This is a genomic window from Kitasatospora sp. NBC_00458, assembly GCF_036013975.1.
Classification (GTDB): Bacteria; Actinomycetota; Actinomycetes; order Streptomycetales; family Streptomycetaceae; genus Kitasatospora.
The window spans coordinates 3817283-3874953 of sequence record NZ_CP107904.1; the positions used below are offsets into that span (position 1 = coordinate 3817283).

At 72.5% G+C, this 57671-nt stretch carries 48 protein-coding genes and 5 tRNA genes (2 of these 53 running past the window's edge); 11 read left to right on the top strand and 42 right to left on the bottom strand.

The window, feature by feature from the left end:
- The 4 genes from rfbC to OG550_RS15445 form a co-directional block, all read left to right on the top strand.
- A protein-coding gene (rfbC, locus tag OG550_RS15430) for a dTDP-4-dehydrorhamnose 3,5-epimerase (protein ID WP_327677892.1) crosses the window boundary here: on the top strand, window positions 1-122 show its 3' end. The gene continues 478 nt to the left of window position 1, outside the view; only the last 122 of its 600 coding nucleotides appear in the window; its start codon lies off the left edge, out of view; it ends in the stop codon at window positions 120-122.
- Between the two features lie 47 nt (window positions 123-169).
- Window positions 170-1066 (top strand): glycosyltransferase family 2 protein, encoded by an 897-nt coding sequence (locus OG550_RS15435; protein WP_327677894.1) that lies wholly within the window; start codon window positions 170-172, stop codon window positions 1064-1066.
- Between the two features lie 41 nt (window positions 1067-1107).
- The gene (locus OG550_RS15440; RefSeq protein WP_327677896.1) at window positions 1108-2082 is read left to right on the top strand and encodes an NAD-dependent epimerase/dehydratase family protein; all 975 of its coding nucleotides are present in this window, start codon (window positions 1108-1110) and stop codon (window positions 2080-2082) included.
- Between the two features lie 143 nt (window positions 2083-2225).
- Window positions 2226-3479 (top strand): acyltransferase family protein, encoded by a 1254-nt coding sequence (locus tag OG550_RS15445; RefSeq protein WP_327677898.1) that lies wholly within the window; start codon window positions 2226-2228, stop codon window positions 3477-3479.
- Between the two features lie 109 nt (window positions 3480-3588).
- On the opposite strand, the gene OG550_RS15450 is transcribed toward OG550_RS15445, so the two are convergent.
- The 8 genes from OG550_RS15450 to OG550_RS15485 all read right to left on the bottom strand — a co-directional run bounded on the left by OG550_RS15450 (window position 3589) and on the right by OG550_RS15485 (window position 13223).
- A complete protein-coding gene (locus OG550_RS15450) occupies window positions 3589-4023 on the bottom strand; it encodes a GtrA family protein (RefSeq protein WP_327677900.1) in 435 nt (144 codons plus the stop codon).
- A gap of 21 nt (window positions 4024-4044) precedes the next feature.
- Complete coding sequence (locus OG550_RS15455; RefSeq protein ID WP_327677902.1) at window positions 4045-6456, bottom strand: hypothetical protein; 2412 nt, start codon at window positions 6454-6456, stop codon at window positions 4045-4047.
- A 71-nt stretch (window positions 6457-6527) separates the two neighbouring features.
- Entirely contained in the window at window positions 6528-7544 is a 1017-nt protein-coding gene (locus OG550_RS15460; RefSeq protein WP_327677904.1) for a glycosyltransferase family 2 protein, read from the bottom strand.
- Between the two features lie 288 nt (window positions 7545-7832).
- Entirely contained in the window at window positions 7833-9026 is a 1194-nt protein-coding gene (gene tuf, locus OG550_RS15465; protein WP_327677906.1) for an elongation factor Tu, read from the bottom strand.
- Between the two features lie 233 nt (window positions 9027-9259).
- Entirely contained in the window at window positions 9260-11365 is a 2106-nt protein-coding gene (gene fusA / locus OG550_RS15470) for an elongation factor G (RefSeq protein WP_327677908.1), read from the bottom strand.
- Window positions 11366-11404: 39 nt separating this feature from the next.
- On the bottom strand, window positions 11405-11875 hold the full coding sequence (gene rpsG / locus OG550_RS15475; RefSeq protein WP_188306747.1) for a 30S ribosomal protein S7: 471 nt from the start codon (window positions 11873-11875) through the stop codon (window positions 11405-11407).
- Between the two features lie 2 nt (window positions 11876-11877).
- Window positions 11878-12249, bottom strand: coding sequence for a 30S ribosomal protein S12 (gene rpsL, locus OG550_RS15480; RefSeq protein WP_014144289.1), 372 nt, complete (start codon window positions 12247-12249; stop codon window positions 11878-11880).
- A gap of 425 nt (window positions 12250-12674) precedes the next feature.
- Window positions 12675-13223: a DUF1707 and DUF4190 domain-containing protein gene (locus OG550_RS15485; RefSeq protein ID WP_327677913.1), complete on the bottom strand. Its 549-nt coding sequence runs from the start codon at window positions 13221-13223 to the stop codon at window positions 12675-12677.
- Between the two features lie 294 nt (window positions 13224-13517).
- On the opposite strand from OG550_RS15485, the gene OG550_RS15490 reads away from it, so the two are divergent.
- The 4 genes from OG550_RS15490 (at window position 13518) to OG550_RS15505 (ending at window position 18679) form a co-directional block, all read left to right on the top strand.
- Window positions 13518-14327, top strand: a complete 810-nt coding sequence (locus tag OG550_RS15490; RefSeq protein WP_327677915.1) for an ABC transporter ATP-binding protein — start codon at window positions 13518-13520, stop codon at window positions 14325-14327.
- On the top strand, window positions 14324-15994 hold the full coding sequence (locus OG550_RS15495; RefSeq protein ID WP_327677916.1) for a transporter: 1671 nt from the start codon (window positions 14324-14326) through the stop codon (window positions 15992-15994). The genes OG550_RS15490 and OG550_RS15495 overlap by 4 nt, the downstream gene beginning before the upstream one ends.
- 186 nt (window positions 15995-16180) lie before the next feature.
- Window positions 16181-17488, top strand: coding sequence for a DUF2786 domain-containing protein (locus OG550_RS15500; RefSeq protein WP_327677918.1), 1308 nt, complete (start codon window positions 16181-16183; stop codon window positions 17486-17488).
- A gap of 87 nt (window positions 17489-17575) precedes the next feature.
- Entirely contained in the window at window positions 17576-18679 is a 1104-nt protein-coding gene (locus OG550_RS15505) for an ADP-ribosylglycohydrolase family protein (RefSeq protein WP_327677920.1), read from the top strand.
- Window positions 18680-18710: 31 nt separating this feature from the next.
- Here the strand turns inward: OG550_RS15505 and OG550_RS15510 are convergent, their stop codons facing one another.
- The 26 genes from OG550_RS15510 to OG550_RS15635 all read right to left on the bottom strand — a co-directional run bounded on the left by OG550_RS15510 (window position 18711) and on the right by OG550_RS15635 (window position 47365).
- Complete coding sequence (locus tag OG550_RS15510) at window positions 18711-20021, bottom strand: serpin family protein (RefSeq protein ID WP_327677922.1); 1311 nt, start codon at window positions 20019-20021, stop codon at window positions 18711-18713.
- 120 nt (window positions 20022-20141) lie between these two features.
- On the bottom strand, window positions 20142-21146 hold the full coding sequence (locus OG550_RS15515; RefSeq protein ID WP_327677924.1) for an ADP-ribosylglycohydrolase family protein: 1005 nt from the start codon (window positions 21144-21146) through the stop codon (window positions 20142-20144).
- Window positions 21147-21201: 55 nt separating this feature from the next.
- The gene (locus tag OG550_RS15520; RefSeq protein ID WP_327677926.1) at window positions 21202-22416 is read right to left on the bottom strand and encodes a cytochrome P450; all 1215 of its coding nucleotides are present in this window, start codon (window positions 22414-22416) and stop codon (window positions 21202-21204) included.
- A gap of 209 nt (window positions 22417-22625) precedes the next feature.
- A complete protein-coding gene (locus OG550_RS15525; RefSeq protein WP_327677928.1) occupies window positions 22626-23606 on the bottom strand; it encodes a hypothetical protein in 981 nt (326 codons plus the stop codon).
- Window positions 23603-24808, bottom strand: coding sequence for a PP2C family serine/threonine-protein phosphatase (locus OG550_RS15530; RefSeq protein WP_327677930.1), 1206 nt, complete (start codon window positions 24806-24808; stop codon window positions 23603-23605). Before OG550_RS15530 ends, OG550_RS15525 begins: the two co-directional genes overlap by 4 nt.
- 13 nt (window positions 24809-24821) lie before the next feature.
- A complete protein-coding gene (locus OG550_RS15535) occupies window positions 24822-25481 on the bottom strand; it encodes a vWA domain-containing protein (RefSeq protein WP_327677932.1) in 660 nt (219 codons plus the stop codon).
- A 129-nt stretch (window positions 25482-25610) separates the two neighbouring features.
- Window positions 25611-26135 (bottom strand): hypothetical protein, encoded by a 525-nt coding sequence (locus tag OG550_RS15540; RefSeq protein ID WP_327677933.1) that lies wholly within the window; start codon window positions 26133-26135, stop codon window positions 25611-25613.
- Entirely contained in the window at window positions 26132-27505 is a 1374-nt protein-coding gene (locus tag OG550_RS15545; RefSeq protein WP_327677934.1) for a methyl-accepting chemotaxis protein, read from the bottom strand. The genes OG550_RS15540 and OG550_RS15545 overlap by 4 nt, the downstream gene beginning before the upstream one ends.
- 229 nt (window positions 27506-27734) lie before the next feature.
- Entirely contained in the window at window positions 27735-28475 is a 741-nt protein-coding gene (locus OG550_RS15550; RefSeq protein ID WP_327677936.1) for an SIR2 family NAD-dependent protein deacylase, read from the bottom strand.
- A 150-nt stretch (window positions 28476-28625) separates the two neighbouring features.
- The gene (locus tag OG550_RS15555; protein ID WP_327677938.1) at window positions 28626-29237 is read right to left on the bottom strand and encodes a hypothetical protein; all 612 of its coding nucleotides are present in this window, start codon (window positions 29235-29237) and stop codon (window positions 28626-28628) included.
- A 118-nt stretch (window positions 29238-29355) separates the two neighbouring features.
- Window positions 29356-30036 carry a response regulator transcription factor gene (locus OG550_RS15560; protein ID WP_327677939.1) on the bottom strand — a complete coding sequence of 227 codons (681 nt, stop codon included), beginning with the start codon at window positions 30034-30036 and terminating at the stop codon, window positions 29356-29358.
- Window positions 30033-31292, bottom strand: a complete 1260-nt coding sequence (locus OG550_RS15565; RefSeq protein ID WP_327677941.1) for a sensor histidine kinase — start codon at window positions 31290-31292, stop codon at window positions 30033-30035. Before OG550_RS15565 ends, OG550_RS15560 begins: the two co-directional genes overlap by 4 nt.
- Before the next feature lie 103 nt (window positions 31293-31395).
- Window positions 31396-32070: a hypothetical protein gene (locus OG550_RS15570; RefSeq protein ID WP_327677944.1), complete on the bottom strand. Its 675-nt coding sequence runs from the start codon at window positions 32068-32070 to the stop codon at window positions 31396-31398.
- A 176-nt stretch (window positions 32071-32246) separates the two neighbouring features.
- Window positions 32247-32320, bottom strand: a tRNA-Met gene (locus OG550_RS15575).
- 120 nt (window positions 32321-32440) lie between these two features.
- Window positions 32441-32514, bottom strand: a tRNA-Met gene (locus OG550_RS15580).
- Between the two features lie 141 nt (window positions 32515-32655).
- A complete protein-coding gene (locus OG550_RS15585; RefSeq protein WP_327677945.1) occupies window positions 32656-36546 on the bottom strand; it encodes a DNA-directed RNA polymerase subunit beta' in 3891 nt (1296 codons plus the stop codon).
- Window positions 36547-36644: 98 nt separating this feature from the next.
- Entirely contained in the window at window positions 36645-40121 is a 3477-nt protein-coding gene (gene rpoB, locus OG550_RS15590) for a DNA-directed RNA polymerase subunit beta (protein ID WP_327677947.1), read from the bottom strand.
- Window positions 40122-40842: 721 nt separating this feature from the next.
- Window positions 40843-41226, bottom strand: coding sequence for a 50S ribosomal protein L7/L12 (gene rplL / locus OG550_RS15595; protein WP_327677950.1), 384 nt, complete (start codon window positions 41224-41226; stop codon window positions 40843-40845).
- A gap of 88 nt (window positions 41227-41314) precedes the next feature.
- Window positions 41315-41878, bottom strand: coding sequence for a 50S ribosomal protein L10 (rplJ, locus tag OG550_RS15600; RefSeq protein ID WP_327677952.1), 564 nt, complete (start codon window positions 41876-41878; stop codon window positions 41315-41317).
- 382 nt (window positions 41879-42260) lie between these two features.
- Window positions 42261-43133, bottom strand: a complete 873-nt coding sequence (locus tag OG550_RS15605) for a hypothetical protein (RefSeq protein WP_327677953.1) — start codon at window positions 43131-43133, stop codon at window positions 42261-42263.
- A 118-nt stretch (window positions 43134-43251) separates the two neighbouring features.
- Window positions 43252-44097, bottom strand: a complete 846-nt coding sequence (locus OG550_RS15610; RefSeq protein WP_327677955.1) for a hypothetical protein — start codon at window positions 44095-44097, stop codon at window positions 43252-43254.
- Between the two features lie 178 nt (window positions 44098-44275).
- Entirely contained in the window at window positions 44276-44998 is a 723-nt protein-coding gene (rplA, locus tag OG550_RS15615) for a 50S ribosomal protein L1 (RefSeq protein WP_327677957.1), read from the bottom strand.
- Between the two features lie 76 nt (window positions 44999-45074).
- Window positions 45075-45509, bottom strand: coding sequence for a 50S ribosomal protein L11 (gene rplK / locus OG550_RS15620; protein ID WP_148644356.1), 435 nt, complete (start codon window positions 45507-45509; stop codon window positions 45075-45077).
- A gap of 165 nt (window positions 45510-45674) precedes the next feature.
- On the bottom strand, window positions 45675-46598 hold the full coding sequence (gene nusG / locus OG550_RS15625; RefSeq protein ID WP_442906003.1) for a transcription termination/antitermination protein NusG: 924 nt from the start codon (window positions 46596-46598) through the stop codon (window positions 45675-45677).
- Window positions 46599-46809: 211 nt separating this feature from the next.
- Window positions 46810-47142, bottom strand: coding sequence for a preprotein translocase subunit SecE (gene secE / locus OG550_RS15630; protein ID WP_327677959.1), 333 nt, complete (start codon window positions 47140-47142; stop codon window positions 46810-46812).
- Between the two features lie 150 nt (window positions 47143-47292).
- Window positions 47293-47365: transfer RNA gene (locus tag OG550_RS15635), tRNA-Trp, on the bottom strand.
- Window positions 47366-47591: 226 nt separating this feature from the next.
- Here OG550_RS15635 and OG550_RS15640 point away from each other — a divergent pair.
- Entirely contained in the window at window positions 47592-48839 is a 1248-nt protein-coding gene (locus OG550_RS15640; RefSeq protein WP_327677961.1) for a pyridoxal phosphate-dependent aminotransferase, read from the top strand.
- 95 nt (window positions 48840-48934) lie between these two features.
- Complete coding sequence (locus OG550_RS15645; RefSeq protein WP_327677963.1) at window positions 48935-49963, top strand: adenosine deaminase; 1029 nt, start codon at window positions 48935-48937, stop codon at window positions 49961-49963.
- A gap of 45 nt (window positions 49964-50008) precedes the next feature.
- On the opposite strand, the gene OG550_RS15650 is transcribed toward OG550_RS15645, so the two are convergent.
- The 6 genes from OG550_RS15650 to OG550_RS15675 all read right to left on the bottom strand — a co-directional run bounded on the left by OG550_RS15650 (window position 50009) and on the right by OG550_RS15675 (window position 52576).
- On the bottom strand, window positions 50009-51055 hold the full coding sequence (locus OG550_RS15650; RefSeq protein ID WP_327683907.1) for a UDP-N-acetylmuramate dehydrogenase: 1047 nt from the start codon (window positions 51053-51055) through the stop codon (window positions 50009-50011).
- Window positions 51056-51131: 76 nt separating this feature from the next.
- On the bottom strand, window positions 51132-51554 hold the full coding sequence (locus OG550_RS15655) for a MaoC family dehydratase (protein WP_327677965.1): 423 nt from the start codon (window positions 51552-51554) through the stop codon (window positions 51132-51134).
- A gap of 5 nt (window positions 51555-51559) precedes the next feature.
- Entirely contained in the window at window positions 51560-52021 is a 462-nt protein-coding gene (locus OG550_RS15660) for a MaoC family dehydratase N-terminal domain-containing protein (protein ID WP_327677967.1), read from the bottom strand.
- Between the two features lie 117 nt (window positions 52022-52138).
- Window positions 52139-52303 (bottom strand): 50S ribosomal protein L33, encoded by a 165-nt coding sequence (rpmG, locus tag OG550_RS15665; RefSeq protein WP_006604855.1) that lies wholly within the window; start codon window positions 52301-52303, stop codon window positions 52139-52141.
- Between the two features lie 84 nt (window positions 52304-52387).
- Window positions 52388-52460: transfer RNA gene (locus OG550_RS15670), tRNA-Met, on the bottom strand.
- A 43-nt stretch (window positions 52461-52503) separates the two neighbouring features.
- Window positions 52504-52576: transfer RNA gene (locus OG550_RS15675), tRNA-Thr, on the bottom strand.
- 263 nt (window positions 52577-52839) lie between these two features.
- Between OG550_RS15675 and OG550_RS15680 the strand changes: the two genes are divergently transcribed.
- A complete protein-coding gene (locus OG550_RS15680; protein WP_327677969.1) occupies window positions 52840-54111 on the top strand; it encodes a hydrolase in 1272 nt (423 codons plus the stop codon).
- A gap of 294 nt (window positions 54112-54405) precedes the next feature.
- Here OG550_RS15680 and OG550_RS15685 read toward each other — a convergent pair whose 3' ends face one another.
- Window positions 54406-55083: a response regulator gene (locus OG550_RS15685; protein ID WP_327677970.1), complete on the bottom strand. Its 678-nt coding sequence runs from the start codon at window positions 55081-55083 to the stop codon at window positions 54406-54408.
- Window positions 55080-57671 carry the 3' portion of a sensor histidine kinase KdpD gene (locus OG550_RS15690; protein ID WP_327677972.1) on the bottom strand. The gene runs 21 nt beyond the window's last position, so the window shows 2592 of its 2613 coding nt (coding positions 22-2613); its start codon lies off the right edge, out of view — the gene reads right to left on this strand; its stop codon occupies window positions 55080-55082. The genes OG550_RS15685 and OG550_RS15690 overlap by 4 nt, the downstream gene beginning before the upstream one ends.

The window sequence follows — 57671 nt, forward strand, 5'->3', positions numbered from 1 at the left end:
AGGTCCCGCAGCTGTCCGCCCGGGACGCCGCCGCCCCGACGCTGGCCGAGGCGATCGAGTCCGGCCTGCTGCCGGACTACGAGGAGTGCCTGCGCTACCGGCGCTCGCTCAGCGGCAAGTAGCCTTTTCGCCGTCCCCTCCAGCCCGGAAAACACCTGGTGTGCCGCTCATGACAACTCTTGACATCATGCTGCCCTACTACGGCAACGTCGCCCTGATGCAGGCGGCCGTCCGCAGCGTCCTGGCGCAGAGCGACCCGAACTGGCGGCTCACCGTGGTGGACGACGGCAAGGAGCCGGACGTCCCGGGCTGGTTCGCCGGACTCAGCGACGAGCGCGTCTCCTACCAGCGCAACGAGCAGAACCTCGGGGTCACCGGCAACTACCGCAAGTGCCTCGGCCTGGTGCGCGAGCAGCACTTCGTCATGATGGGCACCGACGACATCATGCTGCCGGACTACGTGGCGACGGTGCGGGGGATCCTCAAGGCCAACCCGGACATCGGCATGGTGCAGCCGGGTGTCCAGGTCATCGACGGCGAGGGCGCGCCCACCGAGGGCCTGGTCGACCAGGCCAAGAAGCGGATCTACGCCCCCAAGGTGCAGGGCCTCAAGCTGATGGGCGGGGAGGAACTGGCCACCAGCCTGCTCCGCGGCAACTGGCTGTTCTTCCCCTCCATCTGCTGGCGCACCGAGGCCGTCCGCGCCGTCGGCTTCCGGGACAACCTGGAGGTCACCCAGGACCTCGCGCTGGTCATCGACCTGCTCCAGACCGGCGAGCAGATGATGATCGCGGACAAGGTCTGCTTCCAGTACCGCCGCCACGCGGTCAGCATCTCCTCGGCGCAGGCCTTCACCGGCGTCCGCTTCGCGGAGGCCAACCGGTTCTTCCAGGACGTCGCCGACCGCCTGGACGCGCACGGCTGGTCGAAGGCCGCCAAGGCCTCCCGGCTGCACCTGTCCTCCCGGATCCACGCGCTCACCATGGTCCCGGGAGCGGTCAAGAGCCGGCACAGCCAGGGCGCGAAGACGCTGCTGCGGCACGTCGCCGGCACCGACCGCCACTGAACCACCGCCGTCCCCCGACCGACCCACCGGAACCAGAGGCCATGGCCGCAAGCAGCTCCACCCCCGCCCGGATCGCCGTCCTCGGCGGCACCGGCTTCATCGGACGCCGCATCCTCGCCACCCTGGCGGAGCGCGGCCACCACCTGCTCACCATCGCCCGCAAGGAGCCGGCCGACGCGCTGCCCGGCGACTTCGCACGGCTCGACCTCACCCTCGACCCGCCCGCCGAGCTGGCCGCCCTGCTCGCCGAGCAGCGGATCGACGTGGTGGTCAACGCCGCCGGCGGGATGTGGGGCCTGACCGACGAGCAGATGGTCGGCGCCAACGTCGGCATGGTCACCGGACTGCTGGAGGCACTGCGGTCGATGACCGCTCCCCCGCGCCTGGTCCACCTCGGCACGGTGCACGAGTACGGGCTCTGCCCGATCGGCGTCAGCCTCGCCGAGGACTCCGAGCCGCACCCCTCGATGGTCTACGGGCAGCTGAAGCTCCGGGCGACCGAGCTGATCGCGAACGCCGTCCGCGAGGACGGGCTGGACGCCGTGGTGCTGCGGCTCGGCAACGTGGTCGGCGCCGGCCAGCCCGCGCACAGCCTGCTCGGCGTGATGGCCGGCAAGCTGGCCGCCGCCCGGGCCGCCGGCACCGAGGCCGAGCTCGCGCTCCAGCCGCTCACCGCCCAGCGCGACTTCGTCGACCTCCAGGACACCGTCGACGCGATCGTCGACGCCCTCCCGGCCAACGCCCAGGCGCCTGCCGTGCTCAACGTCGGCCTCGGCCGGGCCAGCTCGGCCCGCGAGCTGGTGGAGCTGCTGATCGAGGTCAGCGGCGTGCCGACGCGGATCACCGAGGTCCCGGCGCCGGAGGGCGCCGGCCCGGAGACCGAGTGGCAGCAGCTGGACGTCACCGCGATCGAGCGGTCCCTCGGCTGGACCCCGCGCCGGAGCCTGCGCGACGCCGTCCGCACCCTCTGGGAGGCCGCCTCGGCGGACGCTCCCGCCGCGGACCCGGCCCGCTAACGATTCGATCATCGCGGTGAAGGCTTCCGGCAAGCCTCGGTAGGATCCGGTGAGGGTCCGATCGGGTCCTGTGCGCCGGAGGCCTTCTCCGCGTCTCCTCTTCCAGGAAAGCATGATCCACTCTCATGTCTCCTAGGCTCTCCTTGCCTGGCCGCCGCGGAACCCTGGCCGAGCTCTACTCCTCCCGGGCCAACAGCTTCGGCTTGCTCCGGCTGCTGCTCGCCTCCGCCGTCGTCGTCTCGCACATGTACCCCCTCGCGTGGGGGCGCCTCGACCCGCTGTGGCAGCACAGCGGCCAGCAGACGGACGTCGGGAAGATGTCGGTCATCGGCTTCTTCGTGCTCTCCGGCTTCATGATCAGCGGGAGCGGCGCACGCTCCACGGTCGGCCGCTACGCCTGGCACCGCGCCCTGCGCATCCTGCCCGGCCTCTGGGGATCGCTGCTGGTCTCGGCCCTGGTGATCATCCCGCTGCTGTACCACTGGCAGCACGGCACCTTCGACGGCTACTGGGACCACCCGCAGGGCCCGGTCAACTACCTCAAGGGCACCTGGAACACGGCCATCAGCACCGGCTGGGACATCTCCGGGGTGATAGCCGAAGGCCGCAACCGGGGCACCAACTTCGACATCGGTGTCAACGGCGCGCTCTGGTCGCTGAAGTACGAGATCCTCTGCTACGTCCTGATCGGCCTGCTCGCCGCCGGCGGCGTCCTCCGCCGGGCCCGCAGGTTCGTCCCGCTGCTCGCCCTCGCGCTCGGCGGCCTGATCCTGCGCGACTGGGTGAACGCCCCCTCGCTCCGCGGGATCCCCGGCGACCAGCAGTCCTACGTCATGGTGCCGTTCCTCGACTCCATGTCCGTGCACATGCTGATCCACCTGGTCTTCGTCTTCATGATCGGCGCGACCTTCCAGCTGTACCGCGAGCGGCTGGTCATCCACGACGGCCTGGCCCTGCTCAGCGCCGTCGTCCTCGGCGCCACCCTGTGGGGCGGCGGCGTGTTCGTCTTCGGCTACCCGGCCTTCGCCTACCTGCTGATCTGGCTGGCCATCCGGCTGCCCCGCCCGTTCCACCGGATCGGCCGCAAGCGCGACTACTCCTACGGGATCTACATCTACGGGTTCACCGTCGAGCAGGCGCTGGCGATGCTCGGCTACGCCAAGCACGGCAAGCCGGTCTACCTGGCCGTCGCCATGGCCTGCACCGTCGTCCTGGCGGCGCTCTCCTGGCACCTGCTGGAGTCCCCGGTGATGAAGGCCAAGAACTGGACCCCGTGGCCGGTGCGCCGGCTCAAGGAGCGGTCCGCGGCCCGCGCCGCGCTCCGGACCGGGGAGCCCGTCACGGGCGGCCGCACGGAGCCGACCGCCGAGCCCGTCCCGCCGAAGGTGTCCGCCTGATCCGCACCGCCACCGGCCGGCAGCAGCGCCGGCGCCCGTGGAAGAGCCCGGGCCCGCCTCCCCTCGGGGTGGCGGGCCCGGGCTCTTCCACACGGGCGGGACGACCGGATCAGCGCTCCTTGAAGACCCAGACCTTCATCAGCAGGAAGCGGAGCACCGTGGCGAGCCCGTTGGCGACGACCAGCCCGCCCACCTCGACCACCCGGGACGCGTCCGGCGCCGCCCGGTGGAGCAGGGCCAGGACGCCCGCGCTCAGGCCCAGGCCGATGAGGAAGGCCACCGCGCCCTGCAGCTGGTGCCGCAGCGCCCCCTCGGAGCCGGTGATCCCGAAGGTGAAGCGCCGGTTGGCGGCCGTGTTGGCCACGGCGCTGACCGCGAGCGCGATCAGGTTCGCCGCCTGCGGGTTGGTGAACCACCGGGCGACGACGAACAGCGCCAGGTAGAAGAGCGTGCTCAGGACGCCGATGACCAGGAAGGACGGCAGCTGCCGCCGGGCCGTCCCGGCCGTCTCCGGTGCCGCGCTCTGATCGTCCGTGGAAAGCATGCGGATTACCCGTTCGTCCGGTCAGGCCAGCTCGTACACGGCGGTCCGGCCGTTGTCGAAGACCTGCTTGGTGAGTGTGGGGAGCAGCGGTGACTCGGCACCGGCCTTGCGGTCCACCACCAGGTACCGCACCCGGTGGTCACGGTGCAGGCCCGCCAGCAGCGCGGCCGTCGGCTGGTAGACCGCGGCCTCGTTCTGCTGGTAGAGGGCCGGGTCCCAGAACGGCCCGTTGGAGGCGACGCCGCCGCCGCTCGTCGCGATCATGCGCGGCGCGTACGCCCAGCCCTCGACCAGGACGGAACGCTCGGAGTAGGCGCTGAGCCACTGCGAACGGTAGTTGTAGCAGCGGTCGGTGCGCGTCCAGTCCTCGGGCTCCCAGCAGTGGCTGTTGGTCGCGATGACGTCCGAGGGCTCGCTGTGGTCCCGGACCCAGCGGGCCGCGTCGACCTGGCTCTGGGGAAGGATCCAGGTGCCGTCCCAGGCGTACTGCCGGGACTGCAGGACGTCCAGCCCGATGCTCGGCAGGCCGACCGCGAGCGAGGCCGTCAGCAGGACGATCCCGCCGCGCCCCCGGAGCCCGGGCCGGATCCGGCCCGCGCCCCACCAGAGCAGCGCGGCCACCGCGGCGGCCGCCGCCATGACGACGACCCCGCCGAGCACGGCCAGCAGCGGGGCGTAGGACTTCCGGACGTCGTACGCGCCGGCCGCCTTCGCCACCACGACCGCCCAGTCCGCGGAGTGCCGGTACATCGCCCAGGTGAGTGCCGCCGCCAGCACGAGGACACCGGCCGCCAGGGCGGCCCGGGCCCGCACGGGGAGCGCCGCGCGCTCCGCGGACTCGCAGTAGCCCCACGCCGCGAGCAGGGCGCCGAACGGCGCCGAGGCGATGGCGAAGTAGCTGGAGTTGAAGCCGTTGACCACCAGGTAGGCGGCCGGACCGGCCAGGGCCCCGCCGAGCAGGAACCACTGCACCGGCTCCAGCTTGAGCCGCCGCCGCCACAGCAGCGGGACCACGCCGAGCATCCGCAGCTGGTGGGTCGCCACGAAGGCGAGCAGGGTGGCGCCGACGACCGCCAGCTGCGTGGCGCTGCCGCGCACCTCCGAGCTGTTGGCCCAGTACTGCCGGACGTTCCCGAAGACCTCGATCTCCAGGCCGTAGCTCTCGAAGTCGAAGATCACGGCCGTGGCGAAGAGCTGGGCCCCGGCGAGGATCGCCCCGAGCCCGACGATCGTCCAGGGGATCCGGCGGGTGCCGACGAGCACCATCAGGCCCGCGAAGGCCAGCCCCGCCAGGGTCACCGGGAGCGTGCTGGCCTTGGCCGCGCTCGACGCCAGGGCGAACCCGGCCACCAGGAAGAAGGCGCCGCGCCCGAGGGCCGGCAGCCTCCCGTCGGCCGGTCCGCTCCCGCCGTCCGCCGCCCCCGCGCCGCCGGGCCGCCGGAGCAGGTCCCCGACCGCGCCGACCAGGGCGACCAGGAGCGGCTGGCTGTAGGTGAGGGAGAGACTGCCCCAGGACATCAGCCGGATCGGCGGGGCGCCGAACGTCCAGGAGCTGACGTTGTTCGGGTAGGCGGCCGTGAACTCGCCCACCGCGAAGAACAGCAGCGCGGCGACCGGCCCCGCCCAGGCGCGACCGGTCAGCCGGTGGGCCACCACCGCGGTGATCAGGACGGTCAGCGCGCTGAGCGCCGGCACCATCAGGCGCATCGCCACCACCGGCAGGTCGACGCCGCCGACCAGGTCGGTCATCGCCATGTGCGAGAAGGTGAACCAGTGGTAGTGCAGCGGCTCGCCCGCCGCCTGGGGGAACGTCAGGGGCATCTCGTGCTTGGCGTTGCCCGCCAGCGAGAGCATGTACGGCAGGTCGCCGAAGATCCTGGACGAGTCCCCGGTCGGCAGCGCCGGGAACCGGGAGAGGTTGACCTCGTAGTAGTAGAGCGCGGTCAGCGCGACCGTGCCGGAGATCGCCCAGGACGCGCCGGGCGACATCACGCGGTAGCCGCGCGGCCGCCAGTGCCGCCGGAGCCGGGGGACCGCCGCGAAGGGGACGACGACGGCCAGCGGCCAGAGCACCGCCACCGACTGCAGGCCCAGCCCGACGAGTACGGCCCACGCCGCGAGTTCCAGCACCAGGCCGGTGACGGCGCCGAACACCAGGTCCTCAAGCAGGGTCCCGGGGCGCCTGCGCAGTCCGCGGAAGACCAGGGTGCCGGGCAGCACCACGCCCCAGAGCGCGTAGAAGGTGTAGCGCGCGACGTCGCCCGCCGACGTGTCGGCCGCCAGCAGGACCGCGACCGTGACGAGGTAGGCGGCGACGGCGGGCAGGAAGCGCAGGGCCACCCGGCCGACCGCGGCCCGATCCGGCCCGCCGGGCCGACCGTTCGCGTCGCGGTCGGGCACCGGGGTGGTCGCGGTCGTACTGGTGCTGTCCAAGTCTCTCGTCTCTTCGCGCGGCTGGTCCCGGGTGTCTTCGCGGAACCGGTCGGTGGATCCGGGTCGCTCGGTCAGCCGGCGGACCGGGAGAGCTGCTTGCGGCCCGTGCCGGCGGGCTCCTCGGCCGAGTCGTAGCCGACGAAGTAGGCCGGCCGGGCCTGCACGGCCGAGTAGATCCGGCCGACGTACTCGCCGAGCAGGCCGATGCAGACCAGCTGCACCGCTCCCAGGAAGAGCATGCCGACGAAGAGCGAGGACCAGCCGGGCACGGTCTTCCCCAGCACGTAGGCCACGGTGGTGTAGATGCCCAGGCCGAAGCAGAGCACGAAGCTCAGCAGCCCCAGCCAGGTGGCGAGCCGCAGCGGCGAGGCCGAGAAGTTGGTGATGCTGTCGATGGCCAGCCGCAGCATCTTGGAGAGCGGGTAGTGGGTCGAGCCGGCGACGCGCTCCTCCCGCACGTAGACGACCTCGCCGCTGGGGAAGCCCAGCCACGGGACCAGCAGCCGGTAGACCGGCTGGTGCTCGGGCATGGCCTTGAGCGCGTCGACGGCGGCCCGGCTCAGCAGGCGGAAGTCGCCGGCCTGGTTCGGCATGTTCTTGCCGACCAGCTTGCGCATCAGCCAGTAGTAGCCGCCGGCCGTGCGGCGCTTGAAGACGGTGTCGGTGCCGCGGTCGCCGCGGACGCCGTAGACGATGTCGAGTCCCTGCTCGCGGGCGAGCGAGAGCATCTCGGGGATCTTCTCCGGCGGGTCCTGGAGGTCGGCGTCGATGGACACCACGTAGTCGCCGAAGGCGCGGTGGATGCCGGCGGTGAGCGCCGCCTGGTGCCCGGAGTTGCGCGCGAACCGGACGATCCGGAACTCCGGCCAGTCCTGGTGGACCTTCTGCATGATCGCGGGAGTGGCGTCCGTGCTGCCGTCGTCGATCCCGACGACCTCGTAGGCGACGTCCAGCGCGTCGAGTATGGGGCGGAGCCGCTGAACGGTCAGCGGCAGCGCCTCCTGCTCGTTGTAGATCGGCATGACCACCGACAGCAGCGGTGCCGTCGCCCCGGCCGCCCCGGCTACCTGTCCAGCTGCGTCGAACATCGCTTCGCCTGTCCCCACATGTCCACAAACGGCCTGACGGCACGGAGCGACCGGGACGACCCACCGGCCTGAACTCCTTCTCCCCCCGCGCCCCACAGGTCGCGGGCTACCGGGAAGGAGAGCCCGTTGAGCGGCCAGGATAGCAGCAGCACATGAGCGTTCCCTTTGGCAGGACCGGGGTCCGGCACCGGTCCGCACCGCTCGGACGAACGCCGAAGGGCCCCGCACACCCAGGGTGTGCGGGGCCCTTCGGATCGCCCGTGGATCACAGGCAGGTCAGACCATCGACTACTTGATGATCTTGGTGACCTGGCCGGCGCCGACGGTGCGGCCACCCTCACGGATGGCGAACTTCAGGCCCTCCTCCATGGCGATCGGCTGGATCAGCACGACCGTCATGGCGGTGTTGTCGCCCGGCATGACCATCTCGGTGCCCTCGGGGAGGGTCACGACGCCGGTCACGTCCGTGGTACGGAAGTAGAACTGCGGGCGGTAGTTGTTGAAGAACGGGGTGTGGCGGCCACCCTCGTCCTTCGACAGGATGTAGGACTGGGCCTCGAACTCGGTGTGCGGGGTGACCGAACCGGGCTTGATGATGACCTGGCCGCGCTCGACGTCCTCGCGCTTGATGCCACGGAGGAGCAGACCGACGTTCTCACCGGCCTGGCCCTCGTCGAGCAGCTTGCGGAACATCTCGATGCCGGTGACCGTGGTGGTGGTCTTGGTCTCCTTGATGCCGATGATGTCGACAGTCTCGTTGACCTTGAGGATGCCACGCTCGATACGACCGGTGACGACGGTGCCACGACCGGTGATCGTGAAGACGTCCTCGATCGGCATCAGGAACGGCTGGTCCACGGCACGGGCCGGGGTCGGGATGGCCTCGTCGACCGCGGCCATCAGGCCGAGGAGCTTCTCGCCCCACTCCTTGTCGCCCTCCAGCGCCTTCAGCGCGGAGACGCGGACGACCGGCAGGTCGTCGCCCGGGAACTCGTACTCGGAGAGGAGCTCGCGGACCTCAAGCTCGACGAGCTCCAGGATCTCCTCGTCGTCCACCATGTCGGCCTTGTTCAGGGCGACGACGATGTAGGGGACGCCGACCTGGCGGGCCAGGAGGACGTGCTCCTTGGTCTGCGGCATCGGGCCGTCGGTGGCGGCGACGACGAGGATCGCACCGTCCATCTGGGCCGCACCGGTGATCATGTTCTTGATGTAGTCCGCGTGACCCGGGCAGTCGACGTGGGCGTAGTGACGCGCCTCGGTCTGGTACTCGACGTGCGCGATCGAGATGGTGATACCGCGCTGCCGCTCCTCCGGCGCCTTGTCGATCTGGTCGAACGGCGTGAAGGGGTTGATGTCCGGGTGAGCGTCGTGCAGCACCTTGGTGATCGCCGCGGTAAGGGTCGTCTTACCGTGGTCGATGTGACCGATGGTGCCGATGTTGACGTGGGGCTTCGTCCGCTCGAACTTCGCCTTCGCCACTGCAGTCCTCCTGAGGACAGTTCTGTACGCCGTGCTGACGTCAGTTGGTCTTTGATCGGGTTGGGTACGGAGCGCCGAGGCACTCCATGCCGTCCCGCGGGTGGGGGCCGGAGGCCCCGGGAGAATCCGACCGGATCCTCCCGGAATGCCTCCTAATAGCCTAAGGGTTCGCTGTCGTCCCGAATGTCGGGGCGTACGGCGGCCTCGGGTAGGGAGCCGGCGGGAGCCGGTCCTTACTCGCCCTTGGCCTTGGCGATGATGTCGTCCGCCACGTTCCGCGGAACCTCGGCGTACGAGTCGAACTGCATCGAGTAGCTCGCGCGACCAGAGGTCTTGCTGCGCAGGTCACCGACGTAGCCGAACATCTCGGAGAGGGGCACCAGCGCCGTGACGACGCGGGCACCGTGACGCTCGTCCATGGACCGGATCTGGCCACGACGAGAGTTGATGTCGCCGATCACGTCGCCCATGTAGTCCTCGGGCGTGGTGACCTCGACGGCCATCATCGGCTCCAGGAGGACCGGGGAGGCCTTCCGGGCGCCTTCCTTGAAGGCCATCGAGCCGGCGATCTTGAACGCGAGCTCGGACGAGTCGACGTCGTGCGCCGCACCGTCGAGCAGCTTCACGCGGACACCCTGCAGCGGGTAGCCGGCGAGGATGCCGAACTCCATGGCCTCCTGGCAACCGGCGTCGACCGACGGGATGTACTCCCGCGGGACGCGGCCACCGGTGACCTGGTTCACGAACTCGTAGCCCTCGGCCTGCTCAAGCGGCTCGATCGCGATCTGCACCTTGGCGAACTGACCGGAACCACCGGTCTGCTTCTTGTGGGTGTAGTCGATGCGCTCGACGGCCTTGCGGATCGTCTCGCGGTACGCGACCTGCGGCTTGCCGACGTTGGCCTCGACCTTGAACTCACGGCGCATACGGTCGACGAGCACCTCAAGGTGCAGCTCGCCCATACCCGCGATGATGGTCTGGCCGGTCTCCTCGTCCGTGTTGACCTGGAAGGACGGGTCCTCCTCGGCGAGACGCTGGATGGCGACACCCAGCTTCTCCTGGTCGCCCTTGGACTTGGGCTCGATCGCGACGCGGATGACCGGGGCCGGGAAGTCCATGGACTCCAGGATGACCGGGTTCTTCTCGTCGGACAGCGTCTCACCGGTGGTGGTCTGCTTCAGGCCCATGACGGCGATGATGTCGCCGGCGCCCACCGAGTCGATCTCCTCACGCTTGTTCGCGTGCATGCGGTAGATCTTGCCGATGCGCTCCTTCTTGCCCTTCACGGCGTTCAGCACCGAGGTGCCGGACTCCAGGCGGCCCGAGTAGACCCGGACGAAGGTGAGCTTGCCGAGGTGCGGGTCCGACATGATCTTGAACGCGAGCGCGGCGAGCGGCTCGTCGTCCGAGGCCTTGCGGGAGATCTTGACGGTGTCGTCGCCCGGCTTGGTGCCCTCGATGGACTCGATGTCCAGCGGGGACGGCAGGTACTTGACGACCGCGTCGAGCAGGGGCTGGACGCCCTTGTTCTTGAACGCGGTGCCGCAGAAGATCGGGGTGAAGTCCGAGTTCAGCGTGCCCTTGCGGATCGCGTCCTGGAGCAGCTCGACCGGGATCTCGGCCTCTTCGAGGGCGAGCTCCATGATCTCGTCGCTCACGTTGGAGACGGTGTCGATCAGCTGGGTGCGGTACTCGTCCGCCTGCTCCTGCAGGTCGGCCGGGATGTCGACGATGTCGTACATCTCGCCCTTGGCGGCCTCGGCGGACCAGACCAGCGCCTTCATGCGGACCAGGTCGACGACGCCCTGGAAGTCCGCCTCGGCACCGATCGGGAGCTGCATGACCAGCGGGGTCGCGCCGAGGCGGTCCACGATGGTCTGCACGCAGAAGAAGAAGTTCGCGCCCGTGCGGTCCAGCTTGTTGATGAAGCAGATGCGCGGGACGCCGTAGCGGTCAGCCTGCCGCCACACGGTCTCGGACTGGGGCTCGACACCGGCAACACCGTCGAACACCGTCACGGCGCCGTCGAGCACGCGGAGCGAACGCTCCACCTCGACGGTGAAGTCGACGTGACCCGGGGTGTCGATGATGTTGATGGTGTTGTCGACGTCATCGACGGTCCAGTGACAGGTCGTCGCGGCCGACGTGATCGTGATGCCGCGCTCCTGCTCCTGCTCCATCCAGTCCATGGTGGCAGCGCCATCGTGGACCTCACCGATCTTGTACGACACACCGGTGTAGAACAGGATCCGCTCGGTGGTGGTGGTCTTGCCCGCGTCGATGTGCGCCATGATCCCGATGTTGCGGACCCTGGCGAGGTCAAGGGAGGTTGCAGCCATGGTGGCTCGTTCTCTCTCTGTCTAGTGACGGGGTACGGACTACCAGCGGTAGTGCGCGAAGGCCTTGTTGGACTCGGCCATCTTGTGGGTGTCCTCGCGACGCTTCACGGAAGCGCCCAGGCCGTTGCTGGCGTCGAGGATCTCGTTCATCAGGCGCTCGGTCATGGTCTTCTCGCGACGGGCGCGCGAGTAGCCGACCATCCAGCGCAGCGCCAGGGTGCTGGCGCGGCCCGGACGGACCTCGACCGGAACCTGGTAGGTCGCGCCACCGACACGGCGGGACTTGACCTCAAGGGCCGGCTTGACGTTCTCCAGCGCACGCTTCAGCGCGACGACGGGGTCGGCGCCGGTCTTCTCACGGACGCCCTCAAGGGCGCCGTAGACGATCCGCTCGGCGGTGGAGCGCTTGCCGTGCAGCAGGATCTTGTTGACCAGCTGGGTGACGACCGGGGAGCCGTAGACCGGGTCGATGATGACCGGGCGCTTCGGGGCGGGGCCCTTACGAGGCATTCTTACTTCTCCTTCTTGGCGCCGTAGCGGCTGCGAGCCTGCTTGCGGTTCTTGACACCCTGGGTGTCAAGCGAACCGCGGATGATCTTGTAGCGGACACCAGGAAGGTCCTTCACACGACCACCGCGCACCAGCACGATGGAGTGCTCCTGCAGGTTGTGGCCCTCGCCCGGGATGTAAGCGGTGACCTCGATCCCGCTGGTGAGGCGCACACGGGCGACCTTGCGAAGCGCCGAGTTCGGCTTCTTCGGGGTGGTCGTGTACACACGCGTGCAGACCCCACGGCGCTGCGGGGAACCCTTCAGCGCGGGAGTCTTGTTCTTCTCGACCTTGTCCTGCCGGCCCTTTCGGACCAGCTGCTGGATCGTAGGCACCGTTTCTCCGTTTTCTGTGTGCCAAGGCTTGGTGGAACTAACCTGCGGTGTTCCCTCCACACACAGCCCCGTGGTCGACCCACGCGGTCGGGTGTGTTGGGCTTATTCCGACACGGAATCCCATGAGCTGATGTACAGCGACGGCGCTCTAGGCTCGGGGCACTGGAAAGCGCTCCGGCTCGGCGCGGCGGCCGGTGTGCATGCACGCACAAGGACCCGGGGACACCCCAGGCACAAGGTCAGAGCGTACCTAGCGCATCGGGCTCGGTCAAAACAAATGCAACGTCGCAGGTCGTGGCCGTCGACCGGATGTCGCCGGGGTGTCCCGCACGCGGCCGCCCGGTGTCGGACCCTCCTCCTGCCGCTCTACCACACCCCGGGGGCCGCCGCCACCCGGGCGGCGGCGCGCCACCCGTCGGGCGCGGTCAGCCGAAGGCCAGCCCGAGCATCACGACCAGCACCCAGAACGCGATCGACAGCCAGCCGAAGACCAGGCCGGTGACGGCCATGCCGTCGCCCTCCTCGTTCCGCTCCTGCACCTGCCGCCGGCCGATGTGGCCGGTGATCACGGCCGGCAGGCCGAGGATGCCGCCGGTCGGGACGCACAGCAGGCCGAGCACCAGCGAGGTCACCGCGACGGCGTTGGTGCGGCGCGGCGGCGGCGGGAACGGCGGCGGGAGCAGGAACGTCTGCGGCACCACCGGTCCGGCCACCTGCATCGGCGCCACCATCGGGCCCGACGGCAGGTCGGCCACCAGCTGCGCGAGCTGCCCGTAGGTCTGCGCGGTGCTGGCCGCCGCGAAGCGGTCGCCGTACTCCTCCGCGGAGAGCCTGCCCTCGACGTACGCGGCCTTCAGCACGTCGACGGTCCGCTCGCGATCGGAGTTGGCGGCGCGCATCGCCGACTGCGCCGAGACACCGGGCTGGCGCCCCCCGGCCCCGTACCCCGGTTCGCCCCACGGCTGAACGGCCATCCGCCACCTCCCGGCGCCCCTGCGTGCCTCGGCACGCCCACTGGTCTTCATAGTGCAGGACGAACGGGGGCCCTGAGTAGTTGCCACCTTCCGGTTATTCGGTTCGACCCGTGTCCGGGCCCGGCGGAGCCCCGCCCGTCCGTCACCCGTTCGGCCCAGACACGCCCGGGACGTCCGGACAGGAGACAGGCCCGCCCGGCCGGTGGCAGGCTGTCAACGGAGCGGTGTCGATCATGGAACGATCACCGCCGTCCAGCCCGCCCACCAGCCCGCCCACCAGCAGAGAAGGCCGCCATGCAGGCGTCAGCGCCGCCGCCGTCCCCCGCCCCCGCCTCCCCCGTCCCCTCCGCGGTCTCCATCCGGGGGCTGTGGAAGCACTTCGGCAGCCAGGCCGCGGTGGCCGGGCTCAGCCTGGAGCTGCCGACCGGGGCGTTCATCGGGCTGGTCGGCCCGAACGGCGCCGGGAAGACCACGACCCTGTCGATGGCCACCGGCCTGCTCCGCCCCGACCAGGGCACCGTCCTGATCCACGGCGCCGACGTCTGGGCCGACCCGGTCGCGGCCAAGTCCCGGATCGGCATCCTCCCCGAGGGCCTGCGGATGTTCGAGCGGCTCAGCGGCCGCGAACTGCTTCAGTACAACGGGCGGCTGCGCGGCCTGCCCGGCGCCGAGGTCGACCGCCGGGCCGAGGAACTGCTCGCCGTGCTCGACCTGGCCGGCCACGCCGACAAGCTGGTCGCCGACTACTCCACCGGCATGCGCAAGAAGATCGGCCTCGCCTCCGCCCTGCTGCACAACCCGGACGTGCTCTTCCTCGACGAGCCCTTCGAGGGCGTCGACCCGGTCTCCGCCCAGACCATCCGCGGCGTGCTCAAGCGGTACGCGGCGGCCGGCTCCACCGTCGTCTTCTCCAGCCACGTGATGGAGCTGGTCGAGCAGCTCTGCGACTGGGTCGCCGTGATCAGCGCCGGCCGGGTCATCGCCCACGGCCCGATCGACGCCGTCCGCGGCGGGCGCAGCCTGCACGAGGCCTTCCTGGAGCTGATCGGCGTCCGCGAGGACGACGGCCAGGCGCTCGGCTGGCTCGGCGGGGGCGAGCGGTGAGCTCCTCCCCCGCCCCCTCCCCCGCCGCGCGGACGGCCGCGCCGTCCGGCCGGGCCGGGGTGCCCGACGACCGCACGGTGGTCCGGACCCTGGTCTCGCTCAAGCTCCGGCTGCTCCGCAACGGCCTGCGGCGCAACCGCGGCCGGGCCGTCCTGTACGTCGTCGGAGCCGTCCTCGGCGTGCTCTTCGCCACCGGGATCGCCCTCGCCCTCGCGCTGCTCAACGGCCGCGCCGACAGCGGCTCGTCGGGCGACGCGGGCGTCGTCCTCGCCGGGGCGCTCACCCTCGGCTGGGCCGCGATCCCGCTGTTCCTCTTCGCCAGCGACGAGAGCTCCGACCCGACCCGGCTCACCATGCTGCCGCTGCGGCCCGCGCCGCTGCTGCGCGGCTCGGTGCTGGCCTCGCTGATCGGCCCCGGTCCGCTGGTCAGCCTGATCCTGCTCACCGGTGCCGCACTCTCCGGCGCCGACGGCGCCGCCTCGGCGGTGGCCGGGGTGGTCGGCGTGCCGCTGGCGGTGCTCAGCGTGGTCGTCCTCTCCCGCGCGGTGGCGGCCGGCAACGCCCGGCTGCTCTCCAGCAGGCGCGGCAAGGACTTCGCCATCTTCGGCGGGCTGCTCTTCGCGCTGCTCGTGCAGCTCGCCAACGTCGGCTCGCAGAGCGTCTTCGGCAAGGCCGGCGAGCACGGCCTCGACCTCAGCCCGCTGGCGCCGTTCGCCTCCGTGCTGCGCTGGGTGCCGCCGGTCGGCGCGGTCGACGCGGTCCGCACCGCCGGCGAGGGCCGGTACGGGCTCGCCCTGCTCCAGCTGGCCGCGACCGCCGCCCTGCTGGTGCTGCTGCTGCGCTGGTGGCGGGCCAGCCTCCAGCAGCTGATGGTCACCGCCGACGCCTCCACCCTGGAGGTGGTGCGCGACGTCCAGGGCTCGCGCGGCTGGCGCTTCCTGCCCGGGGGCCGGGTCGGCGCGGTGATGCAGCGTCACCTGCGGTACGCGTGGCGGGAGCCCCGGGCCAAGGCCGCGGTCTTCACCAGCATCGGCATGACGCTGGTGGTCTGCGTGCTGTCGGTGGTCCAGGGCTGGTCCACGGTCTACCTGGTGGCGATGGCCGGCGGGTTCCTCGGCCTGCAGATGCTCAACCTGTTCGGCATGGACGGGTCCGCGTTCTGGATGGTCGCCGCGACCCTGCTCACGCCGGCCGACGCCCGGGACGAACTGCGCGGCCGGGCGTACGCCGTCGTCTCGTACGCCGTCCCCGTCATCCTGGTGCTCGCGCCGGTGCTGGCCGCCGTCACCGGCGACTGGGCCCACCTGCCGTCGGCGCTCGGCGTGGCGTTCGCCCTGCTCGGCAGCGGCATCGCGATCGGCTCCGTGCTCAGCGTGCTGACCCCGTACACCATGCCCGCCGACAACAACCCGATGCGCAACGCCGCCCCCGGCCAGGGCGGGCTGGTGGCGGTCAACAGCTTCGGCTCGATGTTCGGCAGCGCGCTGCTCGCCTCCCCGGTGGCCGGCTACCTCGGCTGGGCCCTGGTCGCCGACGCCCCGACCTGGCCGGTCCTCCTGGTCGGCCCGCTGTACGGCGCCCTGGTCGCGTTCCTGGGCCTGCGCCTCGCCGCCGGCCGCCTGCTGGAGCGCGCCCCGGAGATCCTCGCCAAGGCCGTCGAGCGCTGACGCCCGCCCCCTCCGGCGCCGGCCCCGGGTCCTTCCAGGGCCGGCGCCGCGTCGTGACCGGCGGCGGTGGCCGGGCCGGGCGGGCCCGCGGGCCCGTCGCCCGCGGGCCCGTCGTCGGCGGCGCGGCTCCGGCATCATGGGCGGGGGTGCGGACCGCACCGGACGAGGGACGAGAGCGGGAGCACCGTGGGCAAGCGCAGGCAACCGGGCGGGACCGCGACGGACGGGGGCGCCGGGCCGCTGCTGGAGCAGGCGGTGCGGGCCGTGGTCACCGCCCCCGAGGAGCGCCTCGACCTCGCGCTGGACACCGGGGCGTCGCTGCTGGCGGCCTCCCCCGGGCAGTGGCCGGCGGTCAGCCGGGCGGTGCTGGCGTACGCGGACACCTCGCTCGGCCGGTGCTGGTCGGCCGGCTGGCGGCCCGCCGACCTGGCCCGCGTCGTGCGGCGGGAGCTGAGGCCGGCGCACCTGGCGCTGGCGGTGGACCTGATCGCCGCGGAGAGCCGGCGGCACCCGGCGGCCGCGCCGGACCGGCGCTGGCAGGAGCAGCTGCGCGAGCTGGAGACGGCGGTCTGGTGGCCGGCCGACGAGGGGTACCTGGAGGCCTTCGCCCAGCGGCACCGGCTGGACCGGTTCGCGCTGGCCACCGCCCTCCTGGAGCTGCTGCGGATCTGGGGCCGGCTGCCGCCGATCGCCCCGGTCGGCCCGGCGCCGGGGCAGGTCGGGCAGCCGGTCCGGCGGGAGCGGTCCGGTCCGGTCACGGGCGAGCCGCGGATGCTGCCGCGGATCCGGGCGCTGCTGGCGAAGGCCGAGTCCACCGAGTACCCGGAGGAGGCCGAGGCGCTGACCGCCAAGGCCCAGCAGCTGATGGCGCAGCACAGCATCGACGAGGCGCTGCTGGCGGTCGACGATGCGGACCCCAACGCCCCGGGGGCGCTGCGGATCGGGGTGGACAACCCGTACGAGGGCCCGAAGACGATGCTGCTGGACTCGGTGGCGGCGGCCAACCGGTGCCGGGTGGTGTGGGCGAAGGAGTTCGGTTTCTGCACCCTGATCGGCTTCGACGCGGACCTCGACGGCGTGGAGCTGCTGTACACCTCGCTGCTGGTGCAGGCGACCCACGCGATGCAGAAGGCGGGCTCCCGGCAGCACCTGGACGGCGCCTCGCGCACCAAGGCGTTCCGGCAGTCCTTCCTGGTCTCGTACGCGGCACGGATCCGGGAGCGGCTGGCGGAGGCGACCGAGCGGACGACCAGCGACGCGGCGGCCGGCCGGCACCTCCGCGCGGACGGCACCGAGGAGCTGCTGGTCCCGGACGAGCGGCTGCTGCCCGCGCTGGCGGCCCGTTCGGCGGCGGTCGACCAGGAGGTGGGCCGGATGTTCCCGAAGCTGGTGTCGCAGCGGGTCCGGGTGAGCGACGGCGAGGGCTGGGCGGCGGGCCGGGCGGCCGCGGACCGGGCGGCGCTGCACGGCCGGGCCGGGGAGATCCGGGGCTGACCGGACGGGTCCTGGTAGAACGGACAGCGGCCGGCCGGGGCGCCGTCCGGAGCGGCGCGGCGACGAGCGAGGGGGACGACGGTGGCGGTGGGTGAGCAGCCGGGGTACCGGGACCGGGTGCGCGGGGCGCTGATCGGCGGGGCGGTCGGGGACGCGCTGGGCTGGCCGGTGGAGTTCCTGCGGCTGTACCAGATCCGGGAGCGGTACGGCCCGGCCGGGGTGACCGGTCTGCCGGGCGGCGGCCTGGTCGCCGAGGTCACCGACGACACCCAGATGACGCTGTTCACCGCCGAGGGGCTGATCCGCGGTTTCGTCCGGGGCTGGTCGGGTGGCGGCGGTTCGGTGCCGGAGGCGGTGCACGGTGCGTACCGGCGGTGGCTGCTGACCCAGCAGCAGGGCGCCCCGGACCCGGTCCCGCTCGCCCGTCCGTACGACGGCTGGCTGCTGCGCGAACCGTTCCTGTACGCGCGGCGGGCGCCGGGTGACGCCTGTCTGACGGGGGTGAAGTACCACCCGGTCTTCGAGGCGCCGGCCGCGCTGGGGCAGCCGGGGCCGATCAACGCGCACTCGAAGGGGTGCGGCACGGTGATGCGGTCGGCGCCGTTCGGGCTGGCCCGGCTGGGCGCCGAGCAGTCGTTCGGGCTGGCCGCGCAGTGCGCGCAGCTGACCCACGGGCATCCGACCGGCCACCTGGCGGCGGGTGCGTTCGCGTCGCTGGTGGAGCGGCTGGCGGCCGGGGTGGAGCCGTGGGCGGCGGTCGGGGAGACGGTGGAGCAGACCCGGGAGTGGCCGGCCTCCAAGGAGACGGTCCAGGCGCTGGCCCGGGCGGTCCGGGTGGCCGAGGAGGCCGAGCCGTCGGCGGAGGCGGTGGAGCGGGTGGGGCTGGGCTGGATCGCCGAGGAGTGCCTGGCGATCGCGGTGTACTGCCTGCTGGCGGGGACGTCCGGGCCGGAGCCGGCCCGGACGGCGCTGCTGCTGTCGGTGAACCACTCGGGGGACAGCGATTCCACGGGGGCGGTCTGCGGCAACCTGGTCGGCGCGGCGTACGGCGCCTCGGCGCTGTCGGCGGACTGGACGGACGCGGTGGAGGGCCGGGAGACGCTGCTGCGGGTGGCGGACGACCTGCTGGTGCTGTTCGGCAGCCGCGAGCCGGGGCACCCGGCGCTCGGGGACCGCTACCCGGCCTGGTGAGCCGCGGCGCCGCGGTCCGCCGGGCCCGGTCTCACCCCGCCTGCGGGTCGGTGACCTGGCCGAGGAAGAGCGGCCGGCCGGTGGCGGTGTCGCGGATCAGGAAGAGGAACGGCCGGTCGATGTGCAGCTGCACCGGGTCCTTCGGTGCCGCTCCGGCCATCGCCTCGACGCTGACGCCGCTGCCGGCCGCGGCGACGGTGCCCTTCTCGTCGACCTGGACGGTGGCCTTCTGCACCACGGCGCCGACCTTGAGCCGCTCGGTCGCGCCCGCGCCGGGGATGCCGGAGAGGTCTGCGCCGGGGCCGAAGACGGCGTCGACGCCGAGCGCCCGGAGGGCGGGCTTCAGGTCGTTGGCGGTGTCGAAGTGGAACTTCGGCAGGGTGAGGTCGACGCTCCGCCCGGTGAGCGAGCCGAGGATCAGGTCCAGCCGGGTCTGGTCCAGGCCCTTGCGGAAGGCCTCGAAGCCGCCCTGTGCGGGCACCACCAGGTCCATCGCCAACGACCCTCCCGCGTAGGGGAGTTCGACGGCCTGCCAGGGCTCGCCGAGGATCCCGCCGGAGCCCTCGGCGTAGCGCAGCGACTCCTTCGCCGCCATGGTGGGGACGGCCGGCACGGAGCCGTCGAGCCGGTGGAACGGCCGGTCGGCGGTGTTCGGGGCCTTGAACGGAGCGGCCCAGTCGGCCTTGAGGTAGAGCGCGTCGGTGAGCGCCAGCCGGGTGTCCGCGTTGATCTGCCCCTTCCCGAAGAGGTCCTTGACCCGGCCCTCGGTGGCCTTCTCGACGGCGGAGTTGACGGCCTTCCGGGCGCCCTCCGGGTCCTTGCGGAAGTCGGCGGTGTGCACGCCGGTGTCGAAGGCGGCCGCCAGCACGCCCAGGTAGCCCTGGTCGACCGGGAAGTCCCGCTGGGCCCAGATGTCGTCCGCCTGCCTCAGCACGAACCCGCCCCCGTCCCCGCCGGTCGGGGTGCGGCGGTTGAGGGCCCCGGCGGCGAGCGCGTACTGCTGCGGGGCCAGCTCGGTGTGCAGGGCCCTGGTGAGTTCCTCGGCGCTGGTGCCGCGGGCGCCGGGCAGCAGCATGGCGAGCGCGGTGGCCAGGCCGGACGGCGAGAGCACCAGGTTGCGGCCGGCCGCGGCGGGGTCGGCGGTGAGGGTGTGCAACAGGTCCAGGCCGAAGGCGCCGGTCGCGGCGGCGGTGGCGGTGACCTGTGCGGGGTCGACGGTCGGCGGCGACCCGGGGGCCGCGACGCGGACGACGGCCGGGCCGCCTCCGGTGGAGCCGCATCCGGCGAGCAGCGCGGTGCAGCAGAGCAGGAGCACCGCCGGGCGGCGGGTACGGACGGACATGGCCGGCCACGTCCCCTCGGTCGGCGGCGCGGGCCGGTGCCCGCGCCTCGGTGCCGGTTCGACGCGGCCGGGGCGGAGGCGGTTCCCCGGCCGCGCACCGCCCGGCCGCCACGGAGGGCGTCAGTCCCAGAGCCCGCCGAACGCCAGCAGTTCGTCGCGGTGCTCGATCCGCTCCACCCACTCGGCGGGCCACGCGTCGGCGCCCAGGTGCGCACCGGCGAAGGCGCCGGCCAGGCAGGCGATCGAGTCGGAGTCGCCGGAGGAGTAGGCGCCCCGGCGGACGGCGGCCACCGGGTCGTCCGGCATCAGCAGGAAGCAGAGCAGGCCGGTGGCGAGCGCCTCCTCGGCGATCCAGCCCTCGCCGGTGGCCAGGCACGGGTCCGCCTCGACGTCGGGCGCGGCCAGCGCGGCGGTGAGCCGGTCGAGGACGGCCAGGCAGTCGTCCCAGCCCCGGGCGATGAACTCCTCCGGGGTGCGGTCCTGGGCGCGCTCGGCGAGGTCGCCGAGCCAGGTCCGGTCGTACCGGGTGCGGTTGGCCAGGGCGTAGGCCCGCAGGGCGGCGGGCAGGCCGGCCGGCGGCAGGCCTTCGGCGAGCTTGCGCACGGCGTGGGCGGTGAGGTCGCTGGCGGCCAGCGCGGTGGGGTGGCCGTGGGTGAGCCCGGACTGGAGCTGGGCGGCGCCGGCGGCCTGGGCCGGGGTCAGGTCCCGGACCAGGCCGAGCGGGGCGACCCGCATGTTGGCGCCGCAGCCCTTGGAGCCGATGTCGCTCGCCACCTGCCAGGGGCGGCCGGGCTTGCTGAGCCGGTGGCAGGAGGCCAGGCAGGTGTTGCCGGGGGCCCGGTTGTTGTCCGGTGAGCGCCACCAGTCGACGAACTCCTCGCGCACCGGCCGCTCCAGCCGCAGCGGGGCGAGCGGCCCGCGTTCCAGGGCGGTGCGCAGGCCGCGTGCCAGGGCGAGCGTCATCTGGGTGTCGTCGGTGATCAGCCCGTTCGCCGGGAACGGGAGCCGCCGCCAGTCGGGCCACTCCCACGCGATCTGCTCGACGTCCTGGAACTCGGTCGGCTTGCCCATCGCGTCGCCGATCGCCAGGCCCAGCAGTGCGCCCGTCGCCTTGCCCCCGCCCATGCCGCCACTCCCCCTCGTCCGACCGGGGTGTCCCGACCGGTCGGACCTCGGCCGGTCAGACCTCGACCAGCAGTTCCTTCAGCCCCCGGATCACGTAGCCCGGGCTCCACTCGGGCTCGCGGACCAGCCGCAGGCCCGGCGCCCGGCGCAGCAGCGCGCCGTACGACTCGGTGAGCTCCAGTCTGGCAAGCGGGGCGCCGAGACAGAAGTGGATTCCCGCGCCGAAGGTGACGTGCGGGTTGTCGGCGCGGCCGAGGTCGAGCCGGTCGGGGTCGGTGAAGCGCTCCGGGTCGCGGTTGGCCGAGCCGAACAGCAGGGCGACCTCCGAGCCGCGGGGGACGGTGACGCCGCCCACCTCGACGTCCTCCAGCACCCAGCGCTCGAACATCTGCAGCGGGGTGTCCCAGCGCATCAGTTCCTCGACGGCGGTGGGCAGCAGCCCGTCGGCGTCGGCGCGCAGCCGGGCCAGCTCGCCCGGGTTGCGGAACAGCGCCCACCAGCCGTTGCCGGTGGTGTTGACGGTGGCCTCGTGGCCGGCGTTGAGCAGCAGCACGCAGGTGGAGATCATCTCCTGCTCGCTGAGCGCGTCCGATCCCTCCTGGGCCTGGATCAGCGCGCTGACCAGGTCGTCGCCGGGGGTGGCGCGGCGCTCGCGGATCAGGGCGCGCAGGTAGTCGGAGAACTCGGTGCTCGCGGTGACGGCCCGGCGGGCGGCCTCCTCGGTCGGGTTGAGCTCGTACATGCCGGTGATGTCGGCGGACCACGGGCGCAGCAGGTGGCGGTCGGCCTCCGGGACGCCCAGCATCTCGGCGATCACCGCGACCGGGAGCGGTTCGGCGACGGCGCCGATCAGGTCGCCGCCGCCGTCCGCGAGCAGGCCGTCCACCAGTTCGCCGGCGAGCCGCCGGACGGTCGGGCGCAGCCCCTCGACCATGCGCGGGGTGAAGGCCTTGGAGACCAGCCGGCGGATCCGGGTGTGGTCGGGTGCCTCCAGGTCGAGCAGGCCGTTGTCGTTGAGGGTGTGGAACGGCTCGTGCGCCGGGTCGGGCTCGGGGCGGCCGAACTCCTCGTGGCTGAACCGGTGGGTGTAGGTCCGGCCGAGCCGGCGGTCCCGCAGCAGCGCGCTGACGTCCTGGTACCGCGGGACCAGCCACTGCCCGGTGGGCTCGTAGTACGTGGCCGGGGCCCGCCCGCGCAGGTCGGCGTAGGCGTCGTACGGGTGGGCCACGAACTCCGCCGACCAGGGGTCGAACTTCGCCGTCGTCGTCATCGGTCGATCACTCCAGGCCGTGAGGGGAAGCCGGAAGGATCATCGTACGCATGCGGCCCGTCCGGTCTCCGGCCCCTCCGGCCCCTCCGGCCCACAAGCCCCTCAGCTCCCTCAAGCCCCCGACTCCCCCCGACTCCCCCGACCGCGAGTTCCCGGCCGCTCCCCGACCGCCGCTCCCCGACCGCCCCGGACGAACCGCCCCGGACGGTTCAGCTCGGACGGTTCAGCGGGATGCTCCCCCGCGGGGCCCGCCCGTCGAACAGCCGCTCGTCGACCGGACGGGCCGCCCTGGGCGGACCGCCGATCCCCAGCGGGATGCTGCCCCGGCCGCCGAGCGCCAGCAGCCAGGCGGTCAGGTCCGGCCTGGTCCCGTACGGGCCGCCGGCCTGCTCCCAGAGCCGCCGGACCGCCGCCAGCTGCCGCTCCGACAGCACGTCCGGCAGCGGCTCGAACGGCTGCTCCGGCGTCAGGTACGGGTCCTGCGCCAGGGTCCGGCCGAACAGCAGCGCCGCCTTGTAGCGGTCGCTGTCCACCGTGGCGCTGCTGCCGCCCGGGGAGAGCGGGTCCGCCCAGTCGGGCGTGTCGGTCTGCTCCAGGACCGGCGCCGCCCCGACCCTGCGGACGCCGTCGCAGTCGAGCAGCAGGACCGCGGGCTCGGGCACCACCGTCCAGAGCACGTTGGCGTGCGAGAGGTCGCCGATCACCAGCCCCCAGCGGTGCAGCCGCTCGACCAGCCCGGCCAGCTCCAGCACCAGGGCCAGCCGCTGCTCCGGGTCCGGCCGGACCACGCCCTGGGTGGCGACCTTCTCCGGGCGGAACAGGTACTGCGCCTCGGTGAGCCTGCGCCCTCCGGCCGCCGTCTGCCAGGTCATCGCCGCCGGCGCCTCCTGCATCAGGAACCCGACGCAGCCCGGGCCGTCGACCACCCGGCAGAGCGGCCAGGCGGCCTGTGCGTCCAGCCGCTCCCGCTCCTCCCCGGACAGGGCGAACCGCAGCCGCACCAGCTCCGCCAGGGCCGGGCCGTGCACCCTCCCCGGGTCGAGGTAGCGCTTGAACAGCAGGCCCGGGTAGCCGGCCAGGCGCTGCACCAGGCCCTGGCCGCCCCGGCCGGCCTCGGCGCCGACCGCCAGCAGCGCCAGCTCCACGTCCGCCCCGCCGGCCAGCGCCGTGGCGATGTCCGGGGCGCTCACCGGGCGGCCTCCCAGAGGCAGACGACCGTGCGGTCGTCGTCGTAGCTGCGCACCCTCACCTGCGCCTGCCAGAGGAACTCGGCCAGGCCGGGGACGTCCGCGCCGCCCCACCGGTCGGCGAGGAACTCCTGCAGCTCGGGCTCCCTGAGCAGGGGCAGCGCCAGCCCGTCGGTGCAGAGGACCAGCAGGTCGCCGGGGGCCGCATCGGTGATCAGCCGGACCCGGGCGTGGTCGTACGCCTCGGGGAGGCAGTCGGTCCGGGTGCTGATCAGCGAGCCGTCGTCCCCGTCCTCGTCGAGGTTGCGCCAGACGCCCTCGCGCAGGCGCATCAGGCCGCCGTCGCCGACCGAGACGAAGCCCCGGACCGTGCTGTCCGGGTCGGCCGGCACCAGCAGCGCCCGCAGCGTGGTCGAGTGGGACTTCGGCGACAGTCCTTCCTTCTCCGCCTCGCGGCTGAGCTCGACGGCCGCCGCCGAGACCAGCTGGGCCGTCAGGCTGGCGAAGTCGACCTCCGCGCCGGCCCGCAGGCAGGCCAGCAGGGTGTCCGCCCGGTCGGCGACCTGCCTGGCCAGCATCCGGACGATCCCGTTGGACCCGCGCTGGGAGTGCGGCTGGGAGCCGACGCCGTCGGCCACCGCGAGCAGCAGCAGGTCACCGGCCCTGAACACCAGGACGGCGTCCTGGCGGCACTCGGCCCGGTAGCGGTGCGAGTCGCCGCGGACGGAGGCGGCGCGGACCGTGACCGGACCGAAGGTCCCGCCGTCCACCACCGTGTCGGGCAGCAGCGCGCTGTAGCGGTCGTTCTCGACCGCGGGGATGTCGGTCGGCTCGGGGGTGTAGGCCGGGGGCTTGCGGCCGACGTGGTGCAGCGCGCCCGGCTCCTCGCCCGGCGCCGGCAGCACGCCGGACCCGCCCCCGGCCCGCTCCGGGCCGGGGTGCCCCGCCGCGGCGGGCCGGGGAGCGGCGGGGTCCGGCCCGGCGAGGACGGGCCCTGCGACGACGGGGTCCGGCGGGAACGGCACCGGGGTGGACGGCACGGACCTGGCCGGTGCCGGGGCGGGCCCGCCCAGCGCAGCGAGGGCCGGGACGGACTCCCAGCCGCACTCGTAGACGGACGCGGCGAGGTCGATCGGGTCGAGCCGCCGCTCCGGCGCGGGCTCCGGTCCCGGGCCGGCCGGGGGCGGGTTGTCGTACGGGTTCACCGGACGGCCCCGCTCAGAGCTTGTCGAGCGAGACGGCGGTGAACCCGGGCACGTGGTCGTCCACCTGGAGGCTCATGCCCTGCCCGGCGGCGGTCGCCCCGCTCACCGAGCGGACGATCGACCGGGTCAGGCTGGCGGCGAACTCCCGCAGCGCGACCGCCGGGTCCGCCGTCCCCTCCTCCTGCATGAACGCCTTGAACGTGGCGACCTGCGCGATCACCGTGCGGTCCGCCTGGCCGATGCCGAAGGCGATGATGTGCGGCCGGAACGCGGCGGAGAGCAGCTCCTGGTACGGCTGCTCCCAGTCGGAGTCGGTCGGCACGCCGTCGGAGAGGAAGAAGACCACCGGGCGGTAGACGTCGTGCCCGTCCGCCTTCAGCTGCTGCACGTCCCGCTCGATCGCCTGCTGCAGGAGGCTGAACGCGTTGCCGAAGGAGGTCAGGCCGGACGCCTCCAGGGCCGGCAGCTCGTCCAGGTCGCTCAGGTCGACCAGCGGCTGCAGCTCGTTGGCGTCGGTGGAGAAGCCGATCAGCCCGAACCGGGTCTTGTCGGCGATGGTCGGGTTGGTGCTGATCTCCTGGTGGAGGTTGAACAGGGCCTTGTTGAGGGTGTCGATGTCGGCGCTCATCGACCCCGACTCGTCGCACACGGCGTAGAACGGGAGGATCTGCACTGCACTTCTCCTTTGACTCACGGGTCAGAGAGGGTTGGACGTGCGGTTCGGGGCCCGGACCGGGCCGTCCGGGCCGGGCCTTCCGGGCCGGGCCGTCCGGGCCGGGCCGTCCGGGCCGGGCCGTCCGGATCAGCCGGTGTAGAAGTAGATCTCCAGCGAGGCGTGCCGGGGGTTGTCCGTCAGCGAGATGAAGTCCCGGGTGGTGGTGCCCTGGAACATCTCCGGACGGGCCTGCGCGAGCAGCCCGTTGACGGTGTGGGCGTACGCCTGGCCGACCCCCGGGTCGCGGTTGCTGCCGAAGGTGAGCACCACCGCGGCCTGCCGCCCCGCGTACCGTTCGGTGCCCGCGCGGATCTGCGCCGCCAGGCCCGCGGTGTCGGAGGGGTCCCCGGTGACGTCGACGGTGACCGCGTCGTGCTCCACCCCGCGCGGGCCGGTGGGGGTGGGCGCCGGCGGCGGCGTGGCGGAGGCCGTGGCGGTGGCGCTCGCACCGGCCGTGGGGGTGGGCGTGGCGGTGGCGCGCGCGGCCGCCACCGGATCGCCCTGGTCGCCCATCGCGACCAGGGCCAGCACCAGCAGCAGGTCGGCGAAGAGCCAGCCCGCCAGGTGCGCGCCGCGCACGCGCGGCCGTCCGGCCCGGAAGCGGTCCCTCATCGGCCCGCCTGCCGCACCGGCACCTCGTCCAGCTCCAGCAGGGTCTGCTCGTCCACGGCCGCCGGGTCCGGGGTGTCCGCGGGGCGCGAGCGGGCGCCGCCCGCCCCGGGACCGTCGTCCGGCACCGACTTGACCAGCAGGGCCCCGGGCGACCGGCCGGCCGGGGCGTCACGAATGTCGCGGGCCTCGCGGGCGTCCAGGCGCGCCGCGGCCACGGTGGCCGCCGACGCCGCCGCCGCGACCCGGTCGGCCATCGCCGCGACCTCGCGGGCCAGCCCGTCGAGCTGCTCCAGCAGCCGTCCGCCGACGTCGGCGACGGTCTCCGCACCGGTGGTGAAGCCGCGCTGGGCGACCGCGAGGTCCCGCACCGCGTCCTCCACCCGCTCGCCCGCGCCGGACAGTTCGGCGCCGACCCGGTCGGTGGCCTGCCGGACGGCGTCGGCCGCCTCGGAAGCCTGCCGCCCGCCGCGCCGGACCAGGTCCTCGGTGGCCGCGGAGCCGTCCCGGACGGTCCCGGCGAGCTTCTCCCCGCTGTCCCGCACGGCCGCCCCGACGCCCTCGACCGCCTTCTCGACCCCGTCGACGGCCCTCCGCAGCGGGTCGACCGCCGCGCCCACCTCGGCCAGCCGCTCCTCGGCCCCGGCCACCGAGCGCTCGACCACCAGTGCGGCCCCGCTGAGGTCCCGCTGGGTGTCGGCGGCCTGCCGGCCGAGCCGCTCCAGGGTCTCCGCCGCGCCGGTGAGCTCGGCCACGAACCGCTGCGGCGAGGAACGGCGACGCTCGTTCAGCACCAGCTGCGCCCGGGTGAGCACCGGGGCCAGCTCGGCCAGCAGGTCCTCCGCCTCCTGCGCCGCACCGGACTCGCGCCGATCGGCCCCGGCCCTGCGCACGCCGTGCGCGACGGAGAAGACCAGCAGCAGCGCAATGAACAGCGTGGCGGACAGGGCGATGTCACCGAAGGTGGCCCAGCCCGCCAGCCGTCCCTCGAAGCCGGTCTGCCAGAGCTGCAGGAACGGCCGGGCGGCCTGCGCGGCGTCCGCGCCGATCAGGGCCTGGTAGGCGCTGGTCGCCTGCATCAGCCCGGCCCAGGTGACCAGCAGCGGGACGAACACCAGCCCGCCGAGGGCGACTTCGAGCCACGACCAGAACCTCGGCTCGGCCTTCGGCCGCACCGCCGCCCGGACGCTCTCCGGCCGGACGAAGCTGTGCACCAGGTCGAGGTCGGCCCACCGGTCGAGGTCGCCGGTACCGGAGACCGCCAACCCGAGCTCCTTGAGCTCCTCCTGACGGCTCGCCAGTCCGGGGCGGGCCGCCAGCGCCCGCAGCTCACCCCCGATCGCGCGGCGGTCCAGCAGTGGGCCTGACGTCATGAGGGCTCCTTCGGTGCGCGCCGCCGCGGGGGGTGAACGCCCGTGGCCGGTGCGGCGCACGGGCGGAGCCGCCCGCGCGACCTCCCCCCGGTGGCCGGATCCGGCCACGCCGCTCCGTTCGGCAGCGTAGCGCAGAACCCGCCACCGGGACCGGGCGGTTCGTGCAGTGGATACCTGTTCGTCACCGACGCGTCCGGGCCCCTCGGGAGCCCCCGGATCCCCGGCCGCGTCAGAGGTACCGGGCCACCAGCCGGCCGACCAGGGCCGGCAGCGCGGCGGAGATCGGCTCGCGGATCACCTCGTCCGCGGCCTCGTCGAACGGCGTCGGCTCACCGTTCACCACGATCAGCCGGGCCCCGGTCCGCACCGCGTTGAACGGCAGCGCCGCGGCCGGGAAGACCTGCAGACTGGTACCGACCGCGATGAACAGCTCGCAGGCCTTGGAGACGGCGTCGGCCTGCTGGAGCACCTGCGGGTCCAGCTCCTCGCCGAACATCACGGTGCGCGGCCGCAGCACCCCGCCGCAGGCCCGGCAGTCCGGGTCCGGCTCGCCCGCCGCCACCCGCTCCAGTGCCTCCGCCATCGGGCCCACCGCCTTGCACCGGACGCACTGCACCTCCCGTGCCGTGCCGTGCAGTTCGAGCACCTTGCGGGCGGTCTGGCCGGCCCGCTGGTGCAGCCCGTCGACGTTCTGGGTGAGCACCCGGACGGGCAGCCCGGACCGTTCGAGGTCGACCAGTGCCCGGTGCCCGGCGTTCGGCTCGGCGGCGAGCGCGCCGGCCTCCGCGCGCATCGTCCAGGCCCGGCGGCGGACGTCCGGGTCGGCCAGGTACGGGCCGACGGTGACCAGTCGCTGGGCCTCCGGGTCGCGCTGCCAGAGGCCGTTCGGGCCGCGGTAGTCGGGGATGCCGGAGTCGGTCGAGATCCCGGCGCCGGTGAGGACGGCGATCATCGGGCGCTTGGCGTTCATGCCCCGGACGGTACGGGGGCGGCCCGCCGGCCCGCCACCGAAATCCGCGCCGCCGCCCCGGCCGCGGGCCGGACACCACCCCGCCCCGCCCCGCTCACCCCGCCCAGCTCGGACCGCCCAGCTCGGGCCGCCCGGTTCGCGCTGCCCGGCTCAGGCCGCGACCGGCCGGCCGACGCCGCCGACGCCCACCAGCGGCGCCAGCGCCACCAGGTAGCAGACGGCGGCGACCGGGATCAGCGCCAGGTCCACCGCCGTCAGCACCGTCCCGGTCAGCATCAGCACCGGGCTCCACCAGCACAGCGAGCGCGCCCGCCCCACCGCACCCGCCACCAGCAGCGCCAGCAGGCCGACGTAGAACAGCAGCGGGCCCACCGAGTACACCGCCGGCACCACCCCGGGGTGGCTCTGGATGCCGTCGAACAGCCGGTGCTGGTCGGCCTTGTCGACGGCGACGGCCCCCACGTACAGGTCGATGCCGATCTGCACCACCGATGCGGCCAGCCCGGTCAGCGCCACCCCCAGGGCGGTCCGCGCCGCGACCCGGCCGGCGGCCGTGCGGTTCGGCGCCGGCCGGCGTTCCAGTGCGACCAGCACCGGCACGAACAGCACCAGCCCCGCCAGCATCAGGCTGTGGCCGACCAGCCAGCCGACTCCGGGGTCGCGCGATCCCTCCAGCAGCCGGATGCCGCCGTACAGCGCCATCAGGGCGGGTCCGCCGACCACGGCGAACGGGGTGATGCGACCGTGCTTCGAGGTGTCCATGAGTGCTCTCCCGAGGATCGGGCCGGTTGCTCCGGCACCCCGGATCCTGTCCGCGGCCCCCCTCGTCGCGGATCGCCCGTACCGGCGAAAGCCGCCGCTCCCCCGCACGGGGGAGCCGTCAGTCCTCGCCCGCCACCACCGCGCCGGCCTCGTACGCGAACACCACCGCGTGCACCCGGTCGCGCAGTCCCAGCTTGGCCAGCACATTGCTGACGTGGGTCTTCACCGTGTGCTCGCTCACCACCAGTTCGGCGGCGATCTCCGCGTTGGAGAGCCCCCGGGCCAGCAGCCTCAGCGTCTCCCGCTCGCGCGCCGTCAGCTGCTCCAGCAGCCGGGACGGCGGCCGCACCGCCCGCTCGACGCCGCCCGGCCGCCGGGCGGCGAACTCACCGATCAGCCGGCGGGTCACCGAGGGCGCCAGCAGCGCCTCCCCGGAGGCCACCATCCGCACGCCGTGCGCCAGGTCGTCCCGGCGGACGTCCTTCAGCAGGAACCCGCTGGCTCCCGCGTACAGCGCGTCGAAGACGTAGTCGTCGGCGTCGAAGGTGGTCAGCATGATCACCCTGGTGCCGGGGTACTCCGCGCAGACCCGGCGGGCGGCCTCCAGCCCGTCCATCACCGGCATCCGGACGTCCAGCAGCAGCACGTCCGGGGCGTGCACCCGGACCGCCTCGATCGCCTCGGCACCGTCCGCCGCCTCGGCGACCACCTCGATGTCCGGCTGCGCGTCCAGGATCATCCCGAACCCGGCCCGCACCAGCTCCTGGTCGTCCGCGACGACCACCCGGATCGGCTTCATCCGCCCACTCCGCCCTCTCCACCCGCTGCGCCCACCAGGCCGGACGCCCCCAGCGGCAGCCGGGCGCTCACCAGGAAACCCCTGCCCTCCGGCCCGGGACCGGCCTCGGCACGGCCGCCGCAGGCCGCCGCCCGCTCCCGGATGCCGACCAGCCCGCGCCCCCCGGACCAGCCGTCCCCGACCCGCCCGGACCGGTCACCCCGGCCACCCGGCCCGGCCTGTCCGCCTCGGCCGCCCCGCCCACCCGGCACCGGCACCCCGCGCCCGTCGTCCGAGACCACCACCGCCAGCTCCTCCCCCTCCCGGACCACCCGCACCAGGATCCGCGAGGCACCCGCGTGCTTGACCGTGTTGGTCAGCGCCTCCTGCACGATCCGGTACCCGGCCGCCTCGACGTCCGCCGGCAGCTGCCCGTCGACCCCGTCGAGTTCGAGGTCGACCGTGAGCCCGGCCCCGCGCACCCGCTCGGCCAGTGCGGGCAGTTCGGCCAGCCGCGGCTGCGGCGCCAGCTCCGGCACCGCCCCCTCCTCCTTCAGCACGCCGAGCACCCGCCGCAGCTGCACCATGGCGTCGCGCCCGGAGTCGGAGATGGTGTCGAAGGCCCTGATCGCCCGGTCCGGGTCGGAACGCACCACCAGCGGCCCCGCCTCCGCCTGGATCACCATCAGCGAGACGGCGTGCGCCAGGATGTCGTGCATCTCCCGGGCGATCCTGGCCCGTTCCTCGGCCACCGCCCGCGCCGCGTCACTGGCCGCCCGCCGGCCGGCCTCCCGGGCCCGCTCCGACTCCACCTGCGCCAGCCGCCGCAGCTCCCGCACCAGCGAGCCGAACACGAACGCGCCGACCGTGGTCAGCAGCGAGAACAGCATGCCGTTCGGCGACCGCGTCCCCACCACGTTGGCCGCCACCACCACCGCCAGCACGCCCCAGCGCTGCCGCTCCCCGGCCCGGTCGGCCACCGTGTAGAGGGTGATCACCGCGTACAGCGGCAGCTGCGGCATCACCGGGTGCGCGACCACCGACAGCGCCGCCGACACCCCGCCGCTGAGCGCCATGACCGTGACCGGCGCCCGCCGCCGCCACGGCAGCGGCAGTGCCGTCCCGAGGGCCAGCGCGTAGACCCACCAGGACCAGGCCGTGTCGTCGTGGTGGACCGACCAGAGCGAGACCGCGGCCGACCCCGCCGCCAGCAGGCCGTCCACCGCGTACGGGTTGACCCCGCCCAGCCCCGCCCACCGGCGCACCGCCCGACCCACCCCGGCTCCTCCCCCGTACGCGGGGAGGACTCCCCCGCGGAGAAGATCATGCCCGACCGGCAGCACCGTGGGCACGCCCCGGCCGGGATCCCCCACCGCGCGGTCAGACACCGGTGACCGCCACACCCCCGGTGTCGGTCCGCGCCGTGATGGTGCGCGCCGCACCCGCCTGCCGGGGCACCCCCACCTCGACGTCGCCCGCCCCCGCCACGGCGTCCACCGCGTACGGCTCCCCGTCCGGCACCCGCACCCGGACCCCGCCGGTGACCGCCCGGGCCTCCACCCTGGTCGGGCTGGCCGCGAACGCCACCTCGATGCCGCCGGTGTCGGCGCTCACCCGCACCACCGGGGAGGTCAGCGCGGTCCCCTCCACGCCGCCGGTGCCGACCTCGGCCTGCACCTCGCCGGCCAGCCCGTGCAGCCGGATCCCACCGGTCTCGCTGCTCAGCCGCACCACCGTCCCCGCCGGCACGGTCACCTGGTAGCCCACCCCGCAGTCCGAGCAGTCGTACGCGAGCCTGAGCGTGCCGTCCCGCACCTCGTGCCGGGTGTCCGGCGCGTCCCCCCGGTAGCTCTGCCGCTCGACCACCCGCACCGCGTCCCCCGCACGGACCTCGATCCCCCCGGTCCGCCCCTCGATCACCAGCGCCCGCACCGGCTCGGCGACCCCGTAGGAGACCGTCCGCTCCTCGCTGCCGTCGTCCTGGTAGCACCCCGCCGACCCCAGCAGCACCGCCCCCGTGATCGCCACGGCCCCCAGCGCCCGCTTCACACCCATCTCCGGCTCCCTCGCGTCCCCGTCCGTTCTCGGACGCCCCGAGCCTCCCCCGCGGCCCCGCGCCGCCGCCTCCCCCGCCCGACCGGTTTCCCGCCCTCCCCCGCGGGAGGGAGACCGCCCGGACGCGGAAACACCGAAGGGCCCGGAGGCTTGATGCCTCCGGGCCCTTCGTTTCGTAGCGGGGACAGGATTTGAACCTGCGACCTCTGGGTTATGAGCCCAGCGAGCTACCGAGCTGCTCCACCCCGCGTCGGTAAACACGAGCCTACGCGACTTCGTCCAGGAACCCTAATCGGCTTCCCACCGGCCCCCGGAGAGGGGGAAACACCGAAGGGCCCGGAGGCTTGATGCCTCCGGGCCCTTCGCTTTGTAGCGGGGACAGGATTTGAACCTGCGACCTCTGGGTTATGAGCCCAGCGAGCTACCGAGCTGCTCCACCCCGCGTCGGTAAACACGAGCCTACGCGACTTCGCCCGGGAAACCTAACCGGTTTCCCACCGGCCCCGGAATTCCCCCGCCGGCCCCCGGAAACGCCGCAGGGCGGCCACCCCCTGAGGGGTGACCGCCCTGCGGTACGAGCCTGACTCAGCCGGTGTACGGGCCGTAGTCGTAGTCGTCCAGGGGGACGGCCTGGCCGGAGCCGGCGCCGAAGGGCGACAGGTCGTAGTCGTCGTAGCCGACGGCCGAGTACATCGCGGCCTTGGCCTCCTCGGTCGGCTCGACCCGGATGTTGCGGTAGCGGGGCAGACCCGTACCGGCCGGGATGAGCTTACCGAGGATGACGTTCTCCTTGAGGCCCAGCAGCGGGTCCGACTTGGCGTGGATCGCCGCGTCGGTGAGGACCCGGGTCGTCTCCTGGAAGGAGGCGGCCGACAGCCAGGACTCGGTGGCCAGCGAGGCCTTGGTGATACCCATCAGCTGCGGACGGCCGGAGGCGGGGTGACCGCCCTCGGAGACCACGCGACGGTTCTCCTGCTCGAAGCGGCCGCGCTCGACGAGCTCGCCCGGGAGCAGCTCGGCGTCGCCCGACTCGATGATCGTCACGCGGCGGAGCATCTGCCGGATGATGATCTCGATGTGCTTGTCGTGGATCGACACACCCTGCGAGTTGTAGACCTTCTGGACCTCGGCGACCAGGTGGATCTGGACGGCGCGCTGGCCCATGATGCGCAGGACGTCGTGCGGGTTGGTCGCACCCATGGTCAGCTTCTGGCCGACCTCGACCGCCTCGCCCTCGCTGACGAGCAGCTTCACACGCTTCGAGACCGGGTAGGCGATCTCGTCGGTGCCGTCGTCCGGCGTGACGACCAGCTTGCGGGTCTTCTCGGTGTCCTCGATGCGGACCCGGCCCTGCGCCTCCGAGATCGGGGCCACACCCTTGGGGGTACGGGCCTCGAAGAGCTCGACGACACGCGGCAGACCCTGGGTGATGTCGTCACCGGCCACACCACCGGTGTGGAAGGTACGCATGGTCAGCTGGGTACCGGGCTCACCGATGGACTGGGCGGCGATGATGCCGACCGCCTCACCGATGTCGACCAGCTTGCCGGTGGCCAGCGAGCGGCCGTAGCAGAAGGCACAGGTGCCGACGGCCGACTCACAGGTCAGGATCGAGCGGGTCTTGACCTCGCTGATGCCGTGGCGGATCAGCTCGTCGATCAGCACGTCACCGAGGTCGGTGTTGGCGGTGGCGAGGAGCTTGCCGTCCACCGTGATGTCCTCGGCGAGCATGCGGGCGTAGACGCTGGTCTCGACGTCGTCCGTCTTGCGCAGGACGCCGTTCTCGACCGTGCCGATCGCCAGCTTGAGGCCGCGCTCGGTGCCGCAGTCCTCCTCGCGGATGATGACGTCCTGCGAGACGTCGACCAGACGACGGGTGAGGTAGCCCGAGTCGGCGGTACGCAGGGCGGTGTCGGCGAGACCCTTACGGGCACCGTGGGTCGAGATGAAGTACTCAAGGACCGTGAGGCCCTCACGGAACGACGCCTTGATGGGACGGGGGATCGTCTCGTTCTTGGCGTTCGACACCAGACCACGCATACCGGCGATCTGGCGCATCTGCATCATGTTTCCACGAGCACCCGAGTCGACCATCATGAAGATGGGGTTCGTCTTCGGGAAGTTCGCGTTCATGGCCTCGGCGACCTCGTTGGTCGCCTGGGTCCAGATGCCGATGAGCTCCTGCTTGCGCTCGTCGTTGGTGATCAGGCCGCGCTCGTACTGGCGCTGGACCTTCTCCGCCTTCACCTCGTAGCCCTCAAGGATCTGGGGCTTGCTCGGCGGGACGACGACGTCGGAGATCGAGACGGTGACGCCCGAGCGGGTGGCCCAGTGGAAGCCGGCCGCCTTCAGGTTGTCCAGCGTCGCCGCGACGACGACCTTGGGGTAGCGCTCCGCCAGGTCGTTGACGATCGCGGAGAGCTGCTTCTTGCCCACCTCGTAGTCGACGAACGGGTAGTCCTCGGGCAGCAGCTCGTTGAAGAGCGCGCGGCCCAGGGTGGTCTGCAGGCGGAAGGACTCGCCCTCGTACCAGGTCGACTGACCGTCCTCGTCGACCGGCGGGGTCCAGCCGCGCGGCGGGACGGTGCCGATCGGCAGGCGGACGTCGATGACGGCCTGGACGTCCAGCTCCTTGGCGTCGAAGGCCATGACGGCTTCGGCGGTGGAGGAGAAGGAGCGGCCGCCGCCCTTCACGACCTCGCGGTCCGAGGTGAGGAAGAACAGGCCGAGCACCATGTCCTGGGTCGGCATGGTGACGGGGCGACCGTCGGCCGGCTTCAGGATGTTGTTCGAGGACAGCATCAGGATGCGGGCCTCGGCCTGCGCCTCCGCGGAGAGCGGCAGGTGGACGGCCATCTGGTCACCGTCGAAGTCCGCGTTGAACGCGGTGCAGACGAGCGGGTGGATCTGGATGGCCTTGCCCTCGACCAGCTGCGGCTCGAAGGCCTGGATGCCGAGGCGGTGCAGGGTGGGCGCACGGTTCAGCAGCACCGGGTGCTCGGCGATGACCTCTTCGAGGACGTCCCACACGACCGGGCGGGCGCGCTCGACCATGCGCTTGGCCGACTTGATGTTCTGCGCGTGGTTCAGGTCCACCAGGCGCTTCATCACGAACGGCTTGAAGAGCTCCAGCGCCATGGCCTTGGGCAGACCGCACTGGTGCAGCTTGAGCTGCGGGCCGACGACGATGACCGAACGGGCCGAGTAGTCGACTCGCTTGCCGAGCAGGTTCTGGCGGAAACGACCCTGCTTGCCCTTCAGCATGTCGCTGAGGGACTTCAGCGGGCGGTTGCCCGGGCCGGTGACCGGCCGGCCGCGGCGGCCGTTGTCGAACAGCGCGTCGACGGCCTCCTGGAGCATGCGCTTCTCGTTGTTCACGATGATCTCGGGCGCGCCGAGGTCGAGAAGCCGCTTCAGGCGGTTGTTGCGGTTGATGACGCGGCGGTACAGGTCGTTCAGGTCGGAGGTCGCGAAGCGGCCACCGTCCAGCTGCACCATCGGACGCAGGTCCGGCGGGATGACCGGGACGCAGTCCAGCACCATGCCGTTGGGCTTGTTGGTGGTCTGCAGGAACGCGGAGACGACCTTGAGGCGCTTGAGCGCACGGGTCTTCTTCTGGCCCTTGCCGGTGCGGATGATCTCGCGCAGGCGCTCGGACTCCTCCGCCAGGTCGAAGGTCTCCAGGCGGTCCTTGAGGGCCGCCGCGCCCATCGAGCCGGAGAAGTAGGTGCCGAAGCGGTCGCGCAGCTCGCGGTAGAGCAGCTCGTCGCCCTCAAGGTCCTGGACCTTGAGGTTCTTGAAGCGGGCCCACACCTCGTCGAGGCGGTCGAGCTCGCGCTGCGCGCGGTCGCGCAGCTGCTTCATCTCGCGCTCGGCACCCTCGCGCACCTTGCGGCGCACGTCGGCCTTGGCGCCCTCGGCCTCCAGCTCGGCCAGGTCGGTCTCGGCCTTCTTGGCGCGGGCTTCGAGGTCGGAGTCGCGACGGTTCTCGATCTGCTGGCGCTCGACCGAGACGTGCGCCTCCAGGGACGGCAGGTCGCGCTGGCGGCGCTCGTCGTCGACCCAGGTGATCATGTAGGCGGCGAAGTAGATGACCTTTTCGAGGTCCTTCGGCGCCAGGTCCAGCAGGTAGCCGAGGCGGGACGGCACGCCCTTGAAGTACCAGATGTGGGTGACCGGGGCGGCCAGCTCGATGTGGCCCATCCGCTCGCGGCGCACCTTGGCGCGGGTCACCTCGACGCCGCAGCGCTCACAGATGATGCCCTTGAAGCGGACGCGCTTGTACTTGCCGCAGTAGCACTCCCAGTCCCGGGTGGGGCCGAAGATCTTCTCGCAGAAGAGTCCGTCCTTTTCGGGCTTCAGGGTGCGGTAGTTGATGGTCTCCGGCTTCTTGACCTCGCCGTGCGACCACTGGCGGATGTCGTCGGCGGTGGCCAGGCCGATGCGGAGCTCGTCGAAGAAGTTGACGTCAAGCACTGGTCGTCAAGCCCTCTTTCGTAAGTCGAGAGTCGTTCATGTGGTCTGAGGGGGGCCTGGGGGCGGGCCGACCCGGTAGCGGGTCGGCCCGGCCTCCGTCAGACCTCTTCGACGCTGCTCGGCTCGCGCCGGGACAGGTCGATGCCGAGCTCCTCGGCGGCGCGGAACACGTCCTCGTCGGAGTCCCGCATCTCGATGGACTGGCCGTCCGAGGACAGCACCTCCACGTTGAGGCAGAGCGACTGCATTTCCTTGATGAGCACCTTGAAGGACTCGGGAATGCCGGGCTCGGGGATGTTCTCGCCCTTGACGATGGCCTCGTAGACCTTCACGCGGCCGAGGACGTCGTCGGACTTGATGGTGAGGAGCTCCTGCAGCGCGTAGGCCGCGCCGTATGCCTCAAGGGCCCACACCTCCATCTCACCGAAGCGCTGACCACCGAACTGCGCCTTACCACCGAGCGGCTGCTGGGTGATCATCGAGTACGGGCCGGTCGAGCGGGCGTGGAGCTTGTCGTCGACCAGGTGGTGCAGCTTGAGGATGTACATGTAGCCGACCGAGACCGGCATCGGGAACGGCTCGCCGGAGCGGCCGTCGAACAGCCGGGCCTTGCCGGTGGAGTTCACCAGGCGCTCACCGTCACGGGTGAGGGTGGTGTTGTCCAGCAGGCCGGTGATCTCGTCCTCGCGGGCGCCGTCGAAGACCGGGGTGGCGAGGTTGGTGCCGCCCTGGACGGTGTCGGCGCCGATCGCCTGGAGGCGCTGGGCCCACTCGTCGGCGAGGCCGGAGACGTCCCAGCCCTGCTTGGCGAGCCACCCGAGGTGGATCTCCAGGACCTGTCCCGGGTTCATTCGGGACGGGACGCCCAGCGGGTTCAGGATGATGTCGACCGGGGTGCCGTCCTCCAGGAACGGCATGTCCTCGACCGGCAGGATCTTGGAGATGACGCCCTTGTTGCCGTGACGGCCGGCGAGCTTGTCACCGTTGGTGATCTTGCGCTTCTGGGCCACGTAGACGCGGACCAGCTGGTTGACGCCCGGGGGCAGCTCGTCGCCCTCTTCGCGGTCGAAGACGCGGACGCCGATGACCTTGCCGGACTCACCGTGCGGCACCTTCAGCGAGGTGTCGCGGACCTCGCGGGCCTTCTCACCGAAGATCGCGCGGAGCAGGCGCTCCTCCGGGGTCAGCTCGGTCTCGCCCTTCGGGGTGACCTTGCCGACCAGGATGTCGCCGGTGACGACGTCGGCGCCGATGCGGATGATGCCGCGCTCGTCGAGGTCGGCGAGGACCTCCTCGGAGACGTTCGGGATGTCCCGGGTGATCTCCTCGGGGCCGAGCTTGGTGTCACGGGCGTCGACCTCGTGCTCCTCGATGTGGATCGAGGAGAGGACGTCGTCCTGCACGAGGCGCTGCGACAGGATGATCGCGTCCTCGTAGTTGTGACCCTCCCACGACATGAACGCCACGAGCAGGTTCTTGCCGAGGGCCATCTCGCCCTCGTCGGTGCACGGGCCGTCGGCCAGCACCTGGTTGGCCTCGACCCGGGCGCCCTCGTCCACGAGCACCTTCTGGTTGAAGGCGGTGCCCTGGTTCGAGCGGGTGAACTTGGCGGCGCGGTACGTGGTGTACGTGCCGTCGTCGTTCGCCACGGTGACGTAGTCGGCCGAGACCTCCTGGACGACACCGGGCTTCTCGGCGGTGATGACGTCCGCGGCGTCGACGGCGCAGCGGTACTCCATGCCGGTGCCGACCAGCGGGGCCTCGCTCTTCAGCAGCGGCACCGCCTGGCGCATCATGTTCGAGCCCATGAGCGCGCGGTTGGCGTCGTCGTGCTCCAGGAACGGGATCATGGCGGTCGCGACCGACACCATCTGGCGCGGCGAGACGTCCATGTAGTCGATCTCGGTGCCGGGGATGTAGTCGATCTCGCCGCCGCGGCGGCGGACCAGGACACGCGGCTCCGCGAAGGTCAGCTCCGCCGTCAGCGGGGCGTTGGCCTGCGCGATGACGTAGCGGTCCTCCTCGTCGGCGGTGAGGTAGTCGACCTGCTCGGTGACGACACCGTCGATGACCTTGCGGTACGGGGTCTCGATGAAACCGAACGCGTTGACCCGGCCGTACGAGGCCAGCGACCCGATCAGACCGATGTTCGGGCCTTCGGGGGTCTCGATCGGACACATGCGGCCGTAGTGCGAGGGGTGCACGTCACGGACCTCGAAGCCGGCGCGCTCACGGGAGAGACCACCGGGACCGAGGGCGGACAGACGGCGCTTGTGGGTCAGGCCCGACAGCGGGTTCGTCTGGTCCATGAACTGCGACAGCTGGCTGGTGCCGAAGAACTCCTTGATGGAGGCGACGACCGGCCGGATGTTGATCAGGGTCTGCGGCGTGATCGCCTCGACGTCCTGGGTGGTCATGCGCTCGCGCACGACGCGCTCCATACGGGCGAGACCCGTACGGACCTGGTTCTGGATGAGCTCGCCCACGTTGCGCAGGCGGCGGTTGCCGAAGTGGTCGATGTCGTCGACCTCGACCACGATGTCGCGGCCGGTCTCGTCACTCCACTCGACCTCGCCGGCGTGCAGCTTCACCAGGTACTTGATCGCACCGATGATGTCGGGCTCGGTCAGCACGCCGGAGTCCAGCGACTCGGCGTTGCCGAGCTTGCGGTTCACCTTGTAGCGGCCGACCTTGGCGAGGTCGTAGCGCTTCGGGTTGAAGTACAGGTTCTCCAGCAGCGTCTGCGCGGCCTCGCGCGTCGGCGGCTCGCCCGGGCGCAGCTTGCGGTAGATGTCCAGCAGCGCGTCGTCCTGGCCCTGGGTGTGGTCCTTCTCCAGGGTGGCGCGCATCGACTCGTACTCGCCGAACTCTTCGAGAATCATCTCGTTGGTCCAGCCGAGCGCCTTGAGCAGAACGGTGACGGACTGCTTGCGCTTGCGGTCGATGCGGACGCCGACCATGTCGCGCTTGTCGATCTCCATCTCCAGCCAGGCACCACGCGAGGGGATGACCTTGCAGGAGTAGATGTCCTTGTCGGACACCTTGTCCAGGGTGGAGTCGAAGTACACACCCGGGGAGCGGACGAGCTGCGAGACGACGACACGCTCGGTGCCGTTGATCACGAACGTGCCCTTGTGGGTCATGAGCGGGAAATCGCCCATGAAGACCGTCTGAGACTTGATCTCACCGGTCTCGTTGTTGGTGAACTCGGCCGTGACGAAGAGCGGGGCCGCGAACGTGAAGTCGCGGTCCTTGCACTCGTCAATCGAGTTCTTCGGCGGCTCGAAACGGTGGTCGCGGAAGGTCAGCGACATCGACCCGCTGAAGTCCTCGATCGGCGAGATCTCCTCGAAGATCTCCTCCAGACCGGACTTCGTGGGGACGTCCTGACCACTCTCCAACGCCGCCTCGACCCGGGACTTCCAGGCCGCATTGCCGAGCAGCCAGTCAAAGCTCTCGGTCTGCAGGGCGAGGAGGTTGGGGACCTCGAGGGGCTCCTTGATCTTCGCGAACGAGACGCGGAGCGGGGCGGTGGATGCGGCGGAATTGTTCGAGGCGTTGCGCGGCGCGGCCAAGAGGGGGGTCCTTCCGAGGGCTCGGAGCTCACTACGCGCGTACCAGCCGGGCCTGCTTGGGCTTGGTCCCGCCTCCCTCGCCACTGGCCTCCGCCGGGAGTGAAACCCCAGGTCAGAGCCGCTTTGCGGAGGCGATGCCAGACCCCTTCAGGGCAACGCAAACTCCGGGCGACGAGTCACGGAGCAGCTAACAGGCAGCGCAAAGGGACAGTGTAGCCAATGGCGACACTGCTGTCCAGCTCTGATTCGGAGACCGAATCGGAGACTCCTCCCGGTAGCCGTCGGACGCGAACGCCCGACGGGTACTGCATCGGCCCGGACTCGCCGGGCCCACGACTCACGTGGAGTCACTTCCCGCCGGAGCCACTGGTTATGCATCCAGCGGCGGACCAACCGGGGCGGACTCGCGCCTTGAGAATCGCGCGCCCCGCCTGGTTCGTCAAGGGCCCGCCTCCGGCTGCGGACCTCGACCCGTTCATCGGCCCCGGCAGCCCCGGCGTTACAGAAGCCGTGGTGGGAGCCACAGGCGATGACAGCGATCACCATACCCGCCCGCACCGACAGTGCCGAGTGGACGTTCGGCCACTCCGGTGTACGGTCCGGCGGCCGGGCCTCCCGCGGGCCTGCGGGCGCACCCGGGGCCGGGAACGCGAAAAGGCCGGGCCGACCACCCGCAAGGGTGATCGGCCCGGCCTCCTGCCCCCTCAGAGGGGGCGGGGAGTCACTTGACGGTGACCTTGGCGCCGGCACCCTCAAGGGCGGCCTTGGCCTTCTCGGCAACGTCCTTGGCAACCTTCTCCAGGACCTTGGCACCAGCGGTGTCAACGAGGTCCTTGGCCTCCTTCAGGCCGAGGGAGGTCAGGGTGCGCACCTCCTTGATGACCTGGATCTTCTTGTCGCCGGCACCCTCAAGGATGACGTCGAACTCGTCCTGCTCCTCGACGGCCTCAGCGGTGGCGGTCGGACCGGCGATGCCGGCGACGGCGACCGGAGCGGCAGCGGTGACGTCGAACTTCTCCTCGAAGGCCTTCACGAAGGCAGCGAGCTCGATGAGGGTGAGCTCCTCGAACTGCGCGAGCAGCTCGTCCTGGGTCAGCTTCGCCATGATGGCGTCCTTCCACTAAATCGGCAGGTGGTGCCGGATGTACGGGTTGGGCGGGCACGGGCCCGCAGCGAGGCGTGAGCCTGCCGAACTACTCGGCGGCCTCGTCCTCGGCGGCGGGAGCCGGCGTACCGGCACCGCCCTGCTCGACCTTGTCGCGCAGCGCGTCCACAGTGCGGACGAGCTTCGACGGCAGGGCCTGGAAGAGCGCGGCAGCCTGGGACTGCTTGGCCTTCAGGGCACCCGCCAGCTTGGCGAGCAGCACCTCGCGGGACTCAAGGTCCGCGAGCTTCTTGATCTCGTCGGCGGTCAGCGCCTTACCGTCAAGGACACCGCCCTTGATGACGAGAGCGGGGTTCTCCTTGGCGAAGTCACGCAGAGCCTTCGCCGACTCCACCGGGTCACCGGTGACGAAGGCGACAGCCGTCGGACCGGCGAACAGGTCGTCGAGCTCAGTGATCCCGACCTCGTTGGCCGCGATCTTGGTCAGCGTGTTCTTCACCACGGCGTACTGGGCGTTCTCACCCAGCGAGCGACGCAGGGTCTTGACCTGCTTCACCGTGAGACCGCGGTACTCGGTCAGCACCGCCGCGTTCGAGCCACGGAAAAGCTCCGTGATCTCGGCGACGGCAGCAGCCTTGTCGGGCCTAGCCATAGGCTTACGCCTCCTTCCGTGATGTCGAAGTCCGGCCGACCGCGAAAGTCGACCATTCGGCCGTGGACCACTGGACGGAAGGAACCCTGCGGAAAATGCAGATGAGCCCCGGTGCGCAGGCGCACGGGGCTCAGTTCGACCTCGACGGACGCGGGCACGAGGCACGCGGACCCGGAAGTCCAAGCTCCAAACAATCCTGCGCGGGCCGCCTGCGCGTGAAGCGCAGGTCCTTCGGTCACGCACCCCCTTGCGGGAGTACGGCGACAACCAGCGGTCTTTGGCTTCCGACACAGTAGCCGGACGCCGCCGTCAGGGGCAAATCGCCCACCTGCCCGAAGCCCCGCGCGGGCGCGGCCCCCGCCGGGCGGGCCCGCCCGGGGTCTCAGCGGGCCAGCGGCGAGGTGCTCCGGGTGCCCGTGTCCAGGGTGTCCGCCTCGGCCGGCGCCTGCACCGAGAGCGCCCCGCCCTGGTCGGTGTAGAGCACCGAGTCGTCCACCCGGCCGCTGTCGCCCGTCCCGGTCCGCTGCAGCCGGACCAGCTGGTCCTTGTCGTTCAGCCAGAGGTCCAGGGTGAGCGAGGCCGAGCCGCCGGGCGCGAGCGCGGCCTGCAGGCCGTCCCGGCGGGCCTGGCCGAGCTGGGTCTGGGCCGCCGCGTAGCGCGCCGCGTCGGTGACGGCCCGGTAGTGCTCGACCGTGCCGTCCTCGAACTTCTCCTCGCCGACGTACTGCGCGGTGACCCCGTCGGCGGTCGCGGCGGCCAGTGCCACCACCGGGTTGAGCAGGTCGATCAGTCCCGCGTACGGGATCTCCCGGTGCCCGTCCGGGCCGGGGGCCCCGGCGAACCGCTCCCAGTGCCGGCCGCCCAGCCGGGCCGCGGTGGCGGCGTCCCCGCCCTGGTAGGCGACGGTGTCCACGACGATCAGCTGCTCGGCCTCGGCCGGGGTGGACCGCTTGACCTGGAGCGCCGTCTTCGGCTGCCAGAACAGCGGGCCCGAGCCGGCGTCGGCCCCCAGCCGGTAGCTCACCTTGGCCCGGCGGGCGGTCTGCATGGCCAGTTGCGCGGAGAGCAGCACCCCGTGCGGCGAGCGGTCGGTCGGCTTGGCCGGCCAGGTCGGCGAGGCGCTGCTCGGGGTCGGCGTCGCGGCGCCGGAGGCGGTCGGCTTCGGCTCCGGGCCGTCGGACGCCGAGCACCCGGTCAGGCCGCCCGCCAGCACCGCGACGGCCACCACCGCCGCCAGCCGCTGCCGCACCGCCATCCCCGCCTCCCCTTCGCACCGGTTCCCGCCGGACGACCCCGTTCACCGGGCCGCCCGCACCCCGCCACCTTGCCACCCGGCACCGGCGCGTCCGGCGGCGCCCCCCTGCGGCGCGGCGTCAGCCGACCGGGACGGCGGCGGGCGACGCCTCCGCGGTCGGGGACGGTTCCACCGCCGGGGACGGTTCCGCGGCCGGCTCGGCGGCCTCGGCGACCTCCGTCGTGGTCACCACCGCGCCGGCGGCGCCCTGGACCGTGGACCGTACCCGAAGCAGCCGGTCCCCCGGCGCCACCCAGAAGTCGTAGCCGATGCCGGTGACCCCCCGCTGCCGGTAGTAGCCGAGCACCTCGGCCAGCCGCTCGGGGCTCAGCCCCTGCTCGGCGGCGAAGAAGTCCTCCACCGGCGCGGTGCCCCGGTAGTGGGCCACCGTCCCGCCGTTCAGCTGCTCGCCGCCGAGCGAGGTGAGCTTGCCGGCCAGCGCCATCGCGTGCGCCTGGCCGCCGGGGTTGGAGACCAGCCCGGTCATCCAGCCGCCGGCCCAGCCGACCGGTCCGGCGGCGGGCGCGCGCGGGTCCAGCGACTCCGCCTGGGCCCGCTCGGCCCGCTTCGGCGCCGCTCCCGGGTAGCCCAGGTCCAGGACGCCGTCCCGGCCGCGCAGCAAGCCGGTGCCCAGCTCGTCGGTGACGGTCAGCTCGGCCGTGTCGTGCGCGCCCCAGGAGACCGTGCCGGTCGCGCTCCGCCGCCCGGCCGGCCCCTCCTCGACCACCTGGACCTGCGCACCGCCGACGTCGTCCAGCCGCTGGGCGGCGGACAGCAGCACCTCCCGCGGCGGCCGGACGGTGGGCCGGCCGCTGTCCGGGGTGCGCTCCCCCGAGACGGCCAGCACGCTGCACGCGGTGAGTCCGGCGGCGAGGAGGAGGAGGAGGGCCGCCCCCTTGGCGGCGGGGCGAGGGGCGGACGGCACGGCACACTCCGGCGGTCGGACGGGGGCGGCCCCGGTCGGGGCGCGTGATCGGTCCGGGCGAGCGTACGACGGCCTGCGCGGCGGTTCCCCCCTGCGGGGGTCTCGATCGGGAAACGACGGCGGGCCCGCACCCCCCGGCGAAGGGGGTGCGGGCCCGCCGTACGGACTGCGGCTGCGATCAGAGCGCGGCCGGGTCCTCCTCGACGAGGAGGTTCCGGGTGCGGTTCGGGTCCACGAGGATGCCGGGGCCGATCGTGGTGGAGACCGCGGTCTTCTTGATGTAGCGGCCCTTGGCGGCGGACGGCTTGGCGCGGAGCACCTCGTCCAGCGCGGCGGCGTAGTTCTCGACCAGCTGCTCGTCGGTGAAGGAGACCTTACCGATGATGAAGTGCAGGTTCGAGTGCTTGTCGACGCGGAACTCGATCTTGCCGCCCTTGATCTCGTTCACGGCCTTGGCCACGTCCGGGGTCACGGTGCCGGTCTTCGGGTTCGGCATCAGGCCACGGGGACCGAGCACGCGGCCGAGGCGGCCGACCTTGCCCATGAGGTCCGGGGTGGCGACGACGGCGTCGAAGTCGAGGCGGCCCTTGGCGACCTCGTCGATGAGCTCGTCGGAACCGACGATGTCGGCGCCCGCAGCACGCGCGGCCTCGGCACGCTCGCCGGTCGCGAAGACCAGGACCCGAGCGGTCTTACCGGTGCCGTGCGGGAGGATCACGGTGCTGCGGACCATCTGGTCGGCCTTGCGCGGGTCGACGCCCAGACGCATGGCGACCTCGACGGTGCCGTCGAACTTGGTGGTGCTGGTCGCCTTGGCGAGGCGGATGGCCTCAAGGGGGGCGTAGAGGCGCTCGCGGTCGACCTGAGCGTCCGCGGCCTTCAGAGCCTTGCTGCGCTTCACTGCTGCTCCTGAATGGGGATTGGAGTCGTGGTATGCACGGGCCGCGCAGGCCCTACCACATGGACGAGAAGGGTGATCAGCCCTCGACCGTGATGCCCATCGACCGGGCGGTGCCGGCGATGATCTTGGACGCGGCGTCCAGGTCGTTGGCGTTCAGGTCGGGGAGCTTGACCGTGGCGATCTCGCGGACCTGGGCGGCCGTGAGCTTGGCGACCTTGGTCTTGTGCGGCTCGGCGGAGCCCTTGTCGACACCCGCAGCCTTCAGGATGAGGCGCGCGGCCGGCGGCGTCTTCGTGATGAAGGTGAAGGAGCGGTCGTCGTAGACCGTGATCTCCACCGGCACGATCATGCCGCGCTGCGACTCGGTCGCAGCGTTGTAGGCCTTGCAGAACTCCATGATGTTGACGCCGTGCTGGCCCAGCGCGGGGCCGACCGGCGGCGCCGGGTTGGCCGCACCGGCGTTGATCTGGAGCTTGATGAGCCCCGTGACCTTCTTCTTCTTGGGAGGCATGTCTCTCCGGGTCCTTCCGAGAGGTGATTGCTGGTGCGTGCGGAACCGGGGCGACACCCAGTCGCCAGCACACACATCGGACCAGGCTAACGCGTCTGCGCCGCTGGACCAAAACGGATCCGGGGCAGGGCCCTCGGCCCTGCCCCGGATCCGAAGACCGTGGGACTAGTTCTTCTGGATCTGGTCGAAGGAGAGCTCGACCGGGGTCTCCCGGCCGAAGATCTCCACCAGGCCCTTGACCTTCTTCGAGTCGGGGTTGATCTCGTTGATGGTCGCCTGCAGGGTGGCGAACGGACCGTCGGTGACGGTGACCGAGTCGCCGACCTCGAAGTCGAGCACCTGGATCTCGCTGGGCTTGACCGGGGAGGGCTTGCCGGCCTCCTTGGCCGCCTGGCGCTCGACGTCCGGGGCGAGCATCTTGACGACCTCGTCCAGCGTCAGCGGGTACGGGTCGTAGGCGTTGCCGACGAAGCCGGTGACGCCGGGGGTGTTGCGGACGACGCCCCAGGACTCCGGGGTGAGGTCCATGCGCACCAGGACGTAGCCGGGGAGCTTGTTCTGGCGGATCGTCTTGCGGTCGCCGTTCTTGATCTGGACGACCTCTTCCTGCGGCACCTCGGCCTGGAAGATGTACTCCTCGACGTTGAGCGAGACGGCGCGCTGCTCCAGGTTCTGCTTCACCCGGTTCTCGTAGCCGGCGTAGGTGTGGATCACGTACCACTCGCCCGGCATGAACCGCAGGTCCTCGCGGAACTTGGCGACCGGGTCGACCTCGACGGCCTCCTCGGCCTCGGCCTCGGTCTCATCCTCGGTCTCGGCGGCGTCCTCGTCCTCGGCGGCGGCCTCGGTCTCCTCGTCGGACTCCTCGTCGGACTCCTCGTGCAGCGCGGCCTCCTCGGCCGGCACACCGGCCTCGGCCTCGTCGTGGGCCTCGACCTCGTCCTCGTCGCTGTCCGCGGCGTCCACGATCTGCTCGGCGTCCTCGACGTCGCCGGCCAGGTCGTCAGCCAGCTCGGCCGCGTCCGGCTCGGCGGCGACATCCGCCTCGCGGACGGTCTCGTCGGCGTCGTACAGGGGGGACTCAGACACGGTGGCTGCTTCTTTCCTGGAGATGGTGAAGGTGGCGCGCTCCGTGGCGGTCCCGGCGCCGCTCCGCTCTCGCGGGCGCCGGAAGTTCGCCTCGGAGACTTCAACAGTACCGAGTCAACGGTAGCGGCCCCGTACCTCCGACGCAGACAGCTCGACCCGGGCCGAGGACCGGCCCGGGTCGGGAAGCTGTTTCAAAGGTGCGGCGGCCCTGTCAGCCGAAGATCCAGAGCGCCAGCTTGGAGAATCCGTAGTCGAGCCCGGAGACGAAGGCCATCACGACCACCACGAACACGACCACGACGGTGGTGTAGTTGACGAGCTGGCTGCGGGTGGGCCAGACGACCTTGCGCAGCTCGGCGATGATCTGGCGGTAGAACAGCGCGAGGCGGGCGAAGGGGCCCTTCTTGCCGCGCTTGCCGGACTTCTTCTCGCCAGAGCGCTTGCGGCGCGACTCGCCCTCGGCGGGCGTGGTCTCGGCAGCGCCGTCGGCCCCCTCGGGGTTGCCGCTCTCAGGCGTTGCGGTGGAGCCCGTGGTCTCCGTCACTCGTCCTCACCTGAATCCGGGTCCTGCCGAGCATCACCTGCGTACCCGGGTGGGGCACGAGCGGCCGGCTAAAGCGGTGCTGTTCGGTGCCCTCTCCGCATCAAGCCCGCTCGCTCTTTGGAGCGAACGGGCTGATTACGGATCAAGCAGCAGGGCAAGAGGGACTTGAACCCCCAACCGCCGGTTTTGGAGACCGGTGCTCTACCAATTGAGCTATTGCCCTACGGAGCTTTTCGGCTCCAGTAGCGACCACCAACCTACCGTATCTCCCGCCGCTGTAGGTACAGGTGGCGAGGGCTCCGGTCCGTTCGGTGTCCGTCGAGCAGTGAGTGTACGTGGTCGGGGGGTGTTTGGTCGAACCTCTTCTTTCCGGGCCGCCATGTGGACGGCCCCGTACATATCGTGAAACCGCCATGCCCGCGCCGTATGTCGTCTGCGACCATGCAGGCATGAGCGCTTCCACCCCGCAGCCCGACAGTTCCGTCCGTCCCGCCGACCGGCGCGTCTCCGCCCGGATCGGGGCGATCGCCGAGTCCGCCACCCTCGCCGTGGACGCCAAGGCCAAGGCCCTCAAGGCGGCCGGTCGCCCGGTGATCGGCTTCGGCGCCGGCGAGCCGGACTTCCCGACCCCGGACTACATCGTCGAGACGGCCGTCGAGGCCTGCCGCGACCCGAAGAACCACCGCTACACCCCGGCCGGCGGCCTGCCGGAGCTCAAGGAGGCGATCGCCGCCAAGACGCTGCGCGACTCCGGCTACCGGGTGGACGCCTCCCAGGTGCTCGTGACCAACGGCGGCAAGCAGGCGATCTACGAGGCGTTCGCGGCGATCCTGGACCCGGGCGACGAGGTCATCGTCCCGGCCCCGTACTGGACCACCTACCCGGAGTCGATCCAGCTGGCCGGCGGCGTGCCGGTGGAGGTCGTGACCGACGAGACCACCGGCTACAAGGTCTCGGTCGAGCAGCTGGAGGCCGCCCGCACCGAGAACACCAAGGTGGTGCTGTTCGTCTCGCCGTCCAACCCGACCGGCGCGGTGTACACCCGGGCCGAGGCCGAGGCGATCGGCCGCTGGGCGCTGGAGCACGGCCTCTGGGTGCTCACCGACGAGATCTACGAGCACCTCGTCTACGGCGACGCGGAGTTCACCTCGCTGCCGGCCCTCCTCCCCGAGCTGGCCGACAAGACCATCGTGGTCAACGGCGTGGCCAAGACCTACGCGATGACCGGCTGGCGGGTGGGCTGGCTGATCGGCCCCAAGGACGTCGTCAAGGCCGCGACCAACCTGCAGTCGCACGCCACCTCGAACGTCTCCAACGTCGCGCAGCGGGCCGCGATCGCCGCCGTCTCCGGCGACCTCTCCGCCGTGCACGAGATGCGCACCGCCTTCGACCGCCGCCGCCGCACCATCGTGCGGATGCTCAACGAGATCGACGGCGTGGTCTGCCCCGAGCCCGAGGGCGCCTTCTACGTCTACCCGTCCGTCAAGGGCCTGCTGGGCAAGGAGATCCGCGGCAAGCGCCCGCAGACCTCCGCCGAGCTGGCCACCCTGATCCTGGACGAGGCCGAGGTCGCGGTCGTCCCCGGCGAGGCCTTCGGCACCCCGGGCTACCTGCGCTTCTCCTACGCGCTGGGCGACGCCGACCTGGCCGAGGGCGTCGGCCGGATCCAGAAGCTGCTCGCCGAGGCCCGCGACTGACGGCGCGGACTCCCCGGACCGCCCCCTTTTCACCCCTTCGGGGGATGTGAAGGGGGCGGTTCCCGTCCGGGCCTCCGGTACGGCAGGATTCGTGAATGGAACGCCTGCTGAACCCGCGAGACGTCAGGGACCTGCCCAAGGCCCACCTGCACCTGCACTTCACCGGCTCGATGCGCCCGGCCACCCTGCTGGAACTGGCCGACAGGCACGGCGTCCGGCTGCCGGAGGCGCTCAGCTCCGGCGAGCCGCCACGGCTCCGGGCCACCGACGAACGCGGCTGGTTCCGCTTCCAGCGCCTCTACGACACGGCCCGCTCGGTGCTCCGGGACGAGGACGACATCCGCCGGCTGGTCCTGGAGACCGCCGAGGACGAGCGGCGGGACGGCTCGCGCTGGCTGGAGATCCAGGTCGACCCGACCTCCTACGCCCCCCGGCTCGGCGGTCTGATCCCCGCCCTGGAACTGATCCTCGACGCCGTCGAGCAGGCCGCCTCGGCCACCGGGGTCGGCATCCGGGTCCTGGTCGCGGCCAACCGGATGAAGTCCCCGATGGACGCCCGGACGCTGGCCCGGCTCGCGGTCCGGTACGCCGACCGGGGCGTGGTGGGCTTCGGCCTCTCCAACGACGAGCGGCGCGGCCTGGCCCGCGACTTCGACCGGGCCTTCGACATCGCCCGCAGGGGCGGGCTGCTGGCCGCCCCGCACGGCGGCGAGCTGGCCGGACCGGAGTCGGTCCGGGACTGCCTGGACGACCTGGGCGCCGGCCGGATCGGCCACGGCGTCCGGGCCGCCGAGGACGAGCGGCTGATGCAGCGGCTGGCCGACCGCCAGGTCACCTGCGAGGTCTGCCCGTCCTCCAACGTCTCGCTCGGCGTCTACGAGCGCCCCGAGGACGTCCCGCTGCGGCGGCTGTTCGACGCCGGGGTGCCGCTGGCCCTGGGCGCCGACGACCCGCTGCTGTTCGGCAGCCGGCTGGCCGACCAGTACGGCCTGGCCCGCGACGTGCTGGGCTTCTCCGACCCCGAGCTGGCCGAGCTGGCCCGCCAGTCGGTGCGCGGCTCGTGCGCGCCGGAGAGCGTGCGGAAGGAACTGCTCGCGGACGTCGACGCCTGGCTGGCGGGCTGAGCCCGGGCCGCCGCCGGACGCGTGCGGGACGCGTCCGGCCCCGTCCTACAGCGTGACGCCGACCATCACCGGCTCGTTCACCAGCTCCACCCCGAAGGCGTCCCGCACGCCGTCCCGGATCTCCCGGGCCAGCGCCAGCAGGTCCTCGGTGGTGGCGGCGCCCCGGTTGGTGAGCGCCAGGGTGTGCTTGGTGGAGAGGGTCGCCGGGCCGCTGCCGTAGCCCTTGCCGAACCCGGCCCGGTCGATCAGCCAGGCGGCCGAGGTCTTGGTGCGGCCGTCCGGCGCCGGGTAGGCGGGGGCGGTCAGCTCGCGCCCGGCGGCCAGCGCCAGGAACGCGGCGTACTGCTCGGGGTCCAGCACCGGGTTGGTGAAGAAGGAGCCGGCCGACCAGGTGTCGTGGTCCGCCGGGTCCAGGACCATGCCCTTGCCGGCGCGCAGGCCCAGCACCGCCTCGTACGCCTCGCGCAGCCCGACCCGCTCGTCCTGCGCCACCCCGAAGTGCTTGGCGACCTCGGCGTACCGGACGGGGGTGGAGCGCCCGCCGGCGTCCTCCAGCGCGAAGCGGACCCGCAGCACGACGTAGCGGTCCGGCTCGGCCTTGAAGCGGCTGTGCCGGTAGGAGAAGTGGCACTCGGCGCCGGTGAGGGTGACCACCCCGTCGGCCCGGCGGTCGTAGGCCACCACCTCGGTGACCGTCTGCGCCACCTCCTGGCCGTACGCGCCGACGTTCTGCACCGGGGTGGCGCCGGCCGAGCCGGGGATGCCGGCCAGGAACTCGATGCCGGCCAGGCCGTGCTCCAGCACGGTCCGGCGCACCGCGTCGGCCCAGACCTCGCCGGCGGCCAGCTCCAGCACGGCGCCGTCCAGCGTGAAACCGGTGGTGGCGATCCGCAGCACCGTGCCGGCGAAGCCCGCGTCGCCGATCACCAGGTTGGAGCCGCCGCCGAGGACCAGCAGCGGCTCGCCGGCCGCGTCGGCCGCGCGGACGGCGGCGACCACCTCGTCGTCGGTGTGCGCGGTCACCAGTCGGCGGGCCGGGCCGCCGAGCCGCAGGGTGGTCAGCGGGGCGAGGGGGGCGTCGAGTTCTTCCAGCACGCCCCCCAGCGTACGGGTCCCCCCGTACCCGCCCCGCCGTTCGGGCCGCGCTCCCCGGCCCGCCGCCGCGGGCTCAGACCAGCCGGACGACGGCCCTCGACATGCCCAGTACCTTCTGGCCGCCGTAGGTCGCCACCAGGTCGACCTGGACCCTGCGGTCGTCCAGCAGCTTGGCGACCTTGCCGGTGACCTCGATCACGGAACCGACCCCGTCGTTGGGCACCGGCACCGGACGGGTGAAGCGGACCCCGTACTCGACCACCGCGGCCGGGTCGCCGACCCAGTCGGTGACCACCCGGATCGCCTCGGCCATGGTGAACATGCCGTGCGCGATGACGTCGGGCAGGCCGACCTCCAGGGCGAACTTCTCGTTCCAGTGGATCGGGTTGAAGTCGCCGGAGGCGCCGGCGTACTGCACCAGGGTGGCGCGGGTCACCGGGAAGGACTGCGCGGGCAGCTCGGTGCCGGCCTCGACCTCGTCGTAGCTGATCGCCATCGGGCTCACTCCCCCGTCTTCTCGTCGGCGGCCCGGGCCACCAGGGTCATGACCGACGTCACCACGTGCTCGCCGGTCTCGTCCGACACCTCGCCGCGCACGGTGAGCACGTCGTTCCCGGCCAGCGACTTGATGTTGTCGATGACCACCGCCACGGTCAGCCGGTCACCGGCCCGCACCGGGCGGGTGTAGACGAACTTCTGGTCGCCGTGCACCACCCGGCTGTAGTCCAGGCCCAGCTCCGGGTCCTGGACCACCTGGGCGGCGGCCCGGAAGGTGAGCATGAACGGGAAGGTCGGCGGGGCGATCACGTCCGGATGGCCCAGTGCCTTGGCGGCGTCCTGGTCGCTGTACGCCGGATTGGCGTCGCCCACCGCGGCGGCGAACTCGCGGATCTTCTCCCGGCCGACCTCGTACGGCTCGGTGGGCGGGTAGGTCCGCCCGATGAAGGAGGGGTCGAGTGCCACGGGCAACTCCTCGGAAGCGCGTTGGATGACGAAAAAACTCCGGACCGCAACCCAGTGAGGGATGCGGCCCGGAGTCGTAGACCTGGTTCACACAGGCCCGTCGCCCTACGAATAGGGTCAGCGGGTCTCGCGGTGCGCAGTGTGCGAGTTGCAGCGGGGGCAGTGCTTCTTCATCTCAAGACGGTCCGGGTCGTTACGCCGGTTCTTCTTGGTGATGTAGTTCCGCTCCTTGCACTCCACGCAGGCCAGCGTGATCTTCGGGCGGACATCGGTGGCAGCCACGGGAGTGCCTTCCTTGGACAATGAATAAGAACACAGACAAGAGTAGCCGACCGGGAGTGCGATCTCCCGACCGACTACGCGGGGTAGCGGTGACCGGACTTGAACCGGTGACACAGCGATTATGAGCCGCTTGCTCTACCAACTGAGCTACACCGCCACGGTGATCCTGAGCACAGCCTAGGCCGACTCACTCTCACCAGAGCCCCCATGCGGAATCGAACCGCAGACCTTCTCCTTACCATGGAGACGCTCTACCGACTGAGCTATAGGGGCGAACGAGGAAGAGATTACACGTTCCGCGCCCAGAGGTGAAATCCGTATCGCGCGGCGAAGTCCGCAGGTCGACGGCCTGCACTGGCGAGCGATCGAAGGCAGGGCGTTCGACCGGCCCCGGCGGAGGGCGGCCCGACCCGATACGACTTTTGCCCGCCTCCCCGCGCCCCGCCCCCGCCCGCCGTAGGCTCGTCGCTCATTGATCGGAACCGGGCCCGGGGCCGTGGACAGCGGCCCGGGCCAGCACAAAAAGGAGCCGGGCGATGGACAGCGCAGCCGCCGACGGGCCGCACCCCGGACCCGGCCCGGCGGCCAACCCGCTCGGGCACGGCCCCGTCCTGCTCCTCACCGACGCCCGGCTGGCCGACGGCCGGGTGGTGGACGTACGGATCAGCGGCGACCGGATCCAGGCCGTCGGCACCTCCGGCGGACTCGGCCCGCTGCCGGCCCTGCCCGGCGCCCCCACCGTCACCACCGGCGCCCGGATCGACCTCCGCGGCTACCTGCTGCTGCCGGCCCCGGCCGAGGCGCACGCCCACTACGACGTCGCCTTCTCCGCCGCGCTGCCCGCCCCGCCCCCCGAGACCCCCGCCGACCTCACCCGGCGGGTCACCGAGGCCGCGCTCACCTCACTCGGCTACGGCGCCACCGCCCAGCGCACCCACGTCCGGATCGGCGACGTGCACGGGCTGCGCCGGCTGGAGGCGGTGCTCACCGCCCGTCAGGCCCTGCGCGGACTCGCCGAACTGCAGGCCGTCGCCATGCCCCGGCTGCTCACCGGCCGGGCCGGCGCGGACGGCCGGGCCCAGCTGCGGGACGCCCTCAAGCTGGGCGCCACCGCGGCCGGCGGCTGCCCCGAGCTGGACCCGGACCCGGCGGGCTTCGTCCAGGTGCTCCTGGAGGCCGCCCGGGAGGCGGACTGCCCGGTCGATCTGCACACCACGGCCGCCGACCCGGTCCAGCTGGCCCGGCTGGCCGGGGTGCTCGGGCCGCTGCGGCCCCGGGTGGTGCTGGGACCGTGCGGATCGCTGGCGAAGGGCGCCTCGGCGGTCCTGGCCAGCAGCGGGGTCCGGGTGGTCTGCCTGCCGCAGAACAGCGGCTGCTCCGGGCTGGAGGGCCGGTCGGACGGACTGCGGCCGGCGGTGCTGCGCGAGCTGGTGGAGGCCCGGGTGCCGCTGGTGGCGGGCAGCGGCTCGCTGCGGGACGGGGCCAACCCGGTCGGGCGGGCCGATCCGCTGGAGGCCGCTTACCTGCTCGCGGCGGGCGGGGCGCTGAGCCCGGAGGCGGCGTACGACGCGGTGTCCAACCAGGCGCGGGCGGCCCTCGGGCTGCCGCCGGTGCGGGTGGACGCCGGGTTCCCGGCCGAACTGCTGGCGGTCCGCGGCGACAGTCTGGCCGGGGCGCTGGCGGGCGGGCACAGCCGGCTGGTGGTGCACAGCGGACGGGTGGTCAGCCGGACGAGTGCCGTCCGGGAGTTCGCCGACACGGTGGCGCTGGCGCTGCCCCGGCAGTCCGGCAGCCCGGGCGGCGGGTGACCGCCGGGCTCCCGGCGTGCCCCCGGCCCGGCCGGGTGGGCGTTCGCGCGGGACGGGGCCTTCCCTGGCCCGGACAGGTGGCAGGGGCGCACGGTGTCGTCCGCACGCCCCCTCCCCCACACTGGCCGCCGAGGCGGCGGAGCGGCCCCAGGCATCCCCCACGGAGCGGGGCCGCTTCCTCACCGCCGACGCTACGCCCGCGGACGGCCCCCACCGGGCGCCCTTGACGCCCCGTTGGCGCCCCGGGGCCCGCTCCTGACGGATCGTTGACGCCGCCCGCACGCGGCCCGGGGCTCAGGGCTCGTACCGGTACCCGATGCCGGGCTCGGTGATCAGGTGGCGCGGGCGGGCCGGGTCGCGCTCCAGCTTGCGGCGCAGCCCGGCCAGGTAGACCCGCAGGTAGTTGCCGTGCTGCTCCTGGGCCGGGCCCCAGACCTCGCGCAGGATCTGCCGTCCGGGCACCAGCCGGCCCGGGCTGGCCAGCAGCAGCGCGAGGATCCGCCACTCGGTCGGGGTGAGCCGGACCGGTCCGTCCGGGCCGGTGACGGTGGTGGCGGCGAGGTCCACCGCGTGGTCGCCGACGACCACCGGCGCGGGGGCCGGCGGACCGGCCGGCGGGCGGCGCAGCACCGCGCGCAGCCGGGCCAGCAGCTCCTCCATCAGGAACGGCTTGGTCAGGTAGTCGTCGGCGCCGGCGTCCAGCGCGCCCACCTTGTCCGCGGCGCCGGAGCGGCCGGAGAGCACGATGATCGGCACCGCGCTGCGGCTGCGCAGGCCGCGGAGGACCTCCATGCCGTCCAGGTCGGGCAGGCCGAGGTCGAGCAGGACGGCGTCGGGGGCGGTGCGGGCGGCGCGGTCCAGCGCCTCGCCGCCGGTGGCGGCGGTCCGGACGGCGTACTGCCGGGCGCTCAGGTTGATCCGCAGGGTCCGCAGCAGGGCGGGCTCGTCGTCGACGATCAGGATCTCGCTCATCCGAGGGCCTCCCCCGGGTGCGGCTCCGCCTGCGGTCCGTCCGGGTCCGGGCCACGGCCGCCGGGGCCGGCGGCGGGCAGGGTGAGCAGCATGGTGGTGCCGCCGCCGGGGGTGTCCTCGACCTCCAGGCTGCCGCCCATCGCCTCGGCGAGGCCGCGGGAGAGCGCGAGGCCGAGGCCGACCCCGGTGGTGTTGTCGGTGTCGCCGAGGCGCTGGAACGGCAGGAAGACCCGGTCGCGCTCCTCGGGGGCGATGCCGGGGCCGCGGTCGATGACGCGGATCTCCACCCGGTCGGCGGACGTCCCCCCGGCCGAGGGCCGGGGGAGGTGGCTGGCGGTGACCAGGACCGGCGCGCCGGGCGCGTTGTGCCGCAGCGCGTTGGTGATCACGTTGGCGAGGACGCGCTCCAGCAGCGGCGGGTCGGCCAGGACCGGTGGCGCCGTCTCCAGGCCGAGCGGCCGGACGGGCGCGTACGGGTCGGGCAGCGAGTCGAGGGCGCGCGGCAGGATCTCGTCGAGGTGGGTCTCGGCCAGGTCGAGGGTGAGGGCGCCGGCCTGGAGGCGGCTCATGTCGAGCAGGTTGTCGACCAGCCGGTTGAGCTTGACCAGGGACTCGTCGGCGGTGGCCAGCAGTTCGGCCCGGTCCTCGGGCGAGAACTCGACGTCCGGGCTGCGCAGCGAGCCGACCGAGGCGAGGGCGGCGGCGAGCGGGGTGCGCAGGTCGTGGCTGACGGCGGCGAGCAGGGCGGTGCGCATCCGGTCGGCGGCCTTGATCGGTTCGACCTCGGCGGCGACCACGGCGAGCCGGTCGCGTTCCAGGGCCGCGGCGACGTGAGCGGCGAAGGCGGTGAGGACGCGGTGGTCGGCGGCGGGCAGCCGGCGTCCGGTGAGGACGAGGACGGCGTCGGCACCGACCGGGACCTCGGTGGACTCGGCGGGCCGTCCCGGTTCGGGTTCGCCCTCGCCGCAGGCGGCCAGTACCTCGCCCCCGGTGCGCCCCAGCAGGGCGACGGCGTGCATGCCGAAGGCCGTGCGGGACTTCTCCAGCAGGGCGGGCAGCGCGTCGGCGCCGCGCAGCACGCTGCCGGCGAGGGTGGAGAGCGTCTCGGCCTCGGCGGTGGCCCGGGCGGCGCGGGCGGTGAGCCGGCCCGCGTGGTCGACCACGGTGGAGACGGTCAGCGCGACGGCGGCGAAGACGCCCAGCGCGATGATGTTGTTGGTCTCGCCGATGGTGAAGGCGTGGACGGGCGGGATGAAGAAGTAGTTGAGCAGCAGCGAGGCGACCACCGAGGCGAGCAGCGCGGAGGTCGCTCCGCCGAGCAGCGCCACCACGACCACGCCGAGCTGGAAGATCAGCGCGTCGGTGGTGAGGTTGACGGTGTCGTGGGACTGCGAGAGCCCGGCGGTGATCAGCCACGGCACCACCAGCCCGGCGAGGTAGCCGGCCACGGTGCGGCGCCTGGAGTGGCGGCGGCCGAGCGAGGGCAGCCGGCCGCGGCCGGTGAACTCGTGGGTGACCATGTGGACGTCGATGTCCTCGGAGGCGTCCACGGTGGTCTCGCCGATGCCCGGTCCGGTGAGGAAGCGAGTGATCCGGCCGCGTCGGCTGGTGCCGAGGACCAGCTGGGTGGCGTCGTGGGCGCGGGCGAAGGCGAGCAGCGCGGTCGGGATGTCGTCGCCGACTACCACGTGGTAGCTGCCGCCGAGCGCCTCGACCAGCTGCCGCTGCTGGGCGAGCGCGCCGGAGGAGGCTCCGGCCAGGCCGTCGCTGCGGGTGACGTGGACGGCGAGGAGGTCGCCGCCGGCGGTGCGGTCGGCGATCCGGGCGGCGCGGCGGACCAGCGTCTCGCCCTCGGGGCCGCCGGTGAGGGCGACCACGACGCGCTCCCTGGCCTCCCAGACCCGGTCGATGTCGTGGCTGGCCCGGTAGTCGCGCAGCCCCTCGTCGACCCGGCCGGCCACCCAGAGCAGGGCGAGTTCGCGCAGGGCGGTGAGGTTGCCGACCCGGAAGTAGTTGGAGAGCGCGGCGTCCACCTTCTCCGCCCTGTAGACGTTGCCGTGGGCCATCCGCCGGCGCAGCGCCTGCGGGGCCATGTCGACGAGTTCGATCTGGTCGGCGCGGCGGACCACCTCGTCCGGGACGGTCTCGCGCTGCGGGATGCCGGTGATCTTGCGGACCACGTCGTTCAGCGATTCCAGGTGCTGGATGTTGACGGTGGTGATGACGTCGATCCCGGCGTCCAGCAGCTCCTCGACGTCCTGCCAGCGCTTGGCGTGCCGGCCGCCGGGGACGTTGGTGTGGGCCAGTTCGTCGACCAGGACGACGGCCGGGCCGCGGGCGAGCACGCCGTCGAGGTCCATCTCCTCGAACTCCGCGTCCCGGTAGGAGCGGCGGGCCCGCGGGAGGACCTCCAGGCCGGCGGTCATGGACTCGGTGTGCCGGCGGCCGTGGCACTCGATGTAGCCGACCGCCACGTCCGCGCCGCGGTCCTGTCTGCGCCGCGCCTCGTCCAGCATCCGGTAGGTCTTGCCGACGCCGGGGGCGGAGCCGAGGTAGACCCTCAGCCGGCCCCGGCGGTGGCCGGTGCC

Excerpts from the sequence above, each read along its gene's own strand:
- OG550_RS15435 (WP_327677894.1), top strand. The coding sequence starts at position 170 with ATGACAACTCTTGACATCATGCTGCCCTACTACGGCAACGTCGCCCTG.
- OG550_RS15440 (WP_327677896.1), top strand. The coding sequence starts at position 1,108 with ATGGCCGCAAGCAGCTCCACCCCCGCCCGGATCGCCGTCCTCGGCGGC.
- OG550_RS15450 (WP_327677900.1), bottom strand. The coding sequence starts at position 4,023 with ATGCTTTCCACGGACGATCAGAGCGCGGCACCGGAGACGGCCGGGACG.
- OG550_RS15460 (WP_327677904.1), bottom strand. The coding sequence starts at position 7,544 with ATGTTCGACGCAGCTGGACAGGTAGCCGGGGCGGCCGGGGCGACGGCA.
- fusA (WP_327677908.1), bottom strand. The coding sequence starts at position 11,365 with ATGGCTGCAACCTCCCTTGACCTCGCCAGGGTCCGCAACATCGGGATC.
- rpsG (WP_188306747.1), bottom strand. The coding sequence starts at position 11,875 with ATGCCTCGTAAGGGCCCCGCCCCGAAGCGCCCGGTCATCATCGACCCG.
- OG550_RS15485 (WP_327677913.1), bottom strand. The coding sequence starts at position 13,223 with ATGGCCGTTCAGCCGTGGGGCGAACCGGGGTACGGGGCCGGGGGGCGC.
- OG550_RS15490 (WP_327677915.1), top strand. The coding sequence starts at position 13,518 with ATGCAGGCGTCAGCGCCGCCGCCGTCCCCCGCCCCCGCCTCCCCCGTC.
- OG550_RS15510 (WP_327677922.1), bottom strand. The coding sequence starts at position 20,021 with ATGTCCGTCCGTACCCGCCGCCCGGCGGTGCTCCTGCTCTGCTGCACC.
- OG550_RS15515 (WP_327677924.1), bottom strand. The coding sequence starts at position 21,146 with ATGGGCGGGGGCAAGGCGACGGGCGCACTGCTGGGCCTGGCGATCGGC.
- OG550_RS15520 (WP_327677926.1), bottom strand. The coding sequence starts at position 22,416 with ATGACGACGACGGCGAAGTTCGACCCCTGGTCGGCGGAGTTCGTGGCC.
- OG550_RS15540 (WP_327677933.1), bottom strand. The coding sequence starts at position 26,135 with ATGAGGGACCGCTTCCGGGCCGGACGGCCGCGCGTGCGCGGCGCGCAC.
- OG550_RS15545 (WP_327677934.1), bottom strand. The coding sequence starts at position 27,505 with ATGACGTCAGGCCCACTGCTGGACCGCCGCGCGATCGGGGGTGAGCTG.
- OG550_RS15550 (WP_327677936.1), bottom strand. The coding sequence starts at position 28,475 with ATGAACGCCAAGCGCCCGATGATCGCCGTCCTCACCGGCGCCGGGATC.
- OG550_RS15555 (WP_327677938.1), bottom strand. The coding sequence starts at position 29,237 with ATGGACACCTCGAAGCACGGTCGCATCACCCCGTTCGCCGTGGTCGGC.
- OG550_RS15560 (WP_327677939.1), bottom strand. The coding sequence starts at position 30,036 with ATGAAGCCGATCCGGGTGGTCGTCGCGGACGACCAGGAGCTGGTGCGG.
- OG550_RS15570 (WP_327677944.1), bottom strand. The coding sequence starts at position 32,070 with ATGGGTGTGAAGCGGGCGCTGGGGGCCGTGGCGATCACGGGGGCGGTG.
- rplL (WP_327677950.1), bottom strand. The coding sequence starts at position 41,226 with ATGGCGAAGCTGACCCAGGACGAGCTGCTCGCGCAGTTCGAGGAGCTC.
- rplJ (WP_327677952.1), bottom strand. The coding sequence starts at position 41,878 with ATGGCTAGGCCCGACAAGGCTGCTGCCGTCGCCGAGATCACGGAGCTT.
- OG550_RS15605 (WP_327677953.1), bottom strand. The coding sequence starts at position 43,133 with ATGGCGGTGCGGCAGCGGCTGGCGGCGGTGGTGGCCGTCGCGGTGCTG.
- rplK (WP_148644356.1), bottom strand. The coding sequence starts at position 45,509 with ATGCCTCCCAAGAAGAAGAAGGTCACGGGGCTCATCAAGCTCCAGATC.
- OG550_RS15640 (WP_327677961.1), top strand. The coding sequence starts at position 47,592 with ATGAGCGCTTCCACCCCGCAGCCCGACAGTTCCGTCCGTCCCGCCGAC.
- OG550_RS15645 (WP_327677963.1), top strand. The coding sequence starts at position 48,935 with ATGGAACGCCTGCTGAACCCGCGAGACGTCAGGGACCTGCCCAAGGCC.
- OG550_RS15655 (WP_327677965.1), bottom strand. The coding sequence starts at position 51,554 with ATGGCGATCAGCTACGACGAGGTCGAGGCCGGCACCGAGCTGCCCGCG.
- OG550_RS15680 (WP_327677969.1), top strand. The coding sequence starts at position 52,840 with ATGGACAGCGCAGCCGCCGACGGGCCGCACCCCGGACCCGGCCCGGCG.
- OG550_RS15685 (WP_327677970.1), bottom strand. The coding sequence starts at position 55,083 with ATGAGCGAGATCCTGATCGTCGACGACGAGCCCGCCCTGCTGCGGACC.